Origin of the sequence: Pseudomyxococcus flavus, assembly GCF_050038885.1 — a bacterium.
Classification (GTDB): domain Bacteria; phylum Myxococcota; class Myxococcia; order Myxococcales; family Myxococcaceae; genus Myxococcus; species Myxococcus flavus.
The window spans coordinates 1,319,472-1,377,142 of sequence record NZ_CP143624.1; the positions used below are offsets into that span (position 1 = coordinate 1,319,472).

Genomic DNA, 57,671 nt, shown 5'->3' on the forward strand with positions numbered 1-57,671 from the left:
CGAGCGCCACCGCCCCCGCGGGCGCGGCTCCCTGAGGCGGCGCCACCGCGCCCCGGCGGAGGGCGTCCGCCGTTGGAGCCAGGGACCCCGCCGCGGCCGGCTCGCCCAGAAGGTCCGAAAACGGGTCCGCCGCACGCACGGCGCCAGGCGGCACGGGATTCCGGCGGGCGCTGGCCGGAGACACAGCCTGCCCCGGGAAATCAGGCACCGGAGGCGCGGACCGGTCCTCCGGCATCGACGGTGGGGCCGAGCCCTGGAGCCCCGCGCCCGGCGAGCGGCTCGCAGCCGGGCCACCAGGCCTCGCAGGTGGCGGACGTCCTGGATTCTCAGGAACCGGCACGACGAAGGCGCCCGGCGGCGCGCCCCCTCCCTGCGCCGAGGGCGGACGGGCGGCCTCGGGTACCGGCAACGGCGTGATGCGCGTCGGTTCCTGGAAAACACTGTCTCCCGAGCCCAGGTCCCCATCCACGCTGTTCCAGCGCGCGGCGGGGGGACTGGCCGGGGACGACAGGGGCTTGCTCGCCTCGACGCCCAGCTCGAAGTAGCCCGGCTTGGTGACTTCCACCGACCGGGGGTCCGGAGCCACCCCGAAGCGGGCAAAGGGGTCCACCTGCCCGTCCGTGGAGGGACCTGGCGGCCCGCCAGGGGCGGCCGCAGCGGCGTCGCGGGCGACCCGGAAGGTGTTCTGGCATTTGGTGCAGCGGACTTTGACCCCCTTCTCGGTCACCTTCTCGTCAGGGATCTTGAACCGCGTCTGGCACCGCTCACACTTGACGATCATTCAGCAGGCCCGGCAGGAACCACGAGTATAGGACGGCGGGACGAACACGGCGAACCGGGTTCACGTTGCTTGCTCGCCTCCAACCCCTCTGCTACGAGAATCGCCCCTGCGAGACTCAGGCGGGGCACGTGGCTTGATGTCGAGCCCAAAAGGGGCGGAGAGACACATGAGCGAGGCTGAGCAAGCAGGCGCTCCGAGCAAGGAGCCGAAGATCATCAAGCGGTACACGAACCGGAAGCTCTACGACACCGTGGAGAGCCGATACGTCACCCTTGATGAGATCGCAGCGATGATCAAGGAGGGCACCGAGGTACGGATTGTCGACAATCGTACCAAGGAGGACCTGACCTCCGTCACCCTCGCTCAGATCATCTTCGAGGAAGAGAAGAAGAAGAACCAGATGCCGCTGTCGGTGCTGCGGGAAATCATCCGCCACCCCGGCGAGTCCATCTCCGGCTTCATCCAGAAGGAGGTCTCTCCGCGAGTCGCCTCCATTCGCGAGGAGGCCGAGTCCCGGCTCGACAAGCTCCTGCGCCGGGACGAGCACGCGCCCCGCGCCGAGGGTGAAGGCGAGGAGCCGGCAGAGGCCGCCCCCGCGCCCACCGACGCCTCGGCGGCCAACGCCGGGCTCAGCCCCGCGGACCTGCTCAAGGCCAGCCAGCGCGCCTTCGAGGAATGGCAGCGGCGCGTCGACGAGCGCGTGAAGCACGTCGTCGAGAACCTGACCGGCAACCTCCCCGCGCTCGGCCGCGACATGGCGTCGCTCACGCAGCGCCTCGAGGAGCTGGAGAAGAAGCTGGAGCAGGTCGAGCAGCAGAAGAAGCCGGCGCAGGAGTAGTCGCGCCGCTTCACGCCTTGCGCGCCGCCCGCCTCCGCCTGGGGGCGGGCTCGCCGTGCAGCTCCGCCGCGATGGCGGCCAGCATCTGTGCGCCCCGGCTGCGCGGCGCGTACTCCCAGATGGTCTGCCCGTGGCTCTGGGCTTCGTCGACCTTCACGTCGTAGCCCAGCGGCGTGGCCGCGAGCGCGTCCGGGAAGTAGGCCTTCAAGCGCTCGAGAATCGCCGTGGCCAGCGCCGTCTTCCGGTACAGCGTGGGCACCACCTTGGTGACGCGCAGGTCCGGCCGGCCTTCCGCCTCGCCCACCTGGCGGACGGTGTCCGCGACCTCCGCGCAGCCATCCAGCGCCAGGTACGTCAGCGCCACCGGCACCACCACCTCCGTGGCGGCCACCAGGATGTTGCGCGTGGTGGTCCCCATGGACGGCGGCGCGTCGAAGACGATGGTGTCGTAGCCCGCGGCCTCCGCCGCGCGAAGGCGGTCCGCCAGCCGGTGCGCCCGGCGCGTATCGGCGGCCACCACCACGGGGAAGTCCGCCATCTCCTTGTAGGCGGGCAGCACGTCCAGGCCGCCGACGGCGGAGCGCTGGACGACGTCCTCGAAGGCCACCGACGCGTCCGTCAGCAGGTGGAACACGTTGCGCGGCAGCGTGCGCACATCCACGCCCAGGGCCTTGCCCGCATGGCCCTGCGTGTCCAGGTCCACCAGCAGCACCCGCTGGCCACGCTCCTTGGCCAGCCAGGCGGCCGTGTTCACCGCCAGGGTCGTCTTGCAGGTCCCACCCTTCTCATTGATGAACGCGATGCGCCTCATGGCCGGGCACTCCTCATCCACCGAGAAGGTGGCGACAACGGACATCCGACGTGCGGACTACTTCTTCTGCGGGGCCTTCGCCGCCAGCAGCGTGTCCACCTTGCCCTCGACAGACGAGAGCAGACGCTCCAGGTCGTCCACCTTCGAACGAAGCTGCTCCAGGTCCGCGGTGGACGGCAGGTTCATGGCGGACAGGGCCGTGCGCAGCGCGCTGTCCAGGGTGCCCTTCGCCGCCAGGGAGCGCGACACCAGCGTCTGCACCGCCGCCACGAACTTCTCGTTCGACAGCAGCTGCTGGGCCAGCTTGCCGATGCGCTCCTCGCCCGTCTCCACGAGCTTCTTCATCACCGGATTGTTCTTGAGCATGGGGAACCGCGCGTCCTTACGAACAAGGCCCTCACGGGCCATCGGGAAGTCTTGAAGAAAACGCCGCACTCTGCGAGGGGGCAACGCGACGTGTCAAGCAGGGCAACAACCCGAGGCCAAACGCGTTGACTCCCGTGAACACGATTCCTACGGTTCGCCGCTCTCTTTCTATGGCCGGACTACTCGACAAGCGCCTGTGGATCGTCTCCGGTAAGGGCGGAGTCGGCAAGAGCACCGTCTCGGCGGCCCTGGCCCTGCGCTCGGCGCGCGCCGGCAAGCGCACGCTGGTGTGCGAGGTGAACACCCAGGAGCGCGTCAGCCGCTTCCTGGGGCGCCCAGAGGCGGGCCCCGAGGTCGCCTTGCTGGAGGAGAACCTCTGGGCCGTGAACGTGCGGCCCCAGGAGGCCATGCGCGAGTACGGCTTGATGGTCCTCCGCTTCGAGACCCTCTACAAGACGGTCTTCGAGAACCGGCTGGTGCGCCAGTTCCTCCGCTTCATCCCGTCCCTGCAGGAGCTGGTGCTGCTGGGAAAAATCATGTTCCACCTGCAGGAGAAGCTCCCGGACGGAAGCTGGCGCTACGACACCGTCATCATGGACGCGCCCGCCACCGGCCACGCCATCTCCTTCCTCAGCGTTCCCCAGGTGCTGATTCAGACGGTGCCGCCGGGCCCCATGGCCCGCGAGGCCCAGAAGATGCGCGACCTCCTCGTGGACCCCTCGGTGACGGCCGCGGTGCTGGTGGCCCTGCCGGAGGAGATGCCGGTGAACGAGGCGGTGGAGCTGCACGCGGCGCTGCAGGACAAGGTGAACCTGCGCACGCATGCCGCGGTCCTCAACCAGGCCTTCCCCGAGCGCTTCACCGAGGCAGACCTGGAAGCGCTCCAGGGACACCCGGAGCTGTTCGCCGTGGCCCAGGCGCACCACGACCGGGCGGCGCAGGCGGTGCTCGCGGGGACCAAGCTGGAGCGCAATCTGCACGCCCCCGTCTACCCGGTGCCCCGGCTCTTCACTCCCGAATTCGGGCGCAAGGCAATTGAACAGGTCATGGCGCACCTCGAACCTCTCGTGACGGGGGCCGCGTGAGCACGGCCCTGGCGCCCGCGCTCGCGGGCAAGCGCGTCCTCATCTGCGTGGGCTCCGGCGGTGTGGGCAAGACGACGGCGGCGGCGGCCCTGGCCCTGCGGGCCTCGGTGGACGGGCGCTCCAGCATGGTGTGCACCATCGACCCGGCGAAGCGGCTGGCCAACTCGCTGGGCCTCACGGCGCTGGGCAACGCGGAGATGCGCGTGCCAGCCACCGCGCTGGAGCCGCTGGGCGTCCAGCCCCGGGCGGCGCTCTACGCGATGATGCTGGACATGAAGCAGACGTGGGACGACCTCATCGCCCGCGTCGCCTCGCCCGAGCAGCGCGAGCGCATCCTGTCCAATCGCTTCTACCAGTCCCTCTCCACGGCCCTGGCTGGCAGCCAGGAGTACATCTCCATGGAGAAGCTGTGGGAGCTGCGGCGCAGCAGCAACTACGAGCTCATCGTCCTGGACACCCCACCCACCGCGCACGCGCTGGACTTCCTGGACGCCCCCAACCGGGTGCTGGACTTCCTGGACAACGACGCGGCGAAGTGGCTCCTCACCCCGGCGCTCAAGGCCGGCAAGCTGGGGATGTCGCTGTTCAACCGCAGCGGCTACGTGATGCGCGGGCTGGCGAAGTTCACCGGCACGGAGATGCTCCAGGAGCTCTCCAACTTCATGCTCGCCATCTCCTCCCTCAACGAGGGCTTCCGCGAGCGGGCCCGGGGCGTGCGCCAGCTTCTGGAGGACCCGAACACCGGCTTCGTGCTGGTGACGAGCCCCCACCCCGAGCGCATGGACGAGGCCATCCACTTCCACAAGATGCTCAAGCAGCACCGCATGGAGGTGGTGTCGCTGGTGGTCAACCGCGTGCACGCCATGCCCACCGAGACCTACTGGCAGGACGCGGCCACGCTGGCGCCCAGCCGCCGGGCCAAGGTGGAGGAGACGCTTCGCGAGCAGCAAATCATGGCCGAGCAGGACCGCGCCGGCATCGCGCAACTCGCCGCTGCCTGCCCGGGCGTCCCCATCGTCCAGGTGCCGCGCTTCGCGATGGATGTGCACGATATCTCCGCCCTGTGGCGTACCGGACGCTATCTGGTGGGCGACGAGACGCTCGGCTGACCCGGCCGAGCCACGCGGCTCCCGGGTCCCCGCTGCGATTTCGCGTTTCCCCCGGAGCCCGTGCGCATCAGGCGCACTTCTTCAATACCGCCGTCCGCGGGAAGCAGGCGGCCGGGGAAGCGCGTCCGGGGCCCACGCATTAAGCTGGCGTGCGCGGTGGCGGTGGTGGGAACTCCATGGTGCCCGGTGCTGTCCGGGTGGGTGGTCGGTCCAGGAGGATGATGCGGTGAACGGGAGAGCGCTGAAGCAGAGGCTTGTCAGCCGGTGGTGGTGGGTGGCGGCGCTGGGCGTCGCGGTGTCCGGGTGCCGGACGACGGGCTCCGCAGCGCGGGAGGCGCCACAAGCAACAGCGCCGAGGCAGGAGCTCCACTTCGACGCCGTGACGGTGACGGCGGACCTGGAGCTGGACAAGCTCAACGACGAGGAGCTCTTTGCTGGCGGCACCTCGGCCTTCGCGGCGAACGACTTCCAGCAGGCGGCGCGCTACTTCGGCAGGCTCGCGGACTTCTTCCCGAACAGCCGCCACCGCCGCGCGGCGCTCTACAACGCGGGCCTCGCCCACCAGCGCCTCAAGGAATGGGAGGAGGCCGGACACCGCTTCTCCGAGCTGTCGGACCCGGCCCAGGGCCAGGGCGACGCGCTCGACGCCGCCTTCCGCATGGCGGAGGTGGACTACCACCTGGAGCGCTACGAGCAGGCCGCGAAGCTGCTGGGCATCATCGCCGCGCGTGAGGACCTGCCCGTCAACCGCCGCCTCGAAGCGCAGGTGCAGCAGGGCATCTGCCAGCTGGAGAGCGGCGCGCCAGAGACGGCCGAGGCCACCCTGCGCAAGGCGCTCTCCACCTATGACGCCCTGGAGGACAAGGGCGAGGTGGACGACTACTTCCCGGCGCAGGCCCACTTCTTCATCGGCGAGCTGTACCGGCTCCACTACGACAACGTGAAGCTGGACCCGGCGAAGGGCGTGGACAAGCTCTCCGAGGACCTCAACTACAAGGCCGAGCTGCTCCTGTCCGCGCAGGGGCACTACCTGCGCTCCATCCGGGTGGGCAACGGCTACTGGGCCACGGCGGCGGGCGCGCAGATTGGCTCGCTGTACGAGAACCTCTACGAGCACATGGTGAACTCCCCCGCCCCCGCGGAGCTGGACGCCAGCGAGGCCGAGGTCTACCGGCAGGAGCTGCGGAAGAAGGTCCGCGTCCTGCTCACCAAGTCCATCAACATCTACGAGCGCACCCTGGAGACGGCCGAGCGCATCGGCTCGCAGAGCACCTTCGTGGACCGCACGCGCGAGAGCCTCGCCAAGGTGAAGGCCCTGCTGCTGGCGGACGCGGAGAGCGAGCCCGCGTCCTCGGCGCCGCCCGCGCCCGTGGGCGAGCCCCACACCTGAGCGCGGCGCTCCCGCCCGGCTGGGCAGGCGCGGGGTCCACGGCGTAGCCTGGGCCCGCATGGAGCCCCTGTTCACGCCCGAGCAACTGGCGGAGATTCACGCCTTCCACCAGCCCTATTACATCCGGGCCGCGGTGGAGCCCTTCTTCCGCCTGGGCCTGCTCCTGTTGCTGCTGGGCGTGCTCGTCCAGCCCTTCTACCGGCTGGCCACGGCCGCCGCCGCCGGGCTCGAGCGGCGGCTCGGCTTCCTCCGGACCGCGCCCGTCAGCCGCGCCTTCTTCCGCGCCATGGACCGGCTGTGGGGGGAGCCCGGCTGGGGCGCGGCGGTGCTCTTCGCGCTCTTCACGGACCTCTTCGTGACGCTCGTCTACCTCCCGGTGGACGTCTGGTTCAGCTACACGCTCGAGCACCGGCACGGCATGTCCACGCAGACGCCCGGCACCTTCGCCTGGGATTTGCTCAAGGCCCACCTGGTGGCGGCCTTCGCCATCGCCACGCTCGTCATCGGGCTCTTCGGACTGGCGCGCAGACTGAAGCGCTGGTGGCTGGTGCTGGGCGTGCCCGTGGCCCTGCTGCTGCTGGTCTCCGCCGCGCTGGACCCCTACCGGGGCCGCCTCTTCTTCGACCAGAAGCCGCTGCCCGACGGACCCCTGCGCACCCGAATCACGGAGCTGATGGAGCGGGCGGACATCGCCTTCGCCGACGTCATGGTGGAGGAGACGTCCGTGGCCTCCCGCAGGCTCCAGGCCTACTTCGCCGGGCAGGGCCCCACGCGCACCATCGTCCTCAATGACGTCATCCTCCGGGAACTGAAAGAGGACGAAGTCCTGGCCGCGGTGGCCCACGAGGCCGGGCACGTGCTGGAGACGAAGTGGCCCGCGCGCATTGCCTCGTCGCTGGCGCTCGTCGCCCTGCTCTACGCGCTCGACCGGCTGCTGCGACTGTCCGCCTCCCGGGGCTGGTTCGGCACCACCCGCTTCGCGGACATCCGCAACCTGCCCCTGCTCTCCCTGCTCTTCTTCACCGTCATGGTGGTGGGCAAACCCGTCGCGGGCGCCTTCTCCCGGGAACGGGAACGCGAGGCAGACCGATATGCCCTGCAGCTCACCGGTGACGTCGACGCCTTCCGCCGCATGCTGGTGAAGGCCGCGCGCGTCAACAAGATGGACCCCGAGCCCCCCCGCTGGGTCGTCCTCAAGGGCATGAGCCATCCCCCCATTGGCGAGCGGATTGCCTCGCTCCCTCCTCCCTGAAACAGCGGTCGACAGGTGGGCTCCCCCCTCCTCTTCCGTCCACGCCTCTTCCCCGAGCCCACCCGCCGACTGCCTCCACCGGGCCGCTCCCCGACGACCCGGTGGCCCCCCACGTCCTCGCTATGGCTGCGAGCTCTCCTTCAGCTTCTCCACGGCCATCAGCGTGATGGCCTTCACCAGCGCCCGCGCCCGGCGGCCTCCCGCCGTCTCGCCATGCGGATCCGCCTCCACGGCGTTCGCCAGGTCGGTGAAGCCCTGCCGCTCGCTCTTGCGCAGGTACAGCTCGCCACGGTTCGCCAGCGCCACCACGTTGTCGGGCTCGCGCTCGAGTGCGGCGCTGTACTCGGCGATGGCGTCGTCCAGCTTGCCGAGCTTCTGGTACACCGTGCCCAGGGCGGCGCGCGCCGCCGCGTCCTTCGGATTCCCCTCCACCAACCCCTCGAAGAGGATGCGCGCCTCTTCCAGCCGGCCCGCCGCCGCCAGGTCACACCCCACCTGGGCAATGGCCTTGGCCTCCTCGAAGGTCATCCCCTCCACCTCCGCCCACGTCGCGTCTCCACGGGCGAACGCCTTCAGTCCCTGCACCGCACCGCGCTGCATCCGCATGGCCACTGCTCCCTCGTGTTTGATGATGCGTCCCATGACGGCTCAGGCGCTCCGCAGGTTGGAGATGGCCGTCTTCGCCATCTCGTGGAACTTCGAGGACATGTTGCTCATCAGGTCGAACATCGCCTTGCGCTTCTCCACCAGCCGCTGAAGGCGCAGCTCCAGCTCCTGCATGCTGCTCTCCAGCTTCGCGCCCGTCTTCCGGTCCGCCTCGCTGGTCCCCAGGGTCGCCCGCTGGTCACGCACGTTCGCCATCTGCTCCATGACGTCGAGGATCTCCTCGTCCGTGTCACTGGAGATGGACATCAGGATGGCTTGAATCTTGTCCTCGATGCTCATGTTGGGGTTGTCGACAATGCTGCGCACGCTCGTCGAACCGCTGGACGTCCCGCGGCCTCCTCCCGAGCCGCTCGTCGACGGTCCCCCATACGCCCCCTGCGTGGCGTCCGCCTGGCGGAGCGCGGCCGTGACGTCTTGCCTGCCCACGATGCCATCCCGGGAGCCAATTCCCGCCGCGACCTCCAGCCGGTCGAAGTAGATGGGGTGGTCCTTGAGGAACTGCGCCGCGCGCTTCAGCGTCGACGACGCGCTGGGGCTGCTCAGGATGGCGTCGAGGCTGTCCCGGGTGAACCGGTTGTCCTTGGCCCCCACCGCCGTATCGAAGGTGTCCCAGTTCGCGTTCAGCACGCGCAGCGCCTCGTGGTACTCGCGGAAGTCCGGGTCCAGCGGGTTCGAAGCCGACGTCGGCGGGCACTCCGCCACAGGCGTGGAGCCACCGCCGCCAGACGTGCCGCCCGTCCCCGGCGTCGACGTGCCTCCGCTGCTGGGGCGCGAGGGCCGGCCGTACTTCGCGAACTCCGCTTCCACGGCCGACAGCTCGCGCCGCAGGTCCTTCACGGAGAAGGTGTCGAGGTTGTACAGGTGGGAGAAGACGCCGATTCTCGCCAGCGAGCCCTGCCGGTCGAGCCGCTCGAAGAGGGCCGTGTTCTCCACCATGAACCGGGCCGCGTCGCGGAGCTGGGGCGACACGCTGGCGTCCGAGGCGATGCGCTGCAAATCCTTCTTCGACAGCGAGCCGCTCTTCTTGCCGTCCAGCAGGTCCAGTTGCTGGAAGTTCGCCTCCAACACCCTCAGCGCGTCCGCGTAGTCGAGCATCTTCGGGTCCAGCGGACTGCTGCCCGGATTGAGGATGGGCGACGTGGCCCCGGAAGGCGCGTAGCCGTTGTCGCTCTTCGAGCTGCTCGATGACGGCCGGTACTCGGTCTTCGCGGGCGGGTTCTTCGACAGCTCCTGCGTCACGCCCATGGCGCCGCTGGCCGCCAGCATGACGTTGCCCGTTGCGACCCCCGTCGCGGCCTTGATGGAGTTGGTGATGAGCGGCGGCAATCCCAGCGCGTTGCCCGCGAAATCCACCGCGGCCGACATGGGGCCGGCCAGCATGTTGACGGCACCTTTGAGGAAGTCGAGCATGAGCCCTCTCGCGCGACGGGGTTGATGTGGACGCCGCGCTCGTCCTTCGGACAGGGCGATGGAAGTGCAGCGGCGATGCCGGCCCCGGGCCCGGAGCGCATCCAGCGAATTCCGGCAGTTAGCCCGCCGGGCAGCCAGGGCGCGTCCCCGGGCGCGGACGGAGCGGTCCACCGCGAAGGATTGCGGTTAAGTTGCACCGCATGCGCACCATGGGCCTGGACCTGGGCACCAAAACCATCGGCGTGGCCGTATCGGACGGCCTGGGCCTCACCGCCCAGGGCGTCACCACCGTCCGCCGGACGTCACTCAAGGCGGACCTCGCCGCGCTGGCCGCGGTCGCCAGCGAGCATGAGGTGAGCCACGTCGTCCTGGGCCTGCCGCTCAACATGGACGGCAGCGAGGGCCCTCGCGCGGAGGCCTCCCGGAAGTTCGCGGACACGCTCGCCCAGTCGCTCGGAGTGACGGTGGAGCTATGGGACGAACGGCTGTCGACCGTGGCCGCCACGCGGACCCTGCTCGAGGCGGACGTCAGCCGGGCCCGCCGCCGCGAGGTCATCGACCAGGTCGCCGCGCAGTTCATCCTTCAGGGATGGCTGGACGCCCGCCGCCCGCCGGAGTCCGACTACCACCCCGACGACTACGACCCGGAGCCTTGAGCGAAGCCCCGCGCGCCGCAGGAGAGGCACGCGGGACCCCAGGCGCCTGCACCAACAGGGCGAGAACGGGGCCGTGCTCCCAGGCACTCGGCGCAGCCCCCTCCCCACAAGCCGACACGTCCGGCGGATGCCAGTCCGCGACTACGGCTGACGCCGGTACACGTGCAGCGGCGCGGAGAAGCCCTCCAGTTCCTGGTAGGCGACGCCGTCCAGGACCAGCGAGCGCCCCTCCAGCTTCACGCCCGCGTCCTTCGCCAGGGCGCCACCATCGAAGCGGACCAGCACCTCGGGCTGAGCCTCACGCATGCGCTGGCGGAAGGTGTCCCAGCGCACGCGCGCCAGCCGCTCCTCGGGCAGCCCGGAGAAGAAGGCCAGCTGCAGGTCCATGTAGTTCGGGTCGATGTCGAGCGCCGCGGCGCCTCCCTTGGCGGCGACCTCCGACTTCAGGAACTTCGCCACCTGCATCAACGCGACCGGGTTCGTGGAGGTGGGGCTCACCGGCCGCATCGTGTTCTGCAGCGGGCCTTCGGAGCGGAAGGTGTAGAGCCCCATCGCCACCGGTACGGCCACGGCGACCACGGCCGTCACGCCCACCAGGGCCTTGCGCACCGCGGGCCCTCCGCGCGAGCCCACCAGCCAGGCGAAGCCGAAGGCGACGAAGACCGGGACCAAGGCGACCTGCGTCACCGTGAAGCGGCCCAGGGGCACGAAGGTCAGCAGCACCGCCGCCCGGAACGTGAAGTAGGCGGCGGGGACCACCGCCGCGGCCACCAGCCAGCGCGTGTCAGGACGCGCCTTCCAGGCGCGCACCATGCCCGCGATGCCCAGAATCGCCACCAATGGTGACAGCGTGATCACGGCGATGCCCGGCCAGAACACGAGCTGCTGCAGCCGCCAGCCAATGTTCGAGCCCGACCCCAGGGACGACTGCACCCAGTTCCGATGGAAGTCCTCCACCGCCATCACCGGGAAGAACGGGTTGCCGTGAAGCAGCTCGTTGCCTTGCATCCACAACAAGGGGAACGGCAGGCATACCAGCCCGAACCCCACGGCCCGGGTGAGCGCCGCGACCTTGTCCGGGCTGCTGAAGCACAGCGCCAGCGTGAGCAGCGGGATGTACATCCACGCGTCGTAGCGGAGCGCGCACGCCAGGTTGAGCATCAGCGCCGCGAGGAACAACGGCGAGAAGCGGTTCTCGTCCACGCCCTCCGCGTAGAACGCGAAGGTCGCCAGCATGAAGAACAGGGACACCGCCTCGCTGCACGCCGTGGTGGAGAACTGCATGTGCATGCCCCACGCGGCGAAGCTCAGTCCCGCCACGACACCGGCGCGCCAGCCGAAGAGCCTGCGGGTCAGCACGAACAGCGGCACCACCGACAGCACCCCGAACAGCAGGCTCACCACACGGCCCGCGACCTCCCGGTCGAAGACCGACAGCGCCGCGCCCACCAGGTACATGTGCAGCGGCCCGAACTGGTACGCTCCGTCTCCGTAAGCGGTGATGAGGTGCGGCGCCCGGAACCAGCGCTCCGCCAGCTCCGTGCGCACCACCGCGTCACCGAAGAGGTTCTCGTTGACGAAGAACACCGCCAGCCGGGGCACCAGCGTCGCCACCAGCAGCAACCCGACGAGCAGCCGGGTGCTCGGCTCGTTCTGAGGCGCAGGCACCGCCGACAGGCCAGAGGTAATGGGGGGCGATACGGAGAGGGGGGCGGGGGCGGTGGCCATGACGCGCGGCAGGATACGCAGGCACGGCGCAAAGCCAAGCCAACGCCCTCGGTTCCCTTGCCTGGAGAGCGCTCCCGACTTCACCGGGCGCGAACCTGGCCCTCAGTTCCCGTCCAAGGAGCCGCAACCCTCTCCCCGTGACGCGGCGCCAGGGAGCCGCCGCCCGCCAGCGTCACCCGGGTGCGCCGGATGACCTCCAGGCGCCGGGGGCCGTCCGACCCCAGCTCGGTACGGGAGGAGTAGGTGGCCTCCAGCCGCTCCGGGAAGGGCCATCGCAGGTCGAAGCTCAGCTCCCCCTCCACGCGCGGGGCCGGAAGGCCTTCCAGGGCCCGGGAGTGGAGCTGGAACCGAACGCGGCCGCGGTGACCGTGCAGCGCCACCAGCTCATACGCCACGACCACCAACCCTCCAGGGCCGTGGGCGCGAGCCACCGCCCAGCGTGCCCCCCGCCCTATGGGCGCCTCGGGGAACTGTGGCGTCACGAACCAGTCCGAGGACAACACGGCCCGAACCAGCGTCTCCAAGGCCGCCGAGGCTCCTGGCCGCAGTCTCACCCAGGCGTCGACCAGCTGCCCGGTTTCGGAGAGCACGACCTCCCCCGTCCGGCCGCTGACCGCGCCCAGCTCTTCCGCCAGGCGCCAGGCCGGCTCCGCATCCTCCTCATCGACGGCACGCACCTCCGGGCGCCCCACGCCCACGCGGTATCGCGTCTGCCCCCTGCCCGCATTCGCCAGCCAGGCGACGCGCAACGGCACCGATATCTCGGGGCCATACTCCGTCCGCGATTCCTCGCTCGCCCCCGTCCCCAATGCGGTCTCCACCTCGGGCGACACCACCAAGGTCCGGTCCTCTCCCCACTCCGGGCGCTGCGCCAGCCGAAGCACCCTTCGCGGCGACTCCCCAGCATCCAGCAGCGCGGTGGCCACCACGCCGGTCTCCTCGGGTGGTGAGGCATGAGCAAGCGAGCCGAGAAGACAGACGGCGATGAGCAGAACGGGCACCAGGACACTCCAGAGTCGGACAGTCGCTCGGTCCACTGCACATGCCGTGCACAGCATCCCACCTCGGAGGCACGACCAGGCGCCGTCCAGAATGGGAGACGCCGGGTATGAAACACGCCCCATTGCGCGTCGGCGGCGGCGTGCAGCTCGAAACGGACGGCTACGTGCGCATGCGTCCAGACACGGGGCCCCCTGTCACCACGAATTGCCAACATGGCAACCCGCGCCCCGTCAGGTGCCCGACGCCGGACCACCGGAGCACCTGCTCTGCCACGACCTCCCGGTGAATCATGAGACACGGCCGATAAAGACATCGCGGCGGCGTGCGGCAATGCGGCTGGCTGTTCTCCAATGCACGCTCCCCACCGTGCCCTGGCGGTCGCCTCGGCCGCGCACGCCCAGGGCCCGCTCGCCTGCTGTGTGAAGGCGCTTCGCCGACATGTGGAGTGAAAGGACACGCCACCCCACAGCCCTCCGAGCACAGTGGCCGCCGGGCGCCCGGGATATGACCGTTCAGGCGTTCACTACCCCCCGCGCAGCCGGTGTGCGCCTACCCCCGTGGGCGAGGGCCCTTATAATCAAAGTGCCTTTTCACCCCGTGGAGGGGGTGCGCCTTCGGGCGTTCCATCCCTGACACGAGCGTAACGCGCGGTCCCACTCCGCGGCGGGGTCCCGAAGGGGCAGCAGGGCTGTTGTGCCTGGGACCTCGTCGGGGTGGGTGTGGAATGGCAGTCCTGCCCTCCAGGTTGACCATTTTGGCCCCCTGTCGGCGCGGCTCTTCCGCGCCCCGGGTGGCTCCGAGGGAGAGACATGAAGGACGCTGAGAAGGGTTCGTGGGTCTCCAAAATCGCCGCGTTGCAGGACGCGAAGACCTACGCGGAGCTCAACTGGGAAGGCTCGTTCGAGGACTACCTCGAAATCGTCCGGCAGAACCCCAAGGTCACCCGCACCGCCTTCCAGAGGATCTACGACATGATCCTCAGCCACGGGAAGACGGAGTACATCGACAACAAGAAGAAGCTCATCCGCTACCACTTCTTCAGCGACGAGAAGTTCGGCGGCCGTGACGCCATCTTCGGGCTCGACGTCCCGCTGATGAAGCTGGTCAACGTCTTCAAGTCCGCCGCCCAGGGCTACGGCACCGAGAAGCGCGTCATCCTCCTCCACGGCCCGGTGGGCTCGTCCAAGTCCACCATCGCCCGCCTGCTCAAGAAGGGCACCGAGGAGTACTCGAAGACGCCCGAGGGCGCCGCGTACACCTTCTCCTGGCTCATCGACAAGAAGGGCTCCGACGGGAACACCATCAAGGAGAAGATGAAGTGCCCCATGAACGAGGAGCCGCTCAACCTCGTCCCGCGTGAGTGGCGCGCCAAGGTCTACGCCGAGCTGTGCCCGCCCGACAGCGGCTACACCATCCCCGACGGCTCCGAGCTGTGCCCCGCCTGCCGCTTCGTCTTCAAGGACCTGATGACGCAGTACCAGGGCGACTTCGCCAAGGTCATGGACCACGTGCGCGTCAACCGGCTCGTGTTCAGCGAGAAGGACCGCGTGGGCATCGGCACCTTCCAGCCCAAGGACGAGAAGAACCAGGACTCCACCGAGCTCACCGGTGACATCAACTACCGGAAGATCGCCGAGTACGGCTCCGACTCCGACCCGCGCGCCTTCAACTTCGACGGCGAGTTCAACATCGCCAACCGCGGCATCATCGAGTTCGTCGAGGTGCTCAAGCTGGACGTCGCGTTCCTCTACGACCTGCTCGGCGCGTCGCAGGAGCACAAGATCAAGCCGAAGAAGTTCCCCCAGACGGACATCGACGAGGTCATCCTCGGCCACACCAACGAGCCCGAGTACAAGAAGCTCGAGAACAACGAGTTCATGGAGGCGCTCCGGGACCGCACGGTGAAGATCGACGTGCCGTACATCACCAAGCTGTCCGAGGAGGTGAAGATCTACGAGAAGGACTTCAACTCCCGCGCCATCAAGGGCAAGCACATCGCCCCGCATACGCTGGAGATGGCCGCCATGTGGGCCGTCCTCACGCGCCTGGAGGAGCCCAAGAAGCACAACCTGTCGCTGCTCCAGAAGCTCAAGCTCTACAACGGCAAGACGCTCCCGAACTTCACCGAGGACAACATCAAGGAGCTGCGCAAGGAGAGCAACCGCGAGGGCCTGGAGGGCATCTCTCCCCGCTACATCCAGGACAAGATCTCCAACGCGCTGGTGAGCGACAAGGGCGAGGGCTGCATCAACCCCTTCATGGTCCTCAACGAGCTGGAGGCCGGCCTCAAGACGCACTCCCTCATCAACAACGAGGACACCCGCAAGGGGATGAAGGAGCTGCTCACCACGGTGAAGCAGGAGTACGAGGACATCGTCAAGAACGAGGTCCAGCGCGCCATCTCCGCGGACGAGGACGCCATCGCCAAGCTGTGCGGCAACTACATCGACAACATCAAGGCCTACACCCAGAAGGAGAAGGTCAAGAACAAGTACACCGGCCTCTACGAGGAGCCCGATGAGCGGCTGATGCGGTCCATCGAGGAGAAGATCGACATCCCCGAGACGCGCAAGGACGACTTCCGCCGCGAAATCATGAACTACATCGGCGCGCTCGCGGTGGAGGGGAAGACCTTCAACTACCGGACCAACGAGCGGCTCCACAAGTCGCTGGAGCTGAAGCTGTTCGAGGACCAGAAGGACAGCATCAAGCTCAAGAACCTGGTGTCCTCCGTCGTCGACAAGGAGACGCAGGAGAAGATCGACCTGGTGAAGGACCGGATGATGAAGAACTACGGCTACTGCGAGATCTGCTCCACGGACGTGCTGAACTTCGTGGCCAGCATCTTCGCCCGGGGCGACGCGAAGGAGTAACCCCCAGAGAGAGGCGTGCGCCGTGACCTTGAAGATTCACCAAGACCACTCCCGCTTCAAACAGATTGTCCGGGGGAAGATCAAAGCCAACCTGCGCAAGTACGTGCAGAAGGGCGAGATGATCGGGAAGAAGGGGAAGGACGCCATCTCCATCCCCATTCCCTTCATCGACATCCCCCGCTTCAAGTACGGCCACAAGGAGCAGGGCGGCGTCGGCCAGGGTGACGGCGAGGTCGGCCAGCAGCTCGGCCCCGGGGCGGTGGAGCCCGGGGAGGGCAAGCAGGCGGGCCAGGGCGAGGGCGAGCACGCTCTCGAGGTGGACGTCACGCTCGACGAGCTCGCCCAGATTCTGGGTGAGGAGCTGCAGCTGCCCAACATCGAGCGGCGGCAGAACGAGCGCATCATCACCCAGAAGATTCGCTACACCGGCATCAACACCACCGGCCCGGAGTCGCTGCGGCACTTCAAGCGGACCTTCAAGCAGGCCCTGCGGCGGCAGATTGCGTCTGGCACGTATGACCCGGCGCGGCCCGTCATCGTGCCCACGCGCGAGGACCGCCGCTACCGCAGCTACAAGCTCCAGGACCTGCCGGAGACGAACGCGGTCATCATCTACATGATGGACGTGTCCGGCTCCATGGGGGACGAGCAGAAGGAGATCGTCCGCATCGAGAGCTTCTGGCTCGATACGTGGCTGCGCCACCAGTACAAGGGCCTGGAGGCGCGCTACATCATCCACGACGCGGTGGCGCGCGAGGTGGACCGCGACACCTTCTTCCACACCCGCGAGTCCGGCGGGACGATGATCTCCAGCGCCTACAAGCTCTGCCGGGACATCATCCTGTCGGACTACCCGAAGAGCGCCTGGAACATCTACCCGTTCCACTTCAGCGACGGGGACAACTGGAGCGCGGACGACACGCGGCAGTGCATCGAGATGCTGCGCAACGACGTGCTGCCCAACGTCAACCAGTTCGCCTATGGCCAGGTGGAGTCGCCCTACGGCAGCGGCCAGTTCATCAAGGATTTGCGCGAGGCGGTGGGGGACACGCCCAACGTCGCGCTGAGCGAAATCGCGGACAAGGACGCCATCTACGCGTCCATCAAGGACTTCCTCGGCAAGGGCCGCTGAACCTCAGCGTCCCTGTCCCACCGGAGCGACTGCCCGATGCCCAAGAGCCTCACCCCTCGCCTCGCCGCGCTCAGGGACGAAATCCATGGTTACGCCAAGGAGTTCGGCCTGGACTTCTTCGACACCATCTTCGAGATGGTGTCCTACGACGAGATGAACATGGTGGCCGCCTACGGCGGCTTCCCCACCCGCTATCCCCACTGGCGCTGGGGCATGGAGTACGAGCAGCTCGCCAAGGGCTACGAGTACGGGCTGAGCAAGATCTACGAGCTCGTCATCAACAACGACCCCTGCTACGCCTACTTGATGGAGAGCAACCCGGAGGTGGACCAGAAGCTGGTCATGGCCCACGTCTACGGACACTGCGACTTCTTCAAGAACAACTTCTCCTTCCGGCACACCAACCGCCGGATGATTGACGAGATGGCCAACCACGCCACGCGGGTGCGGCGCTGGGTGGACAAGATTGGCGTGGAGAAGGTCGAGGACTTCATCGACCGGACGCTGAGCCTGGAGAACCTCATCGACCAGCACGCGCCGCACATCCGGCGCAACCCGGACCCGAAGAAGGCCGAGGACGAGCTCAAGGCCAACGAGCGCGTGGAGGGCTTCAAGGTGGACCGCGAGTACATGCGCGGCTACATCAACCCGTCCGAGTTCCTCGACTCCCAGCGCAAGAAGGTGGAGGACGAGAAGCAGCGCGCCAAGAAGTTCCCCGAGCGCCCGCAGCGCGACGTGCTGCTCTTCCTGCTGGAGGAGGCGCCGCTGGAGCCGTGGGAGGCGGACATCCTCGCCATCCTCCGCGACGAGGCCTACTACTTCGCGCCCCAGGGCCAGACGAAGATCATGAACGAGGGGTGGGCCAGCTACTGGCACTCCACCATCATGACGCGGCGGGCCCTCAAGGACGACGAGATCATCGACTACGCGGACCACCACTCCGGCACCATGGGGACGCGCCCTGGCGCCATCAACCCGTACAAGCTGGGCATCGAGCTGTGGCGGGACATCGAGGAGCGCTGGAACAAGGGCCGCTTCGGCAAGGAGTGGGACGAGTGCGACGATCTGCGCGCGCGCCGCTCGTGGGACAAGAAGCTGGGCGCCGGCCGCGAGAAGATCTTCGAGGTCCGCAAGCACTACAACGACATCACCTTCATCGACACGTTCCTGACGCCCGAGTTCGCGATGGAGCAGAAGCTCTTCGTGTACGGCTTCAACGACAAGCGCAACTCGTGGGAGATCCTCGACCGCGAGTTCAAGAAGGTGAAGAACAAGCTCCTCCAGGGGCTCACCAACTTCGGCCAGCCCATCATCGAGGTGGTGGACGGCAACTTCGAGAACCGCAGCGAGCTGCTCCTGGCGCACCGGCACGACGGCCAGGACCTCAAGGGCGACTACGCGCGCGAGACGCTGCGCAACCTCCAGTCGCTCTGGCGGCGCCCCGTCAACATCCTCACCCGGTACGACAACAAGGGCACCATGCTGCGCTTCGACGGGCAGAGCCACTCGGAGCGGAAGGTGGAGCTCTGAGCGGCTCCGCCCTGCCTGGGCCGGTGCGTCAGAGGTTCAACGTCTGCATCGACTGCTCGGGGTAGCGCAGGCCCGCGGCCACGCCCACGGGTGAGGCCTCATCGATGCGCCGGAGGTCCTCCGGCGTCAGCGTCACCTTCAGCGCGCCGAAGTTCTCCTCCAGGTAGCGCACGTGCTTCGTGCCCGGAATGGGCACGATGTCCTTCCCCTGGTGGAGCACCCAGGCCAGCGCCAGCTGCGAGGCCGTCACGCCCTTGGCGCGCGCCAGCTCCTGGATGCGCTCCACCAGCTGGAGGTTGCGCTGGAAGTTCTCTCCCTGGAAGCGGGGGGAGTCGCGCCGGAAGTCGCCCTCCGGCAGGTCCTCGAAGCGGCGGAAGCGCCCGGTGAGGAAGCCGCGCCCCAGCGGGCTGTATGCCACGAAGCCGATGCCCAGCTCGCGCAAGGTGGGGAGCAGCGTGTCCTCCGGGTCCCTGCTCCACAGCGAGTACTCCGTCTGGAGCGCGCTGATGGGGTGGACCTTGTGCGCGCGGCGGATGGTGGCCGGCGCGGCCTCGGAGAGCCCGAGGTAGCGGACCTTGCCCTCCCGCACCAGCTCGGCCATGGCCCCCACCGTCTCCTCGATGGGGACCTTCGGGTCCACCCGGTGCTGGTAGTACAGGTCGATGTAGTCCGTGCCCAGCCGCTGGAGCGAGCCCTCACACGCGGCGCGCACGTACTCCGGCCGCCCGTTGATGCCCACCCAGCTTCCGTCGGGGCGCCGCTCGTTGCCGAACTTGGTGGCCAGAATCACGTCCTCGCGCCGCCCGGCCAGCACCTTGGCCAGGAGCAGCTCGTTGGTGAAGGGGCCATACATGTCCGCGGTGTCCAGGAGGCAGATGCCCAGCTCCAGGGCCCGCTTCAGGGTGGCGAGCGCTTCCTGCTCGTTCGCCTGGCCATAGAACTCGCTCATGCCCATGCAGCCCAGGCCCATCGCCGGCACTTCGAGCCCCTGCGTGCCCAGCTTGCGCTTCTCCATGTGCTCCTCCTCGCGTGCATGGCGGGCCCCGGTGAGGCCCGGCCATCCCGCAAGGTGGACAGCGCCCACCCCGGTCGCAGCGTGACGGGCCCGGGCGCTCGGTGGCGGCCTTGAGCAGCCAGGCAGGCGAGCCTGGAATTTTCCGAGCCGTCCGCTGGGCGAGCGCCGGGGTGTCCACTAGACTCGGCGGCCTCCCCATGCGAATCGCCCCCCTGCTCTGCCTGGCCACCGCGCTGCTGGCCTCGACGTCCGAGGCCGCCGTCCGCTACGTCATCAAGAACCGCCGCATCGAGCCGCGCCAGACTCTGGCGCAGGCGCTGCACGACGCGCAGCTCCCGGACGCGCAGGTGGCCGCGGTCATCTCCGCGCTGGAGGGCGTGTTCGACTTCCGCAAGTCGCGCGTGGGCGACCAGCTGCGGCTCGTCATGCGCGACGGGGAGCTGGACTTCTTCGACTACCGCCAGAGCATGGTGGACGAGTGGCAGGTGCGCCGCGACGGCGAGAAGTACGTGGGCAGCAAGCGCGCCATCGAGGTGGAGAAGCAGGTCGCCGTCGTGTCGCTGGAAATCGAGTCGTCGCTGTACGAGGCCGCGGTGGCGGCGGGTGAGGACCCGGCCATCGGCATGGTGCTGGCGGACGTGTTCGCCTGGGACATCGACTTCTACCGGGACGTGCGCAAGGGCGACACGGCGCGCGCGCTGGTGGAGAAGTTCGTCTCCAAGGGCCGCCTCCTGCGCTACGGCGACGTGCTGGCGGCGACGTACGCGGGCGGCCTCGTGGGCGACAAGAAGGTGTTCCGCTACGTGCTCCCCGACGGGCAGCCCAACTACTTCAACGAGGAGGGCGCCAGCGCGAAGAAGACCTTCCTCAAGTCCCCGCTGAAGTACGCCCACGTCACCAGCCGCTTCGGCTCGCGCTTCCACCCCGTGCTCAAGTACCTCAAGGCCCACAACGGCGTGGACTACGGCACCCCCATTGGCACGCCCGTGTGGGCGGTGGCGGACGGCACGGTGACGCAGGCGGGCTACGCGGGCGCCGCGGGCAACATGGTGGTCATCCGCCACGCCAACGGCTTCGAGACGCAGTACATGCACCTGTCGCGCTTCGGCGAGGGCATCCGCGCGGGCGTGCGCGTGCGGCAGAAGCAGGTCATCGCCTACTCCGGCAACACCGGCCGCTCCACCGGGCCGCACCTGCACTACGGCCTCAAGCGCCACGGCCGGTACACCAACCCGCTCAACCAGCAGTTCCCCCGCGCGGACCCGCTGCCCAAGGAGCTGCTGCCGGACTTCCTCGCCAAGGCGCAGGAGCTGACGGGGCAGATGGAGGCCGTGTCCGTGGCCGCCGTCGCCGGCCAGGCCACGGCCAGGCCGTGACGCCGTCCTAGTCCCAGGTGATGACGTAGTCGGCGCCCGTCACGCCGCGAGGGGTGCCCACCACCCGGCTCTTGCAGCCGATGACGCTCAGGGCCTCCTGCAGGACGCCCTCGTGGTACTGCACCGGCTGCATGTCGCCGTGGAAGGCCAGGCGCACCTGCTTGTCTCCCAGCACGGCGTATTCGCGCCGGCCGTAGCTCACCAGCGTCGAGTAGGCGGTGGGCGCATGGGTGAGGAGGCGCTTGGGGTCTCCCTTGCCGATGAGCCGGTTGAGCGTCTGCCCCACCGTGGACTGGAAGAAGTGCGTGACGGCCGCGGCGCCGCAGGCGCGCACCGCGTCCTCCATGGAGCCATAGACGGGCGTGAGCGCCTCGGACGTGGCGTACAGCAGGCGCAGCGCATCCACGGCCGGGTACGAGAAGAAGTCCACCGGGGAGCGCTTGAAGAAGGGCTCGCGCAACCGCGTGGCCGCCTCCGCGCCGAGCTTCTTCTCCGTCAGGTTGAACACCGCGTTGAAGACGAGCCCGCGCACCGTGTCTTCAGGCCGGATGACGGCCAATCGTTGTTCGAGGTCGCTCTGCGCAAAACCCATGGCGGATTGACTTCTACATCAATCCGACTTCGGGTTGGCGCGGCATCCATCGGATGGCAGTCCGCAGCCCTTTCAGGTGAGCTGTCCCGGAGGTCGGGAGCGCGCTTTCCCGGTGCGGCGTGAGACACGGCTGCGCTAGCCTGACGCACCTTCGCGTACCCGGGAAACCCCGGTGCCCGCGAAACCATGAACCCGCAGCACCTACGTCCCGAGATACCCAGCGACATGGCCCCTCCTGCCTCCGCCTCCCAGCAGCCCCGCCCCGCCCAGCCGGCCGCCACGACCGACGACAGCGGCCGCGCCGGGCACGACGCGGCCAGCCTGCGCCGTTCCTTCCTCGACCACGTCCGCTATTCGCGCGGGAAGAACTACGAGTCCTCCACCCCACATGACCGCTTCATGGCGCTGTCGCTCGCGGTGAGGGACAGGCTGGCGGACCGGTGGGTGAAGACGTCGCGCACGTACTACGAGAAAGACGTCAAGCGCGCCTACTACCTGTCGGCTGAGTACCTGCTGGGCCGGGCCCTGGGCAACAACCTGCTGAACCTGGGGATGTACGAAGCGGCCGCGGAGTCCATGCAGGAGGTGGGGGTGGACCTCACCAACCTGCTGGAGATGGAGCCGGACGCGGGCCTGGGCAACGGCGGCCTGGGCCGCCTGGCCGCGTGTTTCATGGAGTCGCTGGCCACGCTGGCCTACCCCGGCATGGGCTACGGCATCCGCTACGAGTTCGGCATCTTCACGCAGGACATCGTCGACGGGTACCAGGTGGAGCGCGCCGACGAGTGGCTGAAGTTCGGCAACCCGTGGGAAATCGTCCGGCCGGAGAAGGCGGTGCCGGTGCGCTTCTTCGGGCGCGTGGAGCACCACCAGGGGCCGGATGGCCGGCCGGTGGCGCGCTGGGTGGGCGGCAAGACGGTGATTGGCGTGCCGTACGACACGCCCATCGCCGGCTACCACAACAACACCGTCAACACGCTGCGGCTGTGGCAGGCGCGCGCCTCCGAGGAGTTCGACCTGCTGCTGTTCAACGCGGGCGACTACGAGCGCTCGGTGGTGGAGAAGAACGACTCGGAGGTCATCTCCAAGGTCCTCTACCCCAACGACGCCTTCCAGGCCGGCAAGGAGCTGCGGCTCAAGCAGCAGTACTTCTTCGTCGCCTGCTCCATCGCGGACATCGTCCGGCGCTACCTGAAGAACCACACGGACTTCCGGGACTTCTCGCGCAAGGCGGCCATCCAGCTCAACGACACGCACCCCGCCATTGGCGTGGCGGAGCTGATGCGCGTGCTGGTGGACGAGAAGCGCCTGCTCTGGGACGAGGCGTGGACGATTACCCAGGAGACGTTCGGCTACACCAACCACACGCTGCTGGCCGAGGCGATGGAGAAGTGGCCGGCGACGCTCTTCGAGCGCCTGCTGCCCCGCCACCTGGAGATCATCTACGAAATCAACTCGCGCTTCCTGCGGCAGGTGCAGATTCGCTACCCCTACGACCAGGAGAAGATGCGGCGGATGAGCCTGGTGGAGGAAGGGGCCGAGAAGAAGATTCGCATGGCCCACCTCGCCGTCGTGGGCAGCCACAGCGTCAACGGCGTGGCCGCGCTGCACACGGACCTGCTGCGCCGGGACGTGCTGACGGACTTCGCGTCCATGAACCCGGAGCGGTTCAACAACAAGACGAACGGCGTGACGCCGCGCCGCTGGCTGGCGTGGTGCAACCCCCGCCTGTCCAAGCTGATTACATCCCGCATCGGCGACGGCTGGGTCACCGACCTGGACCAGCTCACCCGGCTGGAGCCGCACGCGGACGACCCGGAGTTCCGCAAGGCCTTCCGCGAGGTGAAGCGCGCCAACAAGGAGGACCTGGCGCGGCACATCCGCGACCTGCGCTGGGTGCAGCTCAATCCGGACGCCATCTTCGACGTGCAGATCAAGCGCCTGCACGAGTACAAGCGCCAGCTCCTCAACGCGCTGCACATCGTCGCGCTGTGGATGAAGGCGCGCCGGGACCCGTCCACCATCATCCACCCGCGGGCGTTCATCTTCGGCGCCAAGGCAGCGCCGGGCTACCACCTGGCGAAGCTGACCATCCGGCTCATCAACGGCATCGCCGAGGTGGTGAACAGCGACGCGGGCACCACGGGCCTGCAGGTGGTCTTCGCGCCCAACTACCGGGTGAGCCTGGCCGAGCGCATCATCCCCGCCGCCGACGTGTCCGAGCAGATTTCCACCGCGGGCATGGAGGCGTCCGGCACCGGCAACATGAAGCTGATGCTCAACGGCGCGCTGACGCTGGGCACGCTGGACGGCGCCAACGTGGAGATTCGCGACGCGGTGGGTGATGAGAACTTCTTCCTCTTCGGCCTCACGGCGGACGAGGTGATTGCCCGCAAGCGCGAGGGCTACCGGCCGCGCGACGTGTACAACCAGAACCAGGAGCTGCGCGAGGCGCTGGACCTCATCTCCACCGGCTTCTTCTCGCCCGAGGACAAGCACCTCTTCAAGCCGCTGGTGGACAGCCTCCTGGAGGAAGACCGCTACCTCATGCTGGCAGACTTCCCGTCGTACATGGCGAAGCAGGAGGACGTCGCGCACGCCTACAAGGACGCGGACGCCTGGTCGCGCAAGTGCATCATCAACGTGGCGCGCGGCGGCATCTTCTCCTCGGACCGGACCATCAAGCAGTACGCCGAGGAAATCTGGCGCATCCAGCAGACGCCCGTGGAGCTGTGAGCACCGGGCCCGCAACCCCTCCCCTCCCGGCCGGTGACGCGGCCGGCCGGAAGGCATTGGATGAGAGGGTGCGGGCCTTCACCGACGCGGTGATGACGAACTTCACGCCGGGCGCGCTGTACGAGACGTACGACGGGAAGCTGCGCCGGGGCCTCGCCGCAGGTGCGTCAGGCCTACGCGGCGCGGTTTCGCGGTGACTTCGGGCGCAGCCGGGCTCAGTGGCTCCAGCAGGCGCCGTAGGCCGTGCGCCCGCAGACGCGGTTGGCCTCGCTCTGGCACTGGCCGTAGGCAACGTTGTAGAGGTAGGTCCAGTCGGACGTGCTGGTACACTTGAAGGTACACACGGCGCCCGGCTCATAGCCCTCACAGATGGCCTGCTCCGCCGTGGTCAGCGTCGAGCCGTCGGCATCGACCTCCTCCAGCTCCGGCCCTCCGCACGCGCTGACAAGGAACCCGAGCGAAATGCTGGCAACCAAGGTCATCGCCTTCTTCATGAGTGAGTCCCCTTTTTGAATGCCAGACATCAGGCCTGGCCCGAAGGGCTATACCCTGACTTAAAATTGAATAGTCAGGATTAACCTCAAAAGCCAAATGCCTTACAGATTTGCCTTCCGTCTGCGTTGTCCGGGAGACATCCGTGGCATCCAGCGCCGGTCAGAGACCTGGGGGCCTCTTGGCACGGGGCGCGCCACGTCCGAGGACCCGGCGACATGCGACGACAAGCGAAGCAGGTGCTGCTGGGGACGAGCGCCGCCGTGCTGGCCCTGTCCGTGGGATGGCGCCTCATTCCCCTGGGACAGACGTCCGACGCGGCTCCCGCGCCCCCGCGCGCTGGTACCGGTCGCCCGCTGAGGGCCCCACAAGCGCACCCGCCACCCGGGGCCGGAGCCGCCGCCCCCTCCGCCGCACCCGTGCCGGAGCCCCTGGACGTGGAGCTGGAGGTGTTGCGCCTCGCCCTGCTCGAGCGCTTCGGCTCGCGTCTGCACGAGCCCTCCGTCCAGCTCCGGATGCTGGAGCAGCTCATGCGGTACTTCCAGACGCGCTCGCCGGACCGGTGGCGAGAGGAACTCCAGACATTCCTCCGTCAGGCCTTTCCCAGTCAGTATGAAGCGCTGGCCGCCCTGCTGCGCGACCGCCTGGATTACGAAAAGTGGGTGAAGGACAACGACGCGTACCTGCGAGCGCTGGACCCGAAGCAGCGCCGTGCCGCTGTCTGGGATGCGCGCAACCGCCTCTTCGGAAAGGAGACGGCGCAGCGCCTCTGGGCCTCCGAGCTGAAACACCAGGCCCTGGTGGATGCGCTCCAGGTGATTGATTCGAGGCAGGACCTGCCTCTCTCGGAGAAGCTGTCGGCCTACAAGGCGCGCCTGCGTGAGGTCTACGGGGACGAGGCACCCGCATACCTCGCCCGGCATCCACAGGAGACGATGAACCGCTTCCTGGCACTTCCCTCCGTCCAGCGAGAGCTGACAGACATGACGCCGGCCGAGAGGGCCCGCAGCCTGTGGGCCGTGCGCCGGGAGATGGGACTCGACGACGAAGCGCTACGGCGCTGGGACGCGCTCGACCAGACGCGGGATGCCCGCTGGGAGGCGGGCCTCCAGTACATGGCGGAGCGCGCGACGCTGGCACGGACGCTTTCCGGCGACGCGCTGGAAGCCCGGCTGCGGGAGGTGCGCGCCCGCTACTTCGGCGCCGAGGCGGACGTCATCGCCCAGGAGGAGGCCAGCGGCCTGTTCCGCTTCACGCGCCCCCGGCAGTGGGGGCGCAACTGAAGCGCGGGCCGAAAGTCACGCCGCCTGGTTGAGCCACTCCTCGTAGGCGCGGAAGTCGTAGTCCCGCCCGAGGAAGGCGTTCACCAGCCGTGCCGCATCGTCCGAGCCGCCCGGCTCCAGCACCGCGCGCCGGTACGCCTGGGCGGGCTCCGGGGACAGCAGCCCCTTCTGCTGGAACACGGTGAACAGGTCCTTCGCGATGACCAACGACCACATGTACGTGTAGTAGTTGGACGAGTACCCGTCGAGGTGTCCGAAGGAGAGGTGGAAGTAGGTGCCCTCCACGTAGGGGAAGGGCGTGAACTTCCCCTGCAGCTCGCGCACGAGCGACACGGCGTCCACGCTGTCCGGCTTGCGGCGATAGAGCTCCAGGCTGAGGGCCGCGTAGAACATCTGCTGGCGCACCCACACGCCCTTGCCGAACTCCTCCGCGCGCCGCATGCGCTCCACCATCTCCGCGGGGATGGGCTCGTTCGTCTGGTAGTGCCGGGCGAACGTCTGGAGGCTGGCGGTGTCGCGCGCCCACTCCTCCAGCATCTGCGACGGGGCCTCCACGAAGTCCCACTCCGTGCGAACACCCGACACGCCCGCCCAGCGCGTGTGGCCGCCGAAGATGTGGTGCAAAAGGTGGCCGAACTCGTGGAAGAAGGTCTCCACGTCACTGTGCTGGAGCAGCGCCGGCTCCTTGCCCGGACGGGGGAAGTTGCAGACGAGCACCCCCTCCGGCAGCCGCCGGCCCGACTTCCCGCTGGTGAGCGTGAACTGGGCCGCGTGCTTGTACTTGTCCTCGCGCGGGTGCATGTCCAGGTAGAAGCGGCCGCGCAGCGCGGTGCCCTCGAAGACGTCGTAGGCCTCCACGTCCGGGTGCCACACCGGTGCGTCCACGACGCGGCGGTAGGTGACGCCGAACAGGCGCGCCGTCAGGTCGAGCACGCCCTGCTTCACGCGCGTGTACTCGTAGTAGGGCCGCACCGCCTGCGAGTCGAAGGCGTACTGCTCCGCCTTCACGCGGTCCTCCAGGTACGCCTGGTCCCAGGGATTGACGCGCTCGGCGCCGGGCTCGTCGCGGCGCTTGCGCTCCAGCAGCACGGCGTAGTCGCGCTCCATGCGCGCGCCGGACGCGGCGGCAATCTTCTCGATGAAGTCCGCGGCGGCCCGCTCGTCGCGAATCATCTTGTCCTCGGTCGCGTAGGCCGCCCAGTTGCGGTAGCCCAGCAGCACCGCCAGCTCGTTGCGACGGGACACCATGCGCTGGAGCACGTCCGCGTTGGCGGGGTGGCCGCGTTGGCGGAAGGTGCGCCACATCTGCTCGCGCGCCTTGGCATCCCGCGAGTACGTCATGAACGGGACGATGTCCGGGTAGTCCGTGGTGATGCGCACCTTCCCGTCCGCCCCCGGCGGGTGGGCCCGCACGTAGTCGTCCGGCAGGCCCTCCAGCGCAGAGGGCGGCAGCGCCTCCGTGCGCGTGTCCTGGCGGATGTTGCGGCTGAACTCCTGGCCGATGCGGACCAACTCCTCCTGCAGCGCCTTCACGCGGGCGCGCGTGGCATCATCCCGGTCCACGCCGGCGCGGCGGAACTCGCGCAGCACCTTCTCCATCCACTTGCGCGTGGCGGCGTCCTCGCCGGACAGGTCCAGCGCCGCGAGCACGTCATAGACACCCCGGTCCATGCGGATGTCATTGCTGAGCGTCTCCAGGGCCTGCTCGGCGGACTCGGCGGCTTCGCGCATGGCGGCGTCCGGGTGCGCGTGGCGGGCCACGCTGGCCCGGGCGCCCGCGTCATCGAGCGCGGCCATGGCCTCATCATAGAGCTCCAGCACCTCGCGCGTGACGAAGGGAGGACGGAGGGCCTTGAGGCGGGTGATTCCCTCGCGGGCGGCGGCCATGGCCTCCTCGGCGGCGCGCGTGAATTCGGCCGGAGGGCAGGTGACGAGGCGGGCGGCGTCGGGGACTTGGCTCTCTGACACAGTCAGCTCCTGGACGTGATGACGGCGGGATTCCGGCCGCAAAGGTAATGCGCCGTCCGCCCGGGAGCAGCAGGGATTGGCGGAGGAAAAACAGAGGCCGCCCGGCGCATGCACGCCAGGGCGGCCTCCATGGAAGGCCCGGTACCTGGACTACGGCTGTTCAGTCGGGCTCTGCGAGTTCTGTGGCTGACGGACAGCGCGCGTCACGAAATCCGCGCCGTTGTCGTCCGACTCCCAGCCATTGCCGAAGGCCGCGTCAGCGCCACCGTCGGCCATGGTCGCGGGCGTGGAGGTGGACAACGCCTTCCGCTCGAGGCTGCCCCCCACCGCGGGGTGAAAGGGCGCCCGGGTGCCTTCGGGCGAGTTCGCGGTGCCCCACCCCACCTTGTCCACCGCCACGTCATTCTGGCTACCTGTCAGCCCCGGGCCGATACGGACATGCCCGCCCCCCGTCGTGGACGCCGACATGTCGAACGCATAGCCCAGGTCCCTCGTCACGGGACCGCTGTAGTTGGCCCCCCCCAGGAGGAAGTACCCGTGGGCGCGGATGACAGTCCCATTGGGAATGGTGACGGTACCGGAGTACGAGGTCCCTGTCGGGGACTTGTACTGCACCTGCCAGCCGCTGATGTCCACGTCGGCGCCCGTCGGGTTGTAGAGCTCGATGAACTCATTGGTCGCAGCGGTCCCGGTTCCGTTGCCGCCGCTCACCTCGCTGATGACGACGTGGTTGGCCACGGGCGCCGGCGACACCACCGTCACCGTGCCGTAGTTGCCCGTGCTTCCCTCGGCAACGACGCCGCCCTGGTCGCAGTACACCCACTCCTGGGCCGCCGCGGGCCCCTGGGTAAAGCGGTATCGGAAGCCGTAAACGTAGGCTCCCGGCTCCGCGATGTTCAGGGACGCCACCATCTCATCGTTGTTGCCCGGCGTGGCGTACCCCGCGTTGGGCTGCGCCGTCACCCACGTCCACGACGCCGGTGAGGCGGCGTCCGTTCCGTAGCCCAGCTCGGCGACGACGTGCGGGAAGCCGTCATTGCCGTTCTGGTTCCGGGTGCTCACCTGCGGCTCGTAGAACTGGCTGTAGACGGAGTGCGAGGTCCCGGCGCGAATGGGCTCGGTGAAGGACGCCGGGTGCTGAATGGCGCAGTAGTCCACCGGGCTGGTGATTTCCACGCCGCAAGACGCGTTGGCCCCGCCCGGCGTTCCCCGGCCGCCGCCCGGAAGCGACGCGTCCGAGTCACACCAGTACCAGGAATACTGGCTGGCCCGAGAGCCGATGACCACGGACGACAGGTTCATGGAGCGCCCCGTCGTCTGGGGGAAGGACGCCGTGTACTCCAGCGAGTCCACCACGGTGGCGCCCATCTCGACGGAGAGGTGCCCCGAAGGCCCCAAGGCGAAGAGCGTATCGCCGTAGGCGTACTGCGCCTCCACGCCGCCGTTGGTAGCGGTGTCCGCGTTGTTCGCGGCGACGAAGGTGCCGCGGCCCCGAATGATGAACGGCCGGTCGCCCGGCGGCAGCACGCTGAAGTCCGACACCGCGCCCGCGCCATTGTCGAAGCGAATCCGCAGGTTCGAGATGTCCCGCGGGCCGTCGACGGTGCTGGTGAGCTCCAGGTACTCCGTGGTGTTGGCATCGGGGCGGCGCATCACCTCGCTGATGACCAACTCCCCCTCCGCGGGGGCGGGCGCCGTCGTGCAAGCGGCCTCGAAGCAGACAGCGTCCTGTCCGGGGCAGACCTCGGACGCGGGCGTGTACTCGCACTCCGCCACGCTCCCCGTCACCACGCAGGCCGCCGTGTACGTCACGCGTTCCAGGCCGTCCTCGGAGCACTCCGCCGCGCGAGGCGCGCAGACGACCTCCGCGCACGGTCCCGGCACCTCGATGGAGGTGAAGGAGAGCGTGCTGCCGTTGTTCGCCGCGTCGAAGACACGCAGCCCGAAGTACCAGGTCGTCGCCTGCGCCGGCGGCAGGGCCACGGTGACCTCTTCCGGCTGGCCGGGGGCACGTGGCATGGGCGTGGGAGCCTCGCTCGCGAGCGCGAAGTTCTGTTCGTCGAGCGGCGCACTGCTGTAGCGAAGCTCGTAGCGGGCGGCGTTGCCGTCCATGCCGTTATCCCCAGTCGCCACCCAGCTCAGCCGCACCGTCGAGTTGTCCACCAGGCTCGCGCTCAGCACGGCCGGAGCGGGCGCCACGCTGTCGGAGATGGAGACCAGAACCTCCGCCTGCGTCAGCGATGGGCTCGCCGTGGTCGCCACCAGCATGAAGTCCCCTTCCTGGTTGATGGTGAGGTCGGAGAAGACGGCCACGCCGTCCACGGGCGCCACCGTCAGCGTGCCGCCCAGGGTCACCCCGGCCGCGCCCTCCAGGTGGAGCGTCACGGCGGGCGACGTGACGTTCGCGGTGTTGCCGAACGCGTCCTGCAGCGCCACGCGCACCTCCGTCAGCGGCTGCAGGACGGTGCCCGTCTCCGGCGCGGAGAGGAACGCGAGCCGAGTGGGCTCGCCCGCGTCCACGGTGAAGTCGTGCGTGGCGGACTCCATGGCGGCGGCGTCCTCGAACGTCACCGACTGGGCGCCCGCCGTCTGGAAGGTGATGCTGAACGCATGAACGCCCAGGTCCGCCTCGGTGTACGTGTACGCCGACAAAGGCTCCGCTTCCGGGTCGGAGGACGAAGGCGTCACCGTGCCCGGGTAGTCCGTCAGCACGTTGCCGAAGCGGTCCCGCGCGGAGACGGTGAAGGTCTGAAGCTCGCCCGCGACGATGGGCTCCGTCGGAGCCTCCACGTGCAAGGCATCCAGCGTTCCGGGCCGCACCGTCACCGTGCCCGTCGCCGTCAGCGTCGCGCTCGAGGTATCCGTGACGACGAGCTGCCGCTCTCCCGCGGCGGCGAAGGTCACGTTGAACAGGCGCTGACCGGCATCCTCCTCGCGGAAGGTGTAGTCCTCCGGCACGGTGGCCTGGGCATCGCCTGGCGCCTCGAAGTGCACGGTGCCCCGGTAGCCCGTGGCGAGGTTCCCGTGCGCATCCACCAGGGAAACAGTCACTCCCACGGGGTTGCCCGCGGCGGCCGTCGCGGAGGACAGGTCCAGGCGCAGCAGGGTCACCGGCCCATGGACCACCTCCGTGCTCACCGTCGCCGTCAGCGCCGCGTTGGCCGTATCCCGCACGGACACCGAGCGCGCGCCAGCAGTCGACAGCGTCACGGAGAACGTATGCTGTCCCGCGTCCTGCGCGGGGACGAAGGTGTAGTCCGCGGGAAGCGTGGACGCGTCGTCATTCGACGTGAAGTGCACCGTTCCCGTGTAGCCCGTGACGATGTTGCCGTAACCGTCACGCGCGGTGACGGTGAGGCTCTGCGCGGCCCCGGCCTCCACCTCGGTGGGCAGCGCGCTCAGCTCCAGCGACGCGGCGGCCCCGGTGCGCACCTCCACCTCGAGCGCGCCAGTCAGCTCCGGCACGGCCAGGTCCGTCACGGTGATGCGCTGGACTCCCGCGGTCCGGAGCGTCACGCCGTTGAAGTCTCGGCGGCCCGCATCCCCGGCGGTGAACGTGTAGTCCTCCGGCAGCGTCGCCGCGGCGTCGGTCGACGTGAAGCCCACCGTGCCCGTGTAGTCCGCGACCACATTGTCGAAGGAGTCGTAGACCACCACCTCCAGGCTTCCCTGCGCGCCAGCGGCGACGGGGCTGACGAGGCCGGTGAGCTCCAGACGGGAGGGCTCGCCCGGGTCGATGGTGAACGGGTCGCTCTGCACCGGTGGAAGGCTCGTCACGGTCGCGGTGAACCGGTGCGTCCCCGCCTTCTCCACCTCCAGCCCGGAGAAGATGGCCACGCCGTTGGCGGCGGCCACCTGGACGGGCTCGAAGCGGTCCTCGCCCTCAATCGCGAGCGTGACGGGAGACGTCGCCGTGGTGACGACCTGCCCGCTCGAATCCAGCAGCGACACGTGCACGTCTGGCAGGACGGTCCCCGCCTCCCCGCCCTGGGGCTGCAGCGTGAAGGCAAGCTGGGAGACGCCCGGCACCAGCGTCTGCACCATCAAGCTGGTGGAACGCGCCGCATTGCCCGCGTTGTCAACCACCTGCAACGCCACATGGTAGTTCGTGTTGGGCTGAAGGCCCGTGAGGACGGCGGACTCCTGCGTGCCCGGCTCCAGGGGCTCGCCCGTGCTCACCGGCGTCGCCTGGTTGAAGTCAGCCGCGGTCAGGATGGGATTCAGCGAGTAGCGCAAGGACTGGGACGCCGCCCGGCCCAGTTCGCCGTCATCCCCCACGGCAATCCACGCCACCGTGACGCTGTCCGACGTGGCCTCCGTCGCGGTGAGCACGGGCGTCGCGGGCTCCACATCGTCCACGATGTTGATGGCGGCGCTCGTGGCGGGCGTCAGCCCCTCCGCGCTGGCCTGGAGCTGGAAGCTCCCCTCCTCGTCCACGTGGATGCTGGTGAAGGCGGCCACGCCCTCCACGGGAGCCACCTCGGTGATGCCGCGCAGGGGTGCGCCGCCGCCCGGCACCAGCGACAACGTCACGGTGGGGGCGCCCACGGGCGTCTGGTTTCCGTACGCGTCCTGGAGCGACACCCGCACGTTGGGCAGCGCGGCGCGCACGGAGGCTCCCGAGGGCACGCTGCTGAAGACCAGCGCCGCGGTCCGGTCCGCCGCGATGCGCACGTCCTGGCGCCCTGTCAGCCCCGTCTGCGAGGTGTCCTGCACGTCGACCCGCTGAAGGCCGGCCCGCCGCAGGACGATGCCCGTGAAGCGGAACCGGCCCGCGTCCGCTTCCGTGAAGCTGTGCGCGCCGGGCAGCGTGGCCGCGCTGTCCGAGGACCGGAGGGCCAACGTGCCGCGGTAGCCGCTGGCCACGTTGCCGAACGCGTCACGCAGCGTCACCTCCGCCTCGTGGGAGGAGCCCGCCGTCGCCGTCGCCGGCAGACCGCTCAGCTCGACGGTGGCCGCCGCGGCCGGCGTCACGTCGAAGGCCGGGCTGTTCGCGCCCTCCACCCCGGCCGACTCCGCGCGGAGCTGGTAGCCGGCGCCCGCTCGCGTCAGCACCACCTCGGGAAAGCGAGCCACCCCGTCCACCGGCTGCGCCCGGAGCGTGCCCCCCAGTGACGCGCCGCCCGGGCCCGCGGCCAGCGACAGCGTCACCTCGCCCGTGGCGGACGGCACCACGCGGCCCGCCGAATCCTGGAACGTGACCTCCAGCCCGCCCACCGGCGCACCGGCCCGGGCCGACAGGGAGGAGGCCGAGAACGCCAACCGCGACGCGAGCAACGCCGAGAAGGCAACGACGGGACGCGAGCCCAGCACCACCGCGCCGCCCTCCGCGTCCACCGAGGCCGTCACCCGCTTGGAGCCACCCCGCGTGGAGACCACGAACGCGGTGGCGACGCCCTGGGCATTCGTCCGCTCCGCGGGCTGCGTCACGGTGTTTCCATCACCGGACACGTCCACCCGCACGGTGCGGCCCTCCATCGGAGAGCCGTCCTTCTGGCGCACCGTCACGGTGATGGTGACGCGATCACTCCCGTCCGCCAGCACCTGGGACGCGCGGTCCACCACCACCGTGGACAACGAGGCGTCGGGCAGCGGAATCACGGGCGGCGGCCGGGGCGGCTTGTCGCTGCCACCACACCCCATGGCGACGCCGAGGCACAGCACACTCAGCCCCAGCCACCGGGAGAGCGCGAGAACACAACGGGACATGACTGGCTCCGGGAGCAAACGAACCCCGCACGGCAGCACGCACTCGCGAGGTCCCAGTGCCTTCTACCAGACAACTCCCTTCACCACGTAGGTCCCAGGCAGACCTTTGCATTCCCAGTGGAACCCACGGGGTAATGCTGACCCATGGGCTCCCGGAGCAGATACCGCCGACTACATGCCGAGCGCGGCCATGAGCGCGCCGCCGCCCAGCAGGGACTGCCCGCCGTCGCAGACCATGATGGAGCCGGTGATGTACGCCGAGCCCTCGGAGGCCAGGAAGAGCGCGAGCTGCGCGATGTCCTGCTTCTTGCCGAAACGCTGGAGCGGCAGGGCCTGGGCGAGCTTGTCGCGGCCCTCATCGCTGGGGGCGAGCCGCCGCATGCCCTCGGTGTCGTCGATGGGGCCGGGGGTGATGGCGTTGACGCGCACGCCGGAGCCGCCCCACTCGATGGCCAGCACGCGGGTGAGCTGGTCGACGCCCGCCTTGGCCGCGCAGACGTGGGCCTGCATGGCCATGGGGAGATAGGCCTGGGGCGCGGAGATGTTGATGATGGACGCCCCCGGCTTGCGCAGGTGCTCGAAGGCGGCCCGGGCAATGTTGAAGGTGCCCAGCACGTCGATGTCCATCACCGCCTTGAATCCGTTGGAGGACATGCCCAGGGCGGGCGCCGGGAAGTTGCCGGCGGCGCCACAGACGAGGATGTCCAGCTCGCCGTAGGCCTCGCGCACCGTCTGGAGGGCCTTCTCCACGGCCGCGTAGTCCCGGACGTCGGCGGCCACGCCCATGGCGGTGCCGTGCGCCTGGAGGCTCTTCACCGCGCCCTCGAGCTTCTCCACGTTGCGGCCGTTGATGGCCACCTTGGCGCCCGCCTTCACGAAGGCCTCGGCGATGCCGAGGTTGATGCCACTGCTGCCGCCGGAAATGAACGCCACCTTGCCCGCGAGCAGCCCGTCCCGGAACACGCCATCAGCCATTTGGACCCGTCTCCTGTGGAAGCAACCAGGCGGGGACTTGAACAAACCTGCCGCACTGCGTCCATGACGTTCGCCGGGCCAACGGCGGAAGCGGGGCCCGTGTGTTAGAGGTCGCGCCATGACCCGCCGCCGCCCTGAAATCCTCGCCCCCGCCGGGGACCTCGACTCGATGAAAGCCGCGCTCGCCAGTGGCGCGGATGCCATCTATTTCGGGCTGGACGAGGGCTTCAACGCGCGCGCCCGCGCGGAGAACTTCTCGCTCGCCACCCTGCCCGGGACGCTGGCGCTCGTGCACCGGGCCGGGGCCCGGGCCTATCTGACGCTGAACACCCTGGTATTCGAGCCCGAGCTGCCCGTGGTGGAGGACATCCTCCGCCGTGTGGCCGAGGCCGGCGTGGACGCGCTCATCGTCCAGGACCCCGCCGTCGCCCTGGTGGCGCGCGCGGTGTGTCCGCAGATGGAGGTCCACGCCTCCACGCAGATGACGATTTCGAGCGCCGAGGGCGCGCGCTTCGCCAAGGGGCTGGGCGCCACCCGCGTGGTGGTGCCGCGCGAGCTGTCGGTGGCGGAGATTCGCCGGCTGGCGTCGGAGACGGACGTGGAGCTGGAGGTCTTCATCCACGGCGCGCTCTGCATGTCGTGGAGCGGCCAGTGCCTCACCAGCGAGGCGTGGGGTGGACGCTCCGCCAACCGGGGCCAGTGCGCGCAGTCGTGCCGCCTGCCCTACGACCTGGTCGTGGACGGCCAGACGCGAGCGCTGGGCGACGTGCAATACCTGCTCAGCCCCAAGGACCTCGCGGGGGTCATGGCGGTGCCGCAGCTCGTGGAGCTTGGCGTCCACTCGCTGAAGATTGAAGGCAGGCAGAAGGGGCCGCAGTACGTCGCCACGGCGGTGCAGGGCTACCGGCGCTGGGTGGACGGCGTGGCCGCGGGCAAGCCGGACACGGGCGCGCTGCGCAAGGACCTGGCGGACATGACGCTGTCGTACAGCCGGGGCTTCTCGCACGGCTTCTTCGCGGGCTCGGACCACCAGACGCTGGTGGAGGGACGCTTCCCCAAGCACCGGGGTGCCTTCCTGGGCCGCGTGGAGTCCGTGCACGGCCGCGACGTGCGCGTGGTGGACGACGCGGAGGGGCGCCCCTGGACGGGCGGCCTGGGCCAGGACGGCACCTCCGAGCGCCCCGACGCGCCCGTGGGCAAGGTGTCCTCACCGCTGGAGACGGCGGCCCCGGTGGCGGCGGACGTGTCGCCACGGCCCGGCATGGGCGTGGTGTTCGACGACGGGCACCCCGAGGACAAGCACGAGCCGGGCGGCCCCCTGTTCCGCGTGGAGCGCAAGGGCGCCGGCTGGGTGCTGGGCTTCGGCAACCCGGGGCCGGATCTGGCGCGGGTGAAGCCGGGCCAGCGGGTGTGGGTGACGAGCGATCCCTCCCTGGCGAAGCGCACCGAGGAGCTGCTGGAGCGCGGCGAGCCAGAAGGCCGCGTGCCGCTGGAGCTGACCGTGACGGGCGCGGCGGGCGCGCCGCTGACGGTGGTGGGCCGGGCGCGGGGTGGGCACGTGTCCACGGTGGCCAGCGAGGTGCCGCTGGCCGAGGCGCGCGGCGGCGGTATCGATGAAGCGCTGCTGCGCGACAAGCTCGCGGCGCTGGGCGGGACGCCCTTCCACCTTGCGGGCCTGGATGCCTCCGGGCTCGCGGCGGGGCTGCATCTTCCCGTGTCGGAGATGAAGGCGCTGCGCCGCAAGCTGGTGGCGGAGCTGGCCGAGGCCGTGGCGCGAGGGCCCGTGCGGACGGTGAAGCAGGACTCCACGCTGGAGTCCCTGCGCGCGTCGCTGCGGGAGCGGGTGACGCCCGCGCCGCGTGCGGAGGAAAATGCGCGCCTGCTGCCGCTGTGCCGCACGGACGAGCAGCTCGAGGCGGTGATTGCAGCGGGCCTGCCCGAGGTGGAGCTGGACTGGATGGAGCTGGTGGGCCTGCAACGCGCGGTGGAGCGGGCGCGCGCGGCGGGGCTGCGCGTGACGATTGCCACCGTGCGCGTGCAGAAGCCGGGCGAGGAAGGCTACGACGCGCGCATCGCGAAGCTGAAGCCGGACGCGGTACTGGTGCGGCACTGGGGCGCGATGATGCACTTCCTGGAGCGCCCTCCCGCGCCCGGTGAGACGCGCCCTGCCCTGCACGCGGACTTCTCGTTGAACGTCACCAACTCGGTGACGGCGCTGCACCTGCTCGGGCTCGGGCTGGACACGCTGACCTTCGCCCATGACCTGGACGCGGTGCAGCTGGGGGCCATGCTGGAGCACCTGCCGGCGGAGCGCTTCACGGTGACGCTGCACCACCACATCTCCACGTTCCACACCGAGCACTGCGTGTATTCCCACACGCTGTCCCACGGGCGCGACTACCGGAGCTGCGGGCGCCCCTGCGAGAAGCATCGGGTGTCGCTGCGAGACCACAAGGGGCTGGAGCACCCGGTGGTGGTGGACGTGGGGTGCCGGAACACGGTGTTCAACGCGCAGGCGCAGAGCGCGGCGTCGCTCGCTCCGTCGCTGCTCGCGCGCGGCGTGCGGCGCTTCCGGGTGGAGTTCGTACGCGAGTCCCGCGACGAGGCCGCGCGGGTGCTCTCCGCCTACCAGGAGCTGCTCGCGGGCCGAATCTCTCCGGCGGAGGCCGTGCGGCGCGCGGCGGTCCACGAGCAGTTCGGCGTGACGAAGGGCACCATGAAGGTGCTCAACCCCACCTTCACCGTGCAGCGCTGAGCGGCGCTCAGGGGGACTCGGGCACGGCCCGGCGTGAGAAGCGGAGCACGGCGCGGAACACGTCTTCCGTCGCGTCCGTGTCGAGCTTCAGCTCCGAGGCCCACTGACGCCGGGCCTCCAGCAGGCTCGCCTCGCGCTCCGGGTCTGGCAATGGAAGGCCATGCTCGGCCTTCAGGCGCGCCGCCTGCTGGATGAGCCGGGCACGCCGGCCCAGCAACTGGACCAGCTCGCGGTCCAGCGCGTCGACGTGCTCCCGGACCTCTGTCAACCCGGGCGGAGCGGGCACCGTGGCCGGCGCGCCCGAGTCCACCGTCTCACAGCCCAGGTGGAGCTGCGTGAGGGCGTCCAGCAGCCGCACGCGGGCATCCCGCGCGTAGGGGTTCTCCGACTGCACGACCCCGAAGAGGTGCGGGACTTCCAGGCGCGCGTACTCCTCCAGGCGGGCCACGGGCTGGAAGCTGGGAGGCGCGAAGGGCAGGTCCTTCCCGGCCTCCGCCTTCAGCAGGCCATGCGCCAGGAAGAAGGTGAGGACGTGGGTGCGCGCCATCAGCGCGTCGTGGGCGTCCGGGGACAGCTCGGTGACTTCACAGCCGATGCGCTCGAACAATGCCCGGGCCCTGCGCACCGCGTCCGGATGCAGCTCGTTCGGACACACCACCGTGCGGCGCGGCAGGTCTCCTCTGGCAAGGCTGGCCGGCCCGAACAGCGGATGGGTGCCCACCCAGGGGATGTCGCGCCCCAGCACCGAGGCCAGCACCTGCACGGGCCGCACCTTGACGCTGCCGACGTCGAGCACCGTCTGCGCGGGCGTGAGGTGCGGGTGCAGCTCCTCCAGCACGGTCCGCATCGCGGACACGGGCATGGCCAGCACCACCACCTCCGCGCCCAGGACGGCATCCGCCAGCGTCGGGACGGCCAGCTCGGCGGGCACCGCCTCCTGCCGTGGGTCGAACACCCTCGGCCGGAGACCGGCCTCCACCAGTAGCTCCGACAGGGCACGGCCAAAGCGGCCGTACCCCAGCAACGCGATGCGCTCCGTCATGTCGCCGGGCTCCGAATCCAAGTTGTTCCTGGAATTCTCGCATCACCGGCATGCGGGTCGGAAGCCCCTCGGGCCGGGGCGTCAGCGACCCTGGAACCGAGGCGCTCTGCGCTCCGCGAAGGCGGAGAACGCTTCAGCCAGGTCATGTGACTGGAGGAACGCGGAGTTCCATACCGCGACATAACGAAGGCCGTCGGCGGTGGACTTGTCGGCGCAGTACTCCATGACCTGCTTGGCGCCCTGGACGACGAGCGGCGGGTTCTCGGCAATCCGCTTCGCGGTCGCCCGGGCCTCGGCCAGCAGGGCCTCCGGCGTGGGGTACACCTCGTTGACGAGCCCCATGCGCAGCGCGCGAGCGGCATCCACATCACCGCCGGTGTAGGCCAGCTCGCGCGTGTGGCCCTCGCCGATGATGCGGGGCAGGCGCTGGAGCGCGCCCAGGTCGGCGACGATGCCCACCTTCACCTCGCGCAGGGAGAACTTCGCGTCCTCCGAGCAGTACCGGAAGTCACACGCGGCGATGAGGTCCATGCCACCGCCAATGCACCAGCCATGCACGGCGGCGATGACGGGCTTGCGGCAGCGGGCCAGGCCCTCAGTGGCCTGCTGCATCTCCCCAATCAGAGACAATAGCTTCAGGCGCTCCAGGGCCAGGTTGCCGTCGCCGGTGAGCAGCGGCCCCAGGGACTCCATCATCCCCATCAGGTCGAGGCCGTAGGTGAAGTGCTTCCCCTCACCGCGCACCAGTACGACGCGGACGGCGTCATCCGCGTCCAGGGCGCGGATGGCCTCGGGCATCTCCCGCCAGAAGTCGGGCCCCATGGCGTTGCCCTTGCCCGGGCCTGTGAGCACGAGCTCAGCGATGCCCTCGTTCTTCTCGATGCGCAGCGACTTGTAGGTGCCGTCCATTCAGCCCTCCCGACTCCGAAGCCCCCTTGAATACCTCTTCATCAAGCCTGTGCGCTGAAGGTCGGAGGCCAATAGCGCCAACATGGTGGCTCAAACAAATCAAATCATCCACGCTCTCAATTGCTTGAACGTACAACACAAACAGCATGGCGGTCTGCATGCAAGAGCGAGCAATGCACACATTAGAACACCCTGGCGCACATCAATTCCAACACTACACTTCGAATAAACCATGGTACTAGAAGGCATGATCTCCATTCGTCCAATATGGTCTCAACAAACAGAGCCAGCGCTGGCTGCGAGTGGGCCACAGGCGAGGCAACTACTAGCGATTGAAGCGGCCGCCATCGAAAACCTAGAGAAGGCTTATGCGGCCGCCCTTCATGTACACTACGAAGAAAACGTAGAAGCAATCGCCCCTCTCATTAAGTCCGCCAATGCAGACTTAATCTCAGGATGCGAATTAGCACGCAGCGGCTACTTCAAACAAGCATACACACTCTGGCGCACTTGGTACGAGCAAGCAATTTTTGCCATTTACTTCATCGAGGCCCCTATGCACCGCAGAGCATGGCGCTGCTTCAGGGAAATCGAATTTGGCAAAGAACCACCACACAAACTAATGCTCCACCAACTACTAACCGAGAAAGGCGAAAAAGCACATCCGTTCGCAGTGGTCTACGCAGATCGCTTCAAGAACATCACAAGCGCACTCAAGATAAATATAAAATCCGAACAGCGACTAATCGAAAGCGCAACGCACCGTCTCACAGACCTAAGCCAAGGAGTCCACGGCACCTATAGGCCTGATCCGCCAGACTCCATGGAGCAACTTGAGTCCGCAATCGCGAAGCACGCAATCCCCGCGCTACAAATGACGGCTCGAATCATCGGACTATTTGCATTCACATGCATATACTCACACATGGAGTTCGATGACCCCCAACTAATCCGAATGAGAGAGCGAAGCTTCGAGCCCGCCAACACCAACGAAACACTAATTACCCCCCTACTCCCCCCACTTTGGGAGTGGCTTGAAGCCATCCGACGGTGACACATGGCAGACTTTTCCCTTCAATTACAAGCAGACAACCTCCCAGGAGAGTCACTCAACGAACTATTGGTCGAGGGGCCATGGGCACCAATCCTGAAACGCTTGGCTACAGGAGAGAACATCCTACTGGAGGGATGCAGAGGCGTCGGGAAAACGATGCTGATGCGCACGGCCGCCTCACGGCTTGCGCATTCTGTTAAAAATGGCGGAAAAGTCCTAGGGGTTCACACCACCTTCAAACGCTACCTCGCCACCATTCCTCCGCCAGGATCAACAAACATTTCCGAGCTTGGCAATTTCAAAGCATGGGTCAATGCCCGCATCCTGAGCGCGCTCAAAGATCAATTGCGGCTAGCCTTTTCAGATGACCCCAGATTCATCAACAGCATAGTGAGAAAGGTCGACTGGTCCAAGATCATCAGCCTACTTGAGACGACGTATCAGGGAAACCAGAGACCAACTGACCTCGCGACCATCAACAGCGCCGGCCTGTCCGAGGCAGACTTCAAGAGCCTCCAGGGATACACATTCACCTCCGAAATACTCCAGGAAACAAGAAAATCATTCAATCTCGAACTACTAGTGTTGCTTCTTGATGATGCAGCACACGCCCTAGACACGCGGGCTCAAGGAGAGTTTTTCACTCTGGTCAAGTCACTCTACGGCGAAGGACTTTCCTTCAAAATCGCAGTGTATCCAGCAGTAACCAGATATGGACTCGACTTTAGTTACGGGCACGATGCGATTGTTGTCAGCCTTGGAGAAATCCCAAAGGTCGACACAATGGACAGCTATTTCGACATGCTTCGCAGACGAATTCAGACAAACAACGAAGGTGGAGACGCCCAAGCACTAATAGAGCACGTACTAGACGCCCATCCCGAATGGATCCGACTGCTGGTTTACTGCGCTAACGGGAACCCCCGCGGCCTCCTCAAACTCATCAGCCAACTTCTAACAGAACTAGGAGGAAAAAGCGCCAACCAAGTCCGGTACGAGCATGTCCGAAGCGCAATCAACTTCGTGATGGATAGGCATCTCGACAATATGGTCCCTGGCGTCGTCAAGGACCTAGATCCAAGACTGCTCACAGCAGCCGAACTTTTGCTGGAAGACTTTCGGAATCGGATCAAGGCATCGCCACAGACCAAACCCGACTCACTGCCCAGAATGTTTTTGGCCATCACGAACTCGATGCAGATCCCGTATCTATGTTCGGCCGCAATTCGCCTACATGTTGCCGCTCACGTGCTGACACACTACGGCCCAGCCAAGCTAGGAGCCCGATCTCGCGAAAATGGAACATTGTACCTTCTACATCCTGGATTCATGTTTCGCGATAACGTCCTCGGGGGAGCAGTAACCGCAGACAAGTGGCTTCAACACTTCGACAACATGACAACAAGAGGCCATACGGAAATCATCAAGTCCGCCCCAATCTGGGAGGAGGTTCGCGCGGAAGCCAGTCAAGAGCCTAGCGCAAGATGCATAAACAATCACCCAATGATGGAACCAACTGGCACCTGTGATCATTGCGGGGGCCGTGCGACTCCACGTGGACCTGCTGCAATCCTTCTAGACAAAGACATAAAAGTACTGGAGCTCTCGGAATTCATCAAACAGCGACTTCGCAACTACGGCTATGACACCGTCAGGAAGGTTTTCGAAGCGACCGACGAGCAAATTGACAATATTCCATACATTGGCGAGCGAAGGCTCGCCGAGGTACGATTTGCCGTCGATGCAGCAGTCGATGAATTCTTCGCAGGCTAGCCCCTATAGTGATGGTTAGGGATAACAGCACCTAACGATTGTCAGGGTTGGACGGGCCAACGGCGAGGGCTCCCACCGTTGCGAGCTTATGGCTCGCGAAGTCGTACCCGACACATTTTGATAGCGCGTGGCGCCCTTGCAGTCCCCGCCACGCCCCCAAAAGAATTTGGACCGTAACCGTCCGGCTAGGAGTGTGTAGCGGTAATGGGGTTGGGAGCGAGGCGGGGCGAGAGACGCCGGTGGGCCGCAGGGTGCGGCAGGCCGTTACGCTGCTGCCGTCGCTCGGAAGAGCTTGAGGAGGTTGTGGGTGGCGCAGATGAGGGCCCACTCCTCCCGGGCGGCCTTCAGGCCTCGGCGCAGCAGGGCGCGGATGCCGCGTGCCTCTTTGATTTGGCCGAAGACGGGTTCCACAATCGCCTTGCGCATCCGGTACACCTCCTTGCCTCGCTTCGTCGCCAGCTTCCGGACCATCCGCTCCTTGGGGGTGAGCCCCGCGGGCGGACGGCCCCTGACTTTCGGTGGCGCTTCTCCATGCTTCTGGCGGCCGGTGGCGAGGTACGGCTCGACGCCCACTGACTCCAGCCAGCGGACATTCTTCGCCGAGAAGTAGCCCGCGTCCGCGCTCAGCTTGCCTGGCACTTCTTCGAGGTGGGCGGCCACCCGGTCCACCAGTGCCGGCAGGTGCTCGGCGTCCGGAGGCTGGTTGGTGAGGGCCTGGGCGACAATCACCTGGTGCGCCGCGTCCACCGCCGCCTGCGCGTTGTAGGCCTGCTCGAAGCTTGCGCCCTTCTTCATGATTCGGCTGTCGGCGTCCGTGAAGTTGCGCTGCGCCTTCGGCGTCGGCTTGCCCTCGGCCGTGTGGGGCACGGTGTGGCCGGGCAAGTCCTGGGCGGGCGGGGGCGCGTCGTCGTCATCATCCTTGCCCTTGTCTGCTTCGGCGGCCGCCTTGGCTTCGGCCTCCAGCGCCTGCCGGGCCTCTCGAATGCGCTGCAGCCGCTCCCGCGTGCGCCGCAACTCCTCGGGAAGCTCGTCGCCTCGCTTGCCCTTGCCGTGGCGGGCGTCCTCTTCCGCGTCGACGGCCTCCGCCTGGGCCAGCAGGTGCCGCACCTGCTCGCGCAGCTTCCCTTCCTCCTGCTTCATCCGCTCGTAGCTCATCGCCTTGTGCTTGCTGGCGTTCGCCTTCAGCTTCGTGCCGTCCAGCGCCACGTGCCCCAGCTTCACCAGCCCCGCCCTCGCGCACAGCTTCAGCATCTGCACGAAGAGACTCTCGAAGTGCGCCCCGTGCCGACGTCGAAACTCCGAAATCCGCGAGTGGTCTGGGGACTGGTTCGCCGCCAGCACGCGGAAGGCCACGTCCTCCTGCGTCTTCCTCTCAATCTTCCGAGAGGACGTCACCCCAGTGCAGTACGCGTACAGCAGCAGCGCCACCATCATCTTCGGCTCGTACGGCGGGTAGCCTCGCAGCTCCTTCTCGTACGACTCGTAGATGGGCCCCAAGTCCAGCTCCTCCACCACCTCCAGCACGAAGCGCGCGAGGTGGTGCTCCGGCAGCCAGTCCAGCAGCGACGGCGGCAGCAGGAAGTCCTGCTGCACATTCCAGGGGCGGTACTTCTTGCTCATGCGGGGCATTGAGCCCCTTCAGACTCCGCCGGGCAAGCCCCTCGCGATTACCGCGACAGGCTCCTAGTGACGTAGCATAAGTTGTTGATGACAGATAAGGGCCGTGTTCGGCGAGCGCCGCGGCCTGGAGTGGAGCCAGAAGCAATACAGGGCACCTATCCCAGGGAGAAGGAACACACGCGACTTTCGATGGATCAGTTCCTCCGCATCCGCTGAGAAGCCGACTTCCAATTCGGCTTCCTCGTCGTCAGCCCCAACAGCAGGCTCTATCGTCAGATTTGTTAGGGCTCAGCCGAACTCCACCACGCGCATGCCGAACAGACGGTCCACCGCGAGGAGCAGGTCGTCATTCACCTGCACCTTGATGGAGGTATTGCCGATGAGCGCCTCGCCCTCGCCCTTGAAGAGCACGCTCACGGCCACGGGCGTGGCGCCCGCGTACTTCTGCGCCAGCTCGTGCAGCTTCGCCACCCGCTCCTCCGTGAGCAGGTCCGCCGGCACGCGCAGCTCCAGCCGCTTGGTGCGCTTCTCGCGCACGGCCTTGAGGCTCTGGATGTCGTCGACGATGAGCTCCGGCGTGGGGCTGTCCTCGTCGCGCTGGCTGATCTGCACCGTGCCGGACACCAGGATGGGGTCGTCCGACTTGAGCAGGTGCTCCCAGTGCTCGAAGCCCGGCTTGGGTCCCTGCTTCGTCCACTTGCCGTCCTTGCCCATGACGTTGCGCGTGCCTTCCTTGCCCGGGAAGCACACCAGCTCGATGGAGCCCGACAGGTCTTCGATGGTCACCCACGCCATGCGCTTGCCCGTCTTCGTGGGCCGCTCGCGCAGAATCGTGACGATGCCCGCCACCGTGAGCTTGTCGTCCTTGCGCGCGCGCTGCACCGCCGTAATGGGCCGCGCGTAGCGCTTCAGCTCCTTGTCGTACTGGTGGAGCGGATGGCCGGACACGTAGAAGCCAATGGCCTCCTTCTCCAGCGCCAGCCGCTCCTTCTCCGACCATTCCTCCACGTTGACGTAGTCGTCCTGAAGACCGCTACCGCCGCTCGAGGAGGGACCGGCGAGCATGCCGAACAGCGAGCTCTGCCCCGCGGCCTTGTCCTTCTGGCTGGCCGAGCCGCGGTTCATCGCCTTCTCGATGGTGTCGAAAATCTGCCGGCGTGGGCGCTTCTCGAAGTCGAAGGCGCCCGCCTTCACCAGCGCTTCCAGCACCTTCCGGTTCACCTTGCGGCTGTCCACGCGCTCGCAGAAGTCGAACAGGCTCTTGAAGGGACCGTCCTTGCGCGCCTCCAGGATGGATTCGATGGCGCCCTCGCCCACGCCCTTGATGGCGCCCAGGCCGAAGCGAATCTTCCCGTTCACCGCGCCGAACTCCATGTCGGACTGGTTCACGTCCGGCGGCAGCACCTCGAGGCCCGACTCGCGCGCCTCGCCGATGTGCTTCACCACCTTGTCCGTGTTGTCCTTCTCGCTGGAGAGAAGGGCCGCCATGAACTCGCAGGGGTAGTGCGCCTTCAGCCACGCCGTGTGGATGGTGACCAGGCCGTAGGCCGCCGAGTGGCTCTTGTTGAAGCCGTACTCGGCGAACTTCTCCATCAGGTCGAAGATTTCACCGGCGACCTTGAGGTCGACGTTGTTCTTCGCGCAGCCCTCGAGGAAGCCGGCCCGCTCGGCCTGCATGACCTCGGCCTTCTTCTTGCCCATGGCGCGGCGAAGCAGGTCCGCGCGGCCCAGGGTGTAGCCACCCAGGACCTGCGAAATCTGCATCACCTGCTCCTGGTACACGATGACGCCGTACGTGTCCTTGAGCACCGGCTCCAGCGCGGGGTGCGGGTACGTCACCTTCTCGCGGCCGTGCTTGCGGTTGATGAAGACGTCCACCATGCCGGAGTCCAGCGGACCCGGGCGGTAGAGCGCGCCGGCGGCGATGACGTCTTCGAAGCAGGACGGCTTGAGCTTCACGACCATTTCCGTGAAGCCGCTGGACTCCATCTGGAAGACGCCGGCCGTGTCGCCCTTGGCCATCAGCTCCCAGGTCTTCTGGTCGTCGAGCGGAATCTCGTGCCGGGGGATGTCCTTGCCGTGGTTGCGCTTCACCAGGTCCAGCGCGTGCTGAATCACCGTGAGCGTCTTCAGGCCGAGGAAGTCGAACTTCACCAGGCCCGCCGCCTCCACCTCGTCCTTGGCGAACTGGGTGATGAGCGTCTTTTCACCCGGCGGCTGGTAGACGGGCACGAACTCCCACAGGGGCTTGTCGGCAATCACCACGCCGGCGGCGTGCATGCCGGGCTGCCGGTGCAGGCCCTCCAGCGCGAGCGCGATTTCGAGCACGTCCTTGGTGGTGACGGGCTTGCCCTCCACCTCGCCGATGTTGGAGGGCGACTCCATCATCTCCTTGAGGCGGGGCTCCATCTCGATGGCTTCCTTCAAGGTGATGTTGAGCACCTCGGGGACCAGCTTCGCGATGCGGTCACCCTCGCTGAAGGGCAGCGCGAACACGCGGCACACGTCGCGCAGCACGCTCTTTGCCTTGAGCGAGCCGAAGGTGATGATCTGCCCCACGTTCATCTCGCCGTACTTGCGGCCGACGTACTGGATGACCTCGTCCCGGCGGTCCTGGCAGAAGTCGATATCGAAGTCGGGCATCGACACGCGCTCCGGATTCAGGAAGCGCTCGAACAGGAGGTTGTACGGGATGGGGTCCAGGTCGGTGATGCGCAGCGCGTAGGCCACCAGGCTTCCGGCGCCGGAGCCACGGCCGGGGCCCACGGGGATGTTCATCTTCTTCGCCCAGTTGATGAAGTCCTGGACGATGAGGAAGTAGCCGCTGAACCCCATCTTCTGGATGACGCCAATCTCCAGCGCCAGGCGCGCCTGGTACTGCTCTCGGTCGATGGGATAGGTGACGGTGGCGGCCAGCTCCTTGAAGCGCTCGCGCAGGCCCTCGTAGGCCAGCTCCGCCATGTAGCTGTCCGGCGTGTGGCCGCCGGGCACCTTGAAGGTGGGCAGCATGGGCTTGCCCAGCTTGAGCTCCAGGTTGCACTGCTCGGCGATGCGCTGGGTGTTGTGGACCGCCTCGGGCGTGTCCTTGAAGAACTCCAGCATCTCCGTGGGGCTGGTGACGTAGAGCTTGTCCGTGGAGTGCTTCATGCGCTTGCCGTCCGCCAGCGTCTTGCCGCTGGCGATGCACATGAGCAGCTCGTGGGCGCGCGCGTCCTCGCGCTTGATGTAGTGCGCGTCCGCGGTGGCGCACAGCGGGATGTCCAGGTCGCGCGAGAGCTGCTTGAGGTTCTCGTTCGCCTTGTCCTGCTCGGGCATCCCGTTGGACTGCACCTCGAGGAAGAAGTGCCCGGGCTCGAAGATGTCCTTGTACTCCTGCGCGGCGCGGCGGGCGTGGTCCATGTCGCCGCGGAAGCACGCGCTGGTGATTTCACCGCCCAGGCACGCGGTGAGCGCGAACAGGCCCTTGCTGTGCTCGGCGAGCACCTTCTTGTCGATGCGCGGGTGATAGTAGAACCCGTGCATGTACGCCGTGGAGGACAGGTAGCGCAGGTTGGCGTAGCCCTCCTCGTTCTTCGCCACCAGGATGAGGTGGTGGGAGACCTTCTCGGAGCGGTCCTCACGCCCCTTGGGGCCGGCGACGTAGGCCTCCATGCCGAGGATCGGCTTGATGCCGGCGTCCTTCGCCTTCTTGTAGAAGTCGATGGCGCCGAACATGTTGCCGTGGTCCGTCACGGCAACGCTGGTCATCCCCTTCTCCTTCACCGTCTTGATGAGGTCCTTCATCCGGATCGCCCCATCGAGGAGCGAGTAGAGGGTGTGCAGGTGGAGGTGGGTAAAGGACATAAGCGCGTTCCGCTCCTGGAGGCCGGGGTGCTGCCGAACACTAGGCCCGGGCTCCCCTGCTCGCCAGTCCAGTGTTGCGGCTTCCTGGCCAGCGTGCGCGGAGCCGGAAAATCGGCCTTTTGCGACGCAATCAGCAAGGTTAACGGCCCGCCCTTCCCACCGCCCGTCTCCGTGGAAGTCACGATGCGTCCCGTCCGTGGCAGCGGGCGCGTCCTCCAGCCTCCTTCCCCGGCGGCCAGGCGGCCTCCTCGCGAGCCGTCGTCACGAGGCACCGTGGAGGCGGCGCGCTTCATACTTCTTCACGCCCCGTACAAGCCCCAGCAATGGCGGGCCGGCAGATTGGCCACCGTCGCCACAGGTGGCGGCGTCACCAGGAGCCCTCGGGGCTCCACCTGGGAGGAAGCACCATGATGAAGAGGTTGGCCATTGCCGGCTCCGCGCTGCTCGCCGTCGCCCTGCTCAGCGGCTTCGCATTCCGCGCGGGCCCACGCTGGGGCAAGGACCCCGAGCGCGTGAAGCAGGTGGTGACGTGGAAGCTGGATGACAAGCTGGACACCCTGGACGCCACCGAGGCGCAGCGCCAGTCCATCCACGCCGTGAAGGACCGGCTGTTCTCCGACGGCGTGGCGCTGATGCAGGAGCACCGGTCCGCGCGCGACGAGGCCTTCGAGCAGCTCGCGTCGGACACGCCGGACCGCCAGAAGCTGCATGCCCTGGTGGACGCCCGCATCGAGGCCATGCGCGCCTTCGCCCACAAGGCGACGGACGCGGCCCTGGAGGTCCACGGCACGTTGACGCCGCAGCAGCGGAAGGAACTGGCCGACCAGTTCCGCGAGCGCATGGCGCCGTAGGGCGTCGTGGTGCCCGGGGCAGGTGGGGTGTGAGCGTGCGCGAAAGGGTGGGCGATACAGCGCCGCGCGGCTAGCTTAGGTGCGTGAATTACACCGACTATGCAAAGCGGATCCGCGCCCACGACCACCTCGCGGACATCTCCGAGTACGGCCGGGTGACGGAGGGCGACCAGGACTACCCCCTCTTCCGGCTCGTCGTCCCGGGCGAGCGTTGGCTGGTCATCACCTCCGGCTTCCATGGCGAGGAGCCCGCCGGGCCCCTGACGCTGGCCGAGCACTTCCCCGAGGTGGCGGCCTATGCCGTGGAGCGCGGCGTGGGCCTGCGCGTGTATCCCTGCATCAACCCGTCCGGCTTCGAAGCGGGCACCCGCTACAACCGCAGCGGTGAGAAGCCCAACAACGACTTCCTCCGCTACGAGGTCGCGCCGGGTGAGTGGGTGGGCGAGCTGAACGTCGCGCGCCCCATCCTGCGCTGGGCGCTCTACGACGGCGGCCCCAAGGAGACGCGCGCGGTGCGCAGCGAGCTGGCGCGCTACCCCGCCCCGGCCGCCGCGCTCGACATCCACCAGGACAACTACCTGGGCGGGGCGGCGACGTACGCGTACACCTTCGGGGACAAGGCCGCGTACCGTCCGCTGGTGGAGGCCAGCGCGAAACACGTCGCGGTGGTGCGCGGCCAGAAGGTGGACGACCACAGCTTCACCGACGCGGACGGCCTCATCGAGTACCACGACGGCAGCGTCACCGACTGGTACGCCCGCCAGGGCGTGCCCTACACCGCCGCGCTGGAGACGACGACGCCCACGCCGCTGGACGTGTGCCATGCGGTGAACCTCATCTGGATTCGCGGCTTCATCGACCTGGCCGCGCGCGGCTGACGCGGGGGACTAGGGCGCGCGCGCGTTGCCCACCCGGCGGGACCACAGCGTGAGCAGGTTGCGGACCACCGCGCCGTCCGGCACCTCCGCGCTGGGCGGCACGTCCACCTGGATGCCTTGTGCCTCCATCCGCAGGAAGGGGCTCTCGGCGCCCTCGGCCGTCATGGGCACGGTCGGGTCCGCGGGCCGGAAGCCATACGCCAGCGCCCGCTGCTGCACGGGCCGGCTGCGCAGGTAGCGCAGCCACTCCAGCGCGGCCTCCCGCTGCCGGGGCAGCACCCACTCCCCTTGCAGCACCGCCGCCGGGTGGTCGCTCCAGAAGGTGAGCGGCGGATAGAGGACCTTCAGCGGCCCCCACGGCCCCTCCGGGGCGGAGAGCTGGGCAATGGCCAGGTTCTCGTACACCACCGCGACGTCGTAGCGGGACGGGCCGAAGCGGACCATGTCCGTCATCAGCGCGCCGGTGGTCTCCTGGAAGCGCCCCACGCCGCGCTCCAGCTCGCTCAGCCACGTCTGGAACCGAGGCTCCAGCAGGTCCGCCACCGTCAGGTCACGCTGCTTGCCGTAGTACGCCATCGACGCGAGCAGCAGCGCCTGGAGTCCGGAGTTGGAGCGGGTCGGGTCGGTGTGGCCCAGCTTCACGAAGCCCCACTCCGGCTGGCCGCCCACGGCGGGCCAGCCCCGGTCGCTCGACACGGCGTCATGGATGAGCGACCACGACACCGCGCGTCCGCCGCTGGCGCGCTTCAGGGCCTCCGCCCGGTCCGCCCACGCCACGAAGACCAGCGGGGTGACGACGAGCGGCCGGGGCGCCGCTTCACCGTCCGCGGCGAACAGCGGCTCGCGCGTGGGGTCCGTGGCCCAGTCCGACGCCAGCATCCGCAGCACGGCGCTGTCGGCGGGGCTCCACACGGTGGGCCGCTCGCGGCCCTCGAGGATGGCCTGCGCCGCGTCCAGCGAGCCCCGCCCCACCAGGTTCACCCGGATGAGCGGGTGCGCCTTCTGGAAGTCCGCCGCGGCCTCCTCCACCCACGCCCGCTTCTCCGTGCTGTAGAGGAAGGTGATTTCGGTCCGCACACCGCGCGCGGTGGACACCGGCGCGGGCGCCGCGGAGCGCCCCTCTTCGGGCCCCACGTGCGCACGCCGTGAGGACAGGAAGAGAGCGCCCCCCACCGCCGTGAGCACCCCGATGATGATGAGGACCGCGGGCTTCATGTACGGGCTCACACTTCCGCCAACGCCTGCTCGGCTCCAGGGCAGTCTTGTAGGCAACCTTCGCGGCGCCGTACAGAGGGGGCGGCCCCCCGGAATCCGGGCCTCCATGCCCGACCGTTGAGCGCCACACGTTTGTTTGAACACAAAAGGCATGCCAGAATGGGGGGATGACGGCAAACATTCGGCGGCTCGTGCTTGCGGGCGTGGGCACGGCGCTGAGCGCCTGCGCGACCACGCCCGCTCCCCCCGTGGAGCAGTATTCGCTGGGCATGTCCCGGGCGGAGTATCGAGATTACAAGAAGGCCAAGGCGGACCCCTGCGCATCCTCGGAGCCCCGGTGGCTGGCGGACGAGTTGACGACGGTCAACGGGACGATGGCGCGCTTCCTGCGGGAGACGGAGAACGTCTCCAAGCTCGACGCTCCGGACCAGCCTCGGCAGCTGGCGATGATGCGGGAGGCCATCGGGTCGCTTCCGCCCATCATGGACGTGCACCGCTACACCCTGAACCGGCTGAAGGACTGCAGCTTCAGCAACACGGGGGCCTTCCCGGAGATTGTCCGGCGTGGCCATGAGCTGCTGCGGGAGACGGAGGCCCGGCTGGAAGAAGGGCCGAAGGTGATGGCGGCGGTGGCGCTGAAGGAAGCGCGCAAGCAGTGGCGGGAGGAGATGCCCGAGCGCGAGGAGTCCGCCCGCCGGACGTGGTGCCCGCCCAAGCCCGAGGTGGGCCAGACGGACCTCTACTACGCGCGCCAGGAGGTGGATGGCCGCAAGCTGTGGCGCTTCTGCGACGGACACCTCGTGGAGCAGCGCCCGGACGGCGAGCCCGTGCTCATCCAGCCGGACGGCCTCACGTGGCGCATGCGCCGCCGCATCAAGCCGCAGGCATACCTGGACGCGGCGCGCGACTACCCGCCAGCGGAGATGGACCGGCAGCCGGACAGCGTTCCCACTCCCGGCCAGGGCGCTGCCAAGAAGACGTCCACGAACAGCGGCGGCCCCGGATAGGCGAGCGTGCCAGGGGAGCGCGTGCACTTCGCCGCACGCGCTCCGCTCAGGCGCCCAGCCGGGACAACCGCGTGGCGAGGTGCGTGTCTCCCGCGGCATCCACCGACTGGGCCCACGCGGCCAGCGAGCCGCCCTTCTCCGCCAGGTGGTCCTCCACGTGAGGCCGCAGGAGCGTCCACCGCTTGCTCCACCCCTCCTCCGAGGGGGCTCCGGCCTGTCCCGGCCGGTCCGCCAGTAGCAGGCCCAGGCGCAAGGCCAGCTCGGGCTGGCCCAGCGCCGATGCCTGACGGGCCACGGCGGTGGCGGCGGGAACCGCCTCGGGCGCGCCCAGCCACACCTCGGTGGCGCGGACGAAGGCCGCCACGTCCAGCTCCCCCAGCAACGCCAGCGCGTGGCGCAGCGGCAGCCGGCCTTCCCGCCGTGGCGCGACCACGCGCTCCATCAAGGCCGTGAAGGGCCCCGCCAGCTCCGCGTGGGCCGCGGGGTCCACGCCGCCCAGGGCCCGCAGGGCACGGCGCGCGCGCCGCGCCCGGGACGTCACCTCCCAGCTCCGCCAGCCCAGCCGGGCACGCAGCGCGGCCAGGGCCTCGGCGGCGGCCTTCAGCGACTCGGACGTGGCCGTCGCCGCGGGCACGCGGCGTGGCAGCTCGGGCTTCTTCGGTGCGGCGGGCGGTGGCGGGGGCGCGGCCTCCGCGGCGCCACCGTCCGTCACCTCGCGGTAGCCCTCGCGCAGCTTCTCCGCCACCTTCTTCTCGTACTCCTTCCGGGCGCCGGCCTCGTCCGCGAAGGCCTTCTCGCGGCGCTGCCCCGCGGTGCCGATGCGTCCGAACGTGACGATGAAGGTGTTGCCCTTGAGCTCCGGCTCCCAGAACTTGGAGCTGGTGCCTTCCACGAACTCGAACCTGCGCATACCTCAGAGCATACGTGACGCCGCGCTCGCGTGCTCCGCCTTCATCTCCCGGAGCCCTTCCTCGCGGGAGCGGCGCCCCTCGTAGCCCAGCTCGCTGCGCGCCTTGTCGTCCCGCACCGTCACCTCCCGCCCCATGAGCAGCAGCTCGGCGCGGGTGAGCGGAGGCCGGCCCGGCAGGCCCAAGGTGCCCCAGAGCAGGTCTCCCACCGTGGCGACCGTCGCGGCCACGCCGAATGGCAACGTGCGCGTGCCCGCGTCCACGCCCCGGGCCGCGAGCATCGCGGTGATGAACCCGCGGAACTCCACGGGCGCCCCGTCGGTGAGGAAGTAGGCCTGGCCGCCGCGCCCCTTCTCCGCCGCCAGCAGCATGCCCTCCACGCAGTTGGCCACGTGGCAGGTGGACGTCAGGTAGCGCCCGCCGCTGAACCACCGGAAGCGCCCCGCTCGCACCGCCTCCGCGAACTGGGGAAACAGCGACGTGTCCCCCGCGCCCCACACGAAGCGGGGCCGCACGGCCACGGTGACGAAGTCCGGGGCGCTCACGCTGAGCACGCGCCGCTCCGCCTCGCTCTTGGTGGACGGGTAGTCCCCGATGGGGCGCTCGGGCAGGGGCATCGTCTCGTCGACCCCCACCAGCGGCGAGCCATCCACCAACACGGCCTCCGTGCTGACGTGGACCAGCCGCTTCACCCCCACGGCGCGCGCGGCCTCCAGCACGCGCTCGGTGCCGCGCACGTTCGTCTCGTAGAACTCGCTGCGCGCGCCCCAGCCCTTCACCACCGCGGCGGCATGGAAGACGGTGTCACAGCCCGCCATGCCCGCCTTCAGCACCTCCACGTCGGACAGGTCGCCCTCGAAGGGCTCCGCGCCCGCCTCCGCCACGGCGGAGATGGCTGCGGCGGAGCGCGCGAGTGCCCGAGCAGGCGTCCCCCGCACCTTCAGCGCGGTGAGGAGGTGCCTGCCCACGAAGCCTGAACCCCCGGTGACAAAAGCCCGCATTGCCTCGACTCCTTCGTGAAGGACCGCTCGCGCTCCTACCACTCCTGGCCCGGCTCAGAACATGTCACGCAGGGACGGTGGCGGCCCGGCGAAGAGCGCGCCCGCCGCGCGCACCGACGCATCATCCGCCTCCAGCGCGCCCATGGCGCGCAAGGCATCGGCGCGCAGGAGGCCCGTGTACAGCGGCGCCAGCTCGCGCACGTGCAGCCGCAGGCGCCCGTCACCGCCCCGGCGAACCTCTGCCTGGCCGTCGGACACCTCCAGCACGTAGCGCCCCTGGTTCTCCGGGAAGAGGTCGTCCTCCACCTCCAGGTGCAGCGCGCCGGAGAGCCCCTCCGGCCAGCCCCGCGCCTCCAGGGCGGCGGCCACGTCCAGCACGCGCACCATCCAGTGCATGTGCAGCTTCACCGAGTAGGTCTGCTCGCGCAGCAGGAGCAGCAGCGGGTCGTCCACGCCGCCGTACCAGAAGACCTCCGTGGCCAGGGAGCGGTGGTCGCCCAGGAAGCGGAGGATGCGCCGGGCCGCGGCGGGCGTGTGCGCCACGACATCGGTGAGGAACAGCTCCTGCTTGAGGTCCTTGAGCGCCCTGCGGATGACGTAGAGGTAGCCCTCGACGCCGTCCTTGCCTTCCACGAGGTAGCCGTGCGCCACCTCGCCGCGCATGTTCTGGACGCGGGCCCACGCGAAGTCCCCGCGGTCCAGCCAGCCCGTGCGGTGGCGCGCGTGCCGCTGGTAGCTCAGGACGATGGCGGGCAGGTCCGCCGCCTCGATGGGCCGCAGCGCCAGGGTCCGCTCGCCGAAATCGAGCGACGGAACCTGGACGCGGATTTCGTGGCGCGTGCCCGCGTGCTCGTAGCCCACGCGCCGGTAGAGCGGCTGCGTCGCGGGGTAGAGCACGGACAGCGGCGCCCCCGACGCGCGCGCCTCGCGCAGCAGGTGCTGCATGAGCCGCGTGGCGGTGCCGCGTCCCCGGTGGACGGGCGACACGCCCACGCTGCCCACGCCGATGACGGGCACGCTGCGCCCGCCGAACCACTGTCCCATGCGGATGAGCACCAGCGAGCCCGCCACCTCGGCGCCCTCGCGCAACACCCGCAGGTCCGCGGCGGGCTTCGTCCGCTGCAACCATGCGGCGCTGTCCGCCGGCGACATGGCGTACGAGTGCATCACGATGTCCGCGACTGCGGCCAGCTCGCGTTCGTCGCGCGGCGGCCCGAACCCTCCTGGCTGCGTCTCCACGTGCCTCTCCCTTTCCCGAGGACGATGACGGCGCGTCCCGGCGGACCGCATTCTCACGACAGCCCTGGCGGCATGTCGAGCGACAAGCCAGGCCCGGGCCGTCGGCCCCGATGACATAGAAAGCGGGAGGACGCTCCGTCCGCGCCCGGGGGACCGGCCCTCCGCTTCCATGAAGGTGCGTGACGGCTTCGCCACCGCGGGGCCAGCCCGCTGGTATCCTCGCCGCCATGAAGCGCCCCTCCGAGCCCGACGCACCGGTGATGCCGTCGCTGCTCGTCTTCGCCGTCGCGGTGCTCCTCTTCGGCTCCCCGCTGCGCCGGCTGTGGCTGGCGGAGGGGGCACCGGGGTACCTGCCCTTCGTGGTGTGGCTGGGCGTCATCGTCCTGGGCGGCTGGGCGGCCCACCGGAGTGGCGGCCATGACGCTTGAGCTGGGCTCGCTCGTCGCCGCGTCCGTCGCCTACCTGCTGGTGCTGTTCCTGGTGGCGTACGCGGCGGAGCGAGGCGCCATCCCCGCGCGCATCACCCAGCATCCGTTCGTCTATGCGCTGGCACTGGGCGTCTACGCCACGTCCTGGTCCTACTTCGGCAGCGTGGGCTACGCGGCGCGGCACGGCTTCCGCTACCTGGGCATCTACCTGGGGGTCACGCTAGCGTGCCTGCTCGTCCCCGTGCTGTGGCGCCCGCTGCTGCGCCTGTCCCGCGAGCTCCAGCTCACCTCCCTGGCGGATGTGCTGGCCTTCCGTTACCCGGGGCAGTCCACCGGCACCGCGGTGACGCTGTTCCTGCTGGCTGGCAGCCTGCCCTACCTCGCGCTCCAGGTGCGCGCCGTGGTCGAGTCCGCGCGCGTGCTCAGCCCGTCCGCGTCCCCCACCCTGGTGGGACTGGGCTTCTGCGCGGTGCTCACCGGCTTCTCCGTCCTCTTCGGCGCGCGGCACCTCACGCCCCGCGAGCGGCACGAAGGCCTGATGCTGGCCATCGCCTTCGAGTCCGCGGTGAAGCTGGTGGCCCTGGTGGCCGTGGGCCTCTGGGCGGTGTTCCACGTGTTCGGCGGGGTGGACGGGCTGCGCGCCTGGCTGGACGCGCACCCGGAAGCCATCGACGGGCTGCAGCGCCCCGCGCGCGACGCCTCCTGGGCGCCGCTGCTGGTGCTCTCCTGCGCCGCCGCCTTCCTCACGCCGCGCAGCTACCACGTGGCCTTCACCGAGGCCCCGGAGCGCGAGGGGCTGGCCACCGCCGCCTGGGCCTTCCCGCTGCTGCTCCTGGTGATGAACCTCATGGTGCCGCTGGTGCTCTGGGGCGGCGAGGCGCTGGGCCTGCCCTGGCCGGCGGACTTCCACGTGCTGTCGGTGCCCGCGTCGGGCGGCGCCACGTGGCTGGCGCTGGGCGCCTTCCTCGGCGGCGTCTCCGCGTCCAGCGCCATGGTCATCGTCACCACGCTGGCCCTGGCGCCCATGTGCCTCACGCACCTGGTGCTTCCGCTGGGGTACGCGCGCGGCCAGCCGCACCTGTATGGCTGGCTGCTGTGGGCGCGCCGGCTGCTCATCGGCATCATCATCCTGGCCGGCTACGGCTTCCACTGGCTGCTGAACATCCGCGGCACCGGGCTGGTGGACCTGGGGCTGGTGTCCTTCGTCGCGGTGGCCCAGTTCATCCCCGGCGTGCTGGGGCTGCTCTTCTGGAAACGCGGCACGCGGGCCGGGCTGCTGGCGGGCATGGGCGCGGGCGCCGCCCTGTGGTTCCTGACGCTGGTGGTGCCCCTGTGGGCCTCGCCCAGCGTCGTCGCCTGGACGCATCGCACGGCGGCGCTGCTGGGCTTCCCCACCGATGAGCCCTGGGGGTTCGCCACCTTCGCGTCCCTCACGCTCAACGGCCTGGCCTTCATCGGCGTGTCGCTGGCCACGCGCCAATCGCCCGAGGAAGCCGAGGCCGCGCGGACCTGCACGCGCGAGGAAGCCGCGCCCGCGTCTGGAGGCGTCGTGGCCGGCTCGCCCGAGGAGTTCCGGCGCAAGCTGGCCCCGCTGCTGGGCGAGGAGGCCGCGAGGGCGGAGGTGGACCGGGCGCTGACCGCGCTGGCCCTGCCGCCGGACGAGCGCCGACCGTCCGAGCTGCGCCGCCTGCGCGACGGCGTGGAGCGCAACTTGTCGGGCCTGCTGGGGCCGGTGCTCGCCCGGCTGACGGTGGAGGAGGCCCTGCGGCTGGAGCCCGGCGCGCGCACCGCCCTGGCGGAGCAGCTCCGCTTCGTGGAGGAGCGCCTGCGCGACGCACGCAGCATGCGGGGCCCCGTGCCCGCCCTGGAGGCCGTGCGCCGCTACCTGCGCCGCATCCTGGAGGACCTCCCCGTGGGCGTCTGCGCCGTGGGGCCGGACGGCGAGGTCGTCATCTGGAACGCGGCGATGGAGCAGCTGTCCGGCGTGCCGGTGGATGGCGTGCGAGGGCACCTGCTGGAGGCGCTGCCCGCCCCCTGGGGACCGCTGCTGTCCGGCTTCGCCGCCGGCGCGGACGGCGACACCGAGGCGCACGTCACCGTGGCGGGCGCGGAGCGCATCCTCCGCCTGCACCGCTCCCGCCTGTCGCCCGCCGAGGAAGGCGGCGGCACGTCCGAGGGCATGGCGCTGCTGGTGGAGGACCTGACGGTGCGCAAGGCCGTGGACGCGCGCATGGCCCACCAGGACCGGCTGGCCTCGCTGGGCCGCGTGGCGGCGGGCGTGGCCCATGAGATTGGCAACCCGCTGACGGCCATCGCCAGCCTGACGCAGAACCTCAAGTACGAGCTGGAAGACCCGGAGGCGGTGCAGGAGCG

41 protein-coding genes and 1 pseudogene (1 of these 42 only partly in view) are annotated in these 57,671 nt (G+C 68.7%); 21 read left to right on the plus strand and 21 right to left on the minus strand.

The window, feature by feature from the left end; translation table 11 throughout:
* Positions 1 to 682: 682 nt before the first annotated feature.
* Positions 683 to 781 (minus strand): annotated as a pseudogene (locus VZL07_RS05485) (zinc-ribbon domain-containing protein); the annotation flags it as partial.
* A 166-nt stretch (positions 782 to 947) separates the two neighbouring features.
* On the opposite strand from VZL07_RS05485, the gene VZL07_RS05490 reads away from it, so the two are divergent.
* A complete protein-coding gene (locus VZL07_RS05490) occupies positions 948 to 1,619 on the plus strand; it encodes a polyhydroxyalkanoate synthesis regulator DNA-binding domain-containing protein (RefSeq protein WP_426754278.1) in 672 nt (223 codons plus the stop codon).
* Positions 1,620 to 1,629: 10 nt separating this feature from the next.
* Here the strand turns inward: VZL07_RS05490 and VZL07_RS05495 are convergent, their stop codons facing one another.
* Both VZL07_RS05495 and VZL07_RS05500 read right to left on the minus strand, forming a co-directional pair.
* Positions 1,630 to 2,430 (minus strand): ParA family protein, encoded by an 801-nt coding sequence (locus VZL07_RS05495; protein WP_426754279.1) that lies wholly within the window; start codon positions 2,428 to 2,430, stop codon positions 1,630 to 1,632.
* Between the two features lie 57 nt (positions 2,431 to 2,487).
* Positions 2,488 to 2,796: a hypothetical protein gene (locus VZL07_RS05500; RefSeq protein ID WP_426754280.1), complete on the minus strand. Its 309-nt coding sequence runs from the start codon at positions 2,794 to 2,796 to the stop codon at positions 2,488 to 2,490.
* Between the two features lie 170 nt (positions 2,797 to 2,966).
* Here VZL07_RS05500 and VZL07_RS05505 point away from each other — a divergent pair, with 170 nt between their 5' ends.
* The 4 genes from VZL07_RS05505 (at position 2,967) to VZL07_RS05520 (ending at position 7,632) form a co-directional block, all read left to right on the plus strand.
* Positions 2,967 to 3,881: an ArsA family ATPase gene (locus tag VZL07_RS05505; RefSeq protein ID WP_426754281.1), complete on the plus strand. Its 915-nt coding sequence runs from the start codon at positions 2,967 to 2,969 to the stop codon at positions 3,879 to 3,881.
* Positions 3,878 to 4,990, plus strand: a complete 1,113-nt coding sequence (locus VZL07_RS05510; protein ID WP_426754282.1) for an ArsA family ATPase — start codon at positions 3,878 to 3,880, stop codon at positions 4,988 to 4,990. The genes VZL07_RS05505 and VZL07_RS05510 overlap by 4 nt, the downstream gene beginning before the upstream one ends.
* Before the next feature lie 226 nt (positions 4,991 to 5,216).
* Positions 5,217 to 6,380 (plus strand): tetratricopeptide repeat protein, encoded by a 1,164-nt coding sequence (locus VZL07_RS05515; protein ID WP_426754283.1) that lies wholly within the window; start codon positions 5,217 to 5,219, stop codon positions 6,378 to 6,380.
* Between the two features lie 58 nt (positions 6,381 to 6,438).
* Positions 6,439 to 7,632, plus strand: coding sequence for a M48 family metalloprotease (locus VZL07_RS05520; RefSeq protein WP_426754284.1), 1,194 nt, complete (start codon positions 6,439 to 6,441; stop codon positions 7,630 to 7,632).
* A gap of 120 nt (positions 7,633 to 7,752) precedes the next feature.
* On the opposite strand, the gene VZL07_RS05525 is transcribed toward VZL07_RS05520, so the two are convergent.
* Together VZL07_RS05525 and VZL07_RS05530 are read right to left on the minus strand one after the other, a co-directional pair.
* Positions 7,753 to 8,274 carry a tetratricopeptide repeat protein gene (locus VZL07_RS05525; RefSeq protein WP_426754285.1) on the minus strand — a complete coding sequence of 174 codons (522 nt, stop codon included), beginning with the start codon at positions 8,272 to 8,274 and terminating at the stop codon, positions 7,753 to 7,755.
* Between the two features lie 6 nt (positions 8,275 to 8,280).
* On the minus strand, positions 8,281 to 9,708 hold the full coding sequence (locus VZL07_RS05530) for a hypothetical protein (protein WP_426754286.1): 1,428 nt from the start codon (positions 9,706 to 9,708) through the stop codon (positions 8,281 to 8,283).
* Between the two features lie 200 nt (positions 9,709 to 9,908).
* Here VZL07_RS05530 and ruvX point away from each other — a divergent pair, with 200 nt between their 5' ends.
* On the plus strand, positions 9,909 to 10,364 hold the full coding sequence (gene ruvX, locus VZL07_RS05535; protein WP_426754287.1) for a Holliday junction resolvase RuvX: 456 nt from the start codon (positions 9,909 to 9,911) through the stop codon (positions 10,362 to 10,364).
* Positions 10,365 to 10,505: 141 nt separating this feature from the next.
* Here ruvX and VZL07_RS05540 read toward each other — a convergent pair whose 3' ends face one another.
* Entirely contained in the window at positions 10,506 to 12,176 is a 1,671-nt protein-coding gene (locus tag VZL07_RS05540) for an ArnT family glycosyltransferase (protein ID WP_426754288.1), read from the minus strand.
* Positions 12,173 to 13,093 (minus strand): hypothetical protein, encoded by a 921-nt coding sequence (locus VZL07_RS05545; RefSeq protein ID WP_426754289.1) that lies wholly within the window; start codon positions 13,091 to 13,093, stop codon positions 12,173 to 12,175. Before VZL07_RS05545 ends, VZL07_RS05540 begins: the two co-directional genes overlap by 4 nt.
* Positions 13,094 to 13,903: 810 nt before the next feature.
* Between VZL07_RS05545 and VZL07_RS05550 the strand changes: the two genes are divergently transcribed.
* Genes VZL07_RS05550 through VZL07_RS05560 form a run of 3 tightly spaced genes read left to right on the plus strand, consistent with a single transcriptional unit; the run spans position 13,904 to position 18,629 of the window.
* The gene (locus VZL07_RS05550; protein ID WP_426754290.1) at positions 13,904 to 15,967 is read left to right on the plus strand and encodes a PrkA family serine protein kinase; all 2,064 of its coding nucleotides are present in this window, start codon (positions 13,904 to 13,906) and stop codon (positions 15,965 to 15,967) included.
* 22 nt (positions 15,968 to 15,989) lie between these two features.
* The gene (locus VZL07_RS05555; protein WP_426754291.1) at positions 15,990 to 17,099 is read left to right on the plus strand and encodes a DUF444 family protein; all 1,110 of its coding nucleotides are present in this window, start codon (positions 15,990 to 15,992) and stop codon (positions 17,097 to 17,099) included.
* 36 nt (positions 17,100 to 17,135) lie between these two features.
* On the plus strand, positions 17,136 to 18,629 hold the full coding sequence (locus tag VZL07_RS05560; RefSeq protein ID WP_426754292.1) for a SpoVR family protein: 1,494 nt from the start codon (positions 17,136 to 17,138) through the stop codon (positions 18,627 to 18,629).
* Positions 18,630 to 18,657: 28 nt separating this feature from the next.
* Here VZL07_RS05560 and VZL07_RS05565 read toward each other — a convergent pair whose 3' ends face one another.
* Positions 18,658 to 19,644 (minus strand): aldo/keto reductase, encoded by a 987-nt coding sequence (locus VZL07_RS05565; RefSeq protein WP_426754293.1) that lies wholly within the window; start codon positions 19,642 to 19,644, stop codon positions 18,658 to 18,660.
* A gap of 197 nt (positions 19,645 to 19,841) precedes the next feature.
* Here VZL07_RS05565 and VZL07_RS05570 point away from each other — a divergent pair, with 197 nt between their 5' ends.
* Complete coding sequence (locus VZL07_RS05570; RefSeq protein WP_426754294.1) at positions 19,842 to 21,020, plus strand: M23 family metallopeptidase; 1,179 nt, start codon at positions 19,842 to 19,844, stop codon at positions 21,018 to 21,020.
* Positions 21,021 to 21,027: 7 nt separating this feature from the next.
* On the opposite strand, the gene VZL07_RS05575 is transcribed toward VZL07_RS05570, so the two are convergent.
* Positions 21,028 to 21,612 carry a TIGR02265 family protein gene (locus VZL07_RS05575; protein ID WP_426754295.1) on the minus strand — a complete coding sequence of 195 codons (585 nt, stop codon included), beginning with the start codon at positions 21,610 to 21,612 and terminating at the stop codon, positions 21,028 to 21,030.
* A 225-nt stretch (positions 21,613 to 21,837) separates the two neighbouring features.
* On the opposite strand from VZL07_RS05575, the gene VZL07_RS05580 reads away from it, so the two are divergent.
* Positions 21,838 to 24,348, plus strand: a complete 2,511-nt coding sequence (locus tag VZL07_RS05580; protein WP_426754296.1) for a glycogen/starch/alpha-glucan phosphorylase — start codon at positions 21,838 to 21,840, stop codon at positions 24,346 to 24,348.
* Between the two features lie 68 nt (positions 24,349 to 24,416).
* The gene (locus tag VZL07_RS05585; RefSeq protein ID WP_426754297.1) at positions 24,417 to 24,545 is read left to right on the plus strand and encodes a hypothetical protein; all 129 of its coding nucleotides are present in this window, start codon (positions 24,417 to 24,419) and stop codon (positions 24,543 to 24,545) included.
* A gap of 18 nt (positions 24,546 to 24,563) precedes the next feature.
* Here the strand turns inward: VZL07_RS05585 and VZL07_RS05590 are convergent, their stop codons facing one another.
* Positions 24,564 to 24,842 (minus strand): hypothetical protein, encoded by a 279-nt coding sequence (locus VZL07_RS05590; protein ID WP_426754298.1) that lies wholly within the window; start codon positions 24,840 to 24,842, stop codon positions 24,564 to 24,566.
* A 216-nt stretch (positions 24,843 to 25,058) separates the two neighbouring features.
* Here VZL07_RS05590 and VZL07_RS05595 point away from each other — a divergent pair, with 216 nt between their 5' ends.
* A complete protein-coding gene (locus VZL07_RS05595; protein WP_426754299.1) occupies positions 25,059 to 26,123 on the plus strand; it encodes a hypothetical protein in 1,065 nt (354 codons plus the stop codon).
* Positions 26,124 to 26,138: 15 nt separating this feature from the next.
* Here the strand turns inward: VZL07_RS05595 and VZL07_RS05600 are convergent, their stop codons facing one another.
* From VZL07_RS05600 to VZL07_RS05610, 3 genes are all read right to left on the minus strand, one after another.
* Complete coding sequence (locus VZL07_RS05600) at positions 26,139 to 28,091, minus strand: M3 family metallopeptidase (protein ID WP_426754300.1); 1,953 nt, start codon at positions 28,089 to 28,091, stop codon at positions 26,139 to 26,141.
* Positions 28,092 to 28,241: 150 nt separating this feature from the next.
* Positions 28,242 to 33,800, minus strand: coding sequence for a lamin tail domain-containing protein (locus VZL07_RS05605; protein WP_426754301.1), 5,559 nt, complete (start codon positions 33,798 to 33,800; stop codon positions 28,242 to 28,244).
* A gap of 171 nt (positions 33,801 to 33,971) precedes the next feature.
* The gene (locus VZL07_RS05610; RefSeq protein WP_426754302.1) at positions 33,972 to 34,775 is read right to left on the minus strand and encodes an SDR family oxidoreductase; all 804 of its coding nucleotides are present in this window, start codon (positions 34,773 to 34,775) and stop codon (positions 33,972 to 33,974) included.
* 118 nt (positions 34,776 to 34,893) lie between these two features.
* Here VZL07_RS05610 and VZL07_RS05615 point away from each other — a divergent pair, with 118 nt between their 5' ends.
* Entirely contained in the window at positions 34,894 to 37,530 is a 2,637-nt protein-coding gene (locus VZL07_RS05615) for a DUF3656 domain-containing U32 family peptidase (RefSeq protein ID WP_426754303.1), read from the plus strand.
* Positions 37,531 to 37,537: 7 nt separating this feature from the next.
* On the opposite strand, the gene VZL07_RS05620 is transcribed toward VZL07_RS05615, so the two are convergent.
* Positions 37,538 to 38,572, minus strand: a complete 1,035-nt coding sequence (locus VZL07_RS05620; RefSeq protein WP_426754304.1) for a prephenate dehydrogenase/arogenate dehydrogenase family protein — start codon at positions 38,570 to 38,572, stop codon at positions 37,538 to 37,540.
* Between the two features lie 81 nt (positions 38,573 to 38,653).
* Positions 38,654 to 39,481, minus strand: a complete 828-nt coding sequence (locus VZL07_RS05625; RefSeq protein WP_426754305.1) for a crotonase/enoyl-CoA hydratase family protein — start codon at positions 39,479 to 39,481, stop codon at positions 38,654 to 38,656.
* Between the two features lie 247 nt (positions 39,482 to 39,728).
* Here VZL07_RS05625 and VZL07_RS05630 point away from each other — a divergent pair, with 247 nt between their 5' ends.
* Both VZL07_RS05630 and VZL07_RS05635 read left to right on the plus strand, forming a co-directional pair.
* The gene (locus VZL07_RS05630) at positions 39,729 to 40,535 is read left to right on the plus strand and encodes a hypothetical protein (RefSeq protein ID WP_426754306.1); all 807 of its coding nucleotides are present in this window, start codon (positions 39,729 to 39,731) and stop codon (positions 40,533 to 40,535) included.
* 3 nt (positions 40,536 to 40,538) lie between these two features.
* Positions 40,539 to 42,308, plus strand: a complete 1,770-nt coding sequence (locus VZL07_RS05635) for a hypothetical protein (protein WP_426754307.1) — start codon at positions 40,539 to 40,541, stop codon at positions 42,306 to 42,308.
* Between the two features lie 264 nt (positions 42,309 to 42,572).
* Here VZL07_RS05635 and VZL07_RS05640 read toward each other — a convergent pair whose 3' ends face one another.
* Together VZL07_RS05640 and dnaE are read right to left on the minus strand one after the other, a co-directional pair.
* Entirely contained in the window at positions 42,573 to 43,928 is a 1,356-nt protein-coding gene (locus tag VZL07_RS05640; RefSeq protein ID WP_426753707.1) for an IS1182 family transposase, read from the minus strand.
* Between the two features lie 288 nt (positions 43,929 to 44,216).
* Positions 44,217 to 47,771 carry a DNA polymerase III subunit alpha gene (gene dnaE / locus VZL07_RS05645; RefSeq protein ID WP_426754308.1) on the minus strand — a complete coding sequence of 1,185 codons (3,555 nt, stop codon included), beginning with the start codon at positions 47,769 to 47,771 and terminating at the stop codon, positions 44,217 to 44,219.
* Between the two features lie 407 nt (positions 47,772 to 48,178).
* On the opposite strand from dnaE, the gene VZL07_RS05650 reads away from it, so the two are divergent.
* Positions 48,179 to 48,622 carry a Spy/CpxP family protein refolding chaperone gene (locus VZL07_RS05650; protein ID WP_426754309.1) on the plus strand — a complete coding sequence of 148 codons (444 nt, stop codon included), beginning with the start codon at positions 48,179 to 48,181 and terminating at the stop codon, positions 48,620 to 48,622.
* Between the two features lie 83 nt (positions 48,623 to 48,705).
* Positions 48,706 to 49,500, plus strand: a complete 795-nt coding sequence (locus VZL07_RS05655) for a M14 family metallopeptidase (protein ID WP_426754310.1) — start codon at positions 48,706 to 48,708, stop codon at positions 49,498 to 49,500.
* A gap of 9 nt (positions 49,501 to 49,509) precedes the next feature.
* Here VZL07_RS05655 and VZL07_RS05660 read toward each other — a convergent pair whose 3' ends face one another.
* Entirely contained in the window at positions 49,510 to 50,715 is a 1,206-nt protein-coding gene (locus VZL07_RS05660; protein WP_426754311.1) for a substrate-binding domain-containing protein, read from the minus strand.
* Positions 50,716 to 50,882: 167 nt separating this feature from the next.
* Here VZL07_RS05660 and VZL07_RS05665 point away from each other — a divergent pair, with 167 nt between their 5' ends.
* A complete protein-coding gene (locus VZL07_RS05665; RefSeq protein ID WP_426754312.1) occupies positions 50,883 to 51,722 on the plus strand; it encodes a hypothetical protein in 840 nt (279 codons plus the stop codon).
* 46 nt (positions 51,723 to 51,768) lie between these two features.
* Here VZL07_RS05665 and VZL07_RS05670 read toward each other — a convergent pair whose 3' ends face one another.
* From VZL07_RS05670 to VZL07_RS05680, 3 genes are read right to left on the minus strand one after another with little or no spacing between them, the layout of a single operon-like run.
* A complete protein-coding gene (locus tag VZL07_RS05670) occupies positions 51,769 to 52,632 on the minus strand; it encodes a WGR domain-containing protein (protein WP_426754313.1) in 864 nt (287 codons plus the stop codon).
* 3 nt (positions 52,633 to 52,635) lie between these two features.
* The gene (locus VZL07_RS05675) at positions 52,636 to 53,631 is read right to left on the minus strand and encodes an NAD-dependent epimerase/dehydratase family protein (RefSeq protein WP_426754314.1); all 996 of its coding nucleotides are present in this window, start codon (positions 53,629 to 53,631) and stop codon (positions 52,636 to 52,638) included.
* A 54-nt stretch (positions 53,632 to 53,685) separates the two neighbouring features.
* Entirely contained in the window at positions 53,686 to 54,921 is a 1,236-nt protein-coding gene (locus VZL07_RS05680; RefSeq protein WP_426757241.1) for a GNAT family N-acetyltransferase, read from the minus strand.
* Positions 54,922 to 55,097: 176 nt separating this feature from the next.
* On the opposite strand from VZL07_RS05680, the gene VZL07_RS05685 reads away from it, so the two are divergent.
* Positions 55,098 to 55,298, plus strand: coding sequence for a hypothetical protein (locus tag VZL07_RS05685; RefSeq protein ID WP_426754315.1), 201 nt, complete (start codon positions 55,098 to 55,100; stop codon positions 55,296 to 55,298).
* Positions 55,288 to 57,671, plus strand: partial view of an ATP-binding protein gene (locus VZL07_RS05690; RefSeq protein ID WP_426754316.1) — the 5' portion only. Its footprint extends 589 nt past the window's final position; 2,384 of the gene's 2,973 nt are visible here — the first part of the coding sequence; it begins with the start codon at positions 55,288 to 55,290; its stop codon lies beyond the right edge, outside the window. The genes VZL07_RS05685 and VZL07_RS05690 overlap by 11 nt, the downstream gene beginning before the upstream one ends.

Coding starts and splice junctions, on each gene's coding strand:
- VZL07_RS05550 (WP_426754290.1), top strand. CDS start 13,904: ATGAAGGACGCTGAGAAGGGTTCGTGGGTCTCCAAAATCGCCGCGTTG.
- VZL07_RS05650 (WP_426754309.1), top strand. CDS start 48,179: ATGATGAAGAGGTTGGCCATTGCCGGCTCCGCGCTGCTCGCCGTCGCC.
- VZL07_RS05595 (WP_426754299.1), top strand. CDS start 25,059: ATGCGACGACAAGCGAAGCAGGTGCTGCTGGGGACGAGCGCCGCCGTG.
- VZL07_RS05615 (WP_426754303.1), top strand. CDS start 34,894: ATGACCCGCCGCCGCCCTGAAATCCTCGCCCCCGCCGGGGACCTCGAC.
- VZL07_RS05685 (WP_426754315.1), top strand. CDS start 55,098: ATGAAGCGCCCCTCCGAGCCCGACGCACCGGTGATGCCGTCGCTGCTC.
- VZL07_RS05490 (WP_426754278.1), top strand. CDS start 948: ATGAGCGAGGCTGAGCAAGCAGGCGCTCCGAGCAAGGAGCCGAAGATC.
- VZL07_RS05500 (WP_426754280.1), bottom strand. CDS start 2,796: ATGCTCAAGAACAATCCGGTGATGAAGAAGCTCGTGGAGACGGGCGAG.
- VZL07_RS05680 (WP_426757241.1), bottom strand. CDS start 54,921: ATGCGGTCCGCCGGGACGCGCCGTCATCGTCCTCGGGAAAGGGAGAGG.
- VZL07_RS05590 (WP_426754298.1), bottom strand. CDS start 24,842: ATGAAGAAGGCGATGACCTTGGTTGCCAGCATTTCGCTCGGGTTCCTT.
- VZL07_RS05670 (WP_426754313.1), bottom strand. CDS start 52,632: ATGCGCAGGTTCGAGTTCGTGGAAGGCACCAGCTCCAAGTTCTGGGAG.
- dnaE (WP_426754308.1), bottom strand. CDS start 47,771: ATGTCCTTTACCCACCTCCACCTGCACACCCTCTACTCGCTCCTCGAT.
- VZL07_RS05530 (WP_426754286.1), bottom strand. CDS start 9,708: ATGCTCGACTTCCTCAAAGGTGCCGTCAACATGCTGGCCGGCCCCATG.
- VZL07_RS05575 (WP_426754295.1), bottom strand. CDS start 21,612: ATGGGTTTTGCGCAGAGCGACCTCGAACAACGATTGGCCGTCATCCGG.
- VZL07_RS05660 (WP_426754311.1), bottom strand. CDS start 50,715: ATGAAGCCCGCGGTCCTCATCATCATCGGGGTGCTCACGGCGGTGGGG.
- VZL07_RS05630 (WP_426754306.1), top strand. CDS start 39,729: ATGATCTCCATTCGTCCAATATGGTCTCAACAAACAGAGCCAGCGCTG.
- VZL07_RS05495 (WP_426754279.1), bottom strand. CDS start 2,430: ATGAGGCGCATCGCGTTCATCAATGAGAAGGGTGGGACCTGCAAGACG.
- VZL07_RS05635 (WP_426754307.1), top strand. CDS start 40,539: ATGGCAGACTTTTCCCTTCAATTACAAGCAGACAACCTCCCAGGAGAG.
- VZL07_RS05505 (WP_426754281.1), top strand. CDS start 2,967: ATGGCCGGACTACTCGACAAGCGCCTGTGGATCGTCTCCGGTAAGGGC.
- VZL07_RS05620 (WP_426754304.1), bottom strand. CDS start 38,572: ATGACGGAGCGCATCGCGTTGCTGGGGTACGGCCGCTTTGGCCGTGCC.
- VZL07_RS05520 (WP_426754284.1), top strand. CDS start 6,439: ATGGAGCCCCTGTTCACGCCCGAGCAACTGGCGGAGATTCACGCCTTC.
- VZL07_RS05525 (WP_426754285.1), bottom strand. CDS start 8,274: ATGGGACGCATCATCAAACACGAGGGAGCAGTGGCCATGCGGATGCAG.
- VZL07_RS05570 (WP_426754294.1), top strand. CDS start 19,842: ATGCGAATCGCCCCCCTGCTCTGCCTGGCCACCGCGCTGCTGGCCTCG.
- VZL07_RS05625 (WP_426754305.1), bottom strand. CDS start 39,481: ATGGACGGCACCTACAAGTCGCTGCGCATCGAGAAGAACGAGGGCATC.
- VZL07_RS05640 (WP_426753707.1), bottom strand. CDS start 43,928: ATGAGCAAGAAGTACCGCCCCTGGAATGTGCAGCAGGACTTCCTGCTG.
- VZL07_RS05560 (WP_426754292.1), top strand. CDS start 17,136: ATGCCCAAGAGCCTCACCCCTCGCCTCGCCGCGCTCAGGGACGAAATC.
- VZL07_RS05610 (WP_426754302.1), bottom strand. CDS start 34,775: ATGGCTGATGGCGTGTTCCGGGACGGGCTGCTCGCGGGCAAGGTGGCG.
- VZL07_RS05665 (WP_426754312.1), top strand. CDS start 50,883: ATGACGGCAAACATTCGGCGGCTCGTGCTTGCGGGCGTGGGCACGGCG.
- VZL07_RS05675 (WP_426754314.1), bottom strand. CDS start 53,631: ATGCGGGCTTTTGTCACCGGGGGTTCAGGCTTCGTGGGCAGGCACCTC.
- VZL07_RS05565 (WP_426754293.1), bottom strand. CDS start 19,644: ATGGAGAAGCGCAAGCTGGGCACGCAGGGGCTCGAAGTGCCGGCGATG.
- ruvX (WP_426754287.1), top strand. CDS start 9,909: ATGCGCACCATGGGCCTGGACCTGGGCACCAAAACCATCGGCGTGGCC.
- VZL07_RS05580 (WP_426754296.1), top strand. CDS start 21,838: ATGGCCCCTCCTGCCTCCGCCTCCCAGCAGCCCCGCCCCGCCCAGCCG.
- VZL07_RS05605 (WP_426754301.1), bottom strand. CDS start 33,800: ATGTCCCGTTGTGTTCTCGCGCTCTCCCGGTGGCTGGGGCTGAGTGTG.